At 60.2% G+C, this 57289-nt stretch carries 46 protein-coding genes and 8 pseudogenes (1 of these 54 cut by a window edge); 34 read left to right on the forward strand and 20 right to left on the reverse strand.

All coding sequences use genetic code 11. The annotated features are described in order from the left end of the window. Positions 1-264: 264 nt before the first annotated feature. Positions 265-444 carry a hypothetical protein gene (locus ACODTY_RS19375; protein WP_488995845.1) on the reverse strand — a complete coding sequence of 60 codons (180 nt, stop codon included), beginning with the start codon at positions 442-444 and terminating at the stop codon, positions 265-267. Between the two features lie 26 nt (positions 445-470). Here ACODTY_RS19375 and ACODTY_RS19380 point away from each other — a divergent pair, with 26 nt between their 5' ends. Further along, positions 471-1394 (forward strand): IS110 family RNA-guided transposase, encoded by a 924-nt coding sequence (locus ACODTY_RS19380; RefSeq protein WP_488995846.1) that lies wholly within the window; start codon positions 471-473, stop codon positions 1392-1394. Here ACODTY_RS19380 and ACODTY_RS19385 read toward each other — a convergent pair. Both ACODTY_RS19385 and ACODTY_RS19390 read right to left on the reverse strand, forming a co-directional pair. Continuing rightward, positions 1367-1656: pseudogene (locus tag ACODTY_RS19385) on the reverse strand (transposase); the annotation flags it as partial. The gene ACODTY_RS19380 and the pseudogene ACODTY_RS19385 sit on opposite strands and share 28 nt — an antisense overlap. A 118-nt stretch (positions 1657-1774) precedes the next feature. Further along, positions 1775-2047 carry a helix-turn-helix domain-containing protein gene (locus ACODTY_RS19390; RefSeq protein WP_488995847.1) on the reverse strand — a complete coding sequence of 91 codons (273 nt, stop codon included), beginning with the start codon at positions 2045-2047 and terminating at the stop codon, positions 1775-1777. Between the two features lie 139 nt (positions 2048-2186). Here ACODTY_RS19390 and ACODTY_RS19395 point away from each other — a divergent pair, with 139 nt between their 5' ends. The 5 genes from ACODTY_RS19395 (at position 2187) to ACODTY_RS19415 (ending at position 5816) form a co-directional block, all read left to right on the forward strand. Beyond that, complete coding sequence (locus ACODTY_RS19395) at positions 2187-2714, forward strand: hypothetical protein (RefSeq protein WP_488995848.1); 528 nt, start codon at positions 2187-2189, stop codon at positions 2712-2714. A gap of 105 nt (positions 2715-2819) precedes the next feature. Next, positions 2820-3707, forward strand: coding sequence for an ectoine/hydroxyectoine ABC transporter substrate-binding protein EhuB (gene ehuB, locus ACODTY_RS19400; protein WP_488995849.1), 888 nt, complete (start codon positions 2820-2822; stop codon positions 3705-3707). Next, the gene (locus ACODTY_RS19405) at positions 3708-4364 is read left to right on the forward strand and encodes an amino acid ABC transporter permease (protein WP_488995850.1); all 657 of its coding nucleotides are present in this window, start codon (positions 3708-3710) and stop codon (positions 4362-4364) included. After that, positions 4354-5013 carry an amino acid ABC transporter permease gene (locus ACODTY_RS19410; RefSeq protein ID WP_488995851.1) on the forward strand — a complete coding sequence of 220 codons (660 nt, stop codon included), beginning with the start codon at positions 4354-4356 and terminating at the stop codon, positions 5011-5013. The genes ACODTY_RS19405 and ACODTY_RS19410 overlap by 11 nt, the downstream gene beginning before the upstream one ends. A 20-nt stretch (positions 5014-5033) precedes the next feature. After that, on the forward strand, positions 5034-5816 hold the full coding sequence (locus tag ACODTY_RS19415; RefSeq protein ID WP_488995852.1) for an amino acid ABC transporter ATP-binding protein: 783 nt from the start codon (positions 5034-5036) through the stop codon (positions 5814-5816). Positions 5817-5983: 167 nt separating this feature from the next. On the opposite strand, the gene ACODTY_RS19420 is transcribed toward ACODTY_RS19415, so the two are convergent. Both ACODTY_RS19420 and ACODTY_RS19425 read right to left on the reverse strand, forming a co-directional pair. Continuing rightward, positions 5984-6352 carry a hypothetical protein gene (locus ACODTY_RS19420; protein WP_488995853.1) on the reverse strand — a complete coding sequence of 123 codons (369 nt, stop codon included), beginning with the start codon at positions 6350-6352 and terminating at the stop codon, positions 5984-5986. A 134-nt stretch (positions 6353-6486) separates the two neighbouring features. After that, positions 6487-6966, reverse strand: a complete 480-nt coding sequence (locus ACODTY_RS19425) for an Lrp/AsnC family transcriptional regulator (protein WP_488995854.1) — start codon at positions 6964-6966, stop codon at positions 6487-6489. A 131-nt stretch (positions 6967-7097) separates the two neighbouring features. On the opposite strand from ACODTY_RS19425, the gene ACODTY_RS19430 reads away from it, so the two are divergent. After that, the gene (locus tag ACODTY_RS19430; protein ID WP_488995855.1) at positions 7098-9485 is read left to right on the forward strand and encodes a transketolase; all 2388 of its coding nucleotides are present in this window, start codon (positions 7098-7100) and stop codon (positions 9483-9485) included. Between the two features lie 257 nt (positions 9486-9742). Here ACODTY_RS19430 and ACODTY_RS19435 read toward each other — a convergent pair whose 3' ends face one another. The 3 genes and pseudogenes from ACODTY_RS19435 to ACODTY_RS19445 all read right to left on the reverse strand — a co-directional run. Continuing rightward, positions 9743-10252, reverse strand: a complete 510-nt coding sequence (locus ACODTY_RS19435) for a GNAT family N-acetyltransferase (protein ID WP_488995856.1) — start codon at positions 10250-10252, stop codon at positions 9743-9745. 3 nt (positions 10253-10255) lie between these two features. Next, positions 10256-10558 (reverse strand): type II toxin-antitoxin system TacA family antitoxin, encoded by a 303-nt coding sequence (locus tag ACODTY_RS19440; protein WP_488995857.1) that lies wholly within the window; start codon positions 10556-10558, stop codon positions 10256-10258. Positions 10559-10625: 67 nt separating this feature from the next. Continuing rightward, positions 10626-11006: pseudogene (locus tag ACODTY_RS19445) on the reverse strand (sigma 54-interacting transcriptional regulator); the annotation flags it as partial. Here ACODTY_RS19445 and ACODTY_RS19450 point away from each other — a divergent pair. After that, positions 11005-11238 (forward strand): annotated as a pseudogene (locus ACODTY_RS19450) (IS3 family transposase); the annotation flags it as partial. The pseudogenes ACODTY_RS19445 and ACODTY_RS19450 sit on opposite strands and share 2 nt — an antisense overlap. Positions 11239-11342: 104 nt before the next feature. Here the strand turns inward: ACODTY_RS19450 and istB are convergent. Together istB and istA are read right to left on the reverse strand one after the other, a co-directional pair. Beyond that, complete coding sequence (gene istB, locus ACODTY_RS19455; protein WP_488995887.1) at positions 11343-12155, reverse strand: IS21-like element helper ATPase IstB; 813 nt, start codon at positions 12153-12155, stop codon at positions 11343-11345. Between the two features lie 20 nt (positions 12156-12175). Next, a pseudogene (gene istA, locus ACODTY_RS19460) lies at positions 12176-13663 on the reverse strand (IS21 family transposase). A gap of 462 nt (positions 13664-14125) precedes the next feature. Here istA and repA point away from each other — a divergent pair. The 3 genes from repA (at position 14126) to repC (ending at position 17916) form a co-directional block, all read left to right on the forward strand. Then, positions 14126-15340 (forward strand): plasmid partitioning protein RepA, encoded by a 1215-nt coding sequence (gene repA, locus ACODTY_RS19465; RefSeq protein WP_488995858.1) that lies wholly within the window; start codon positions 14126-14128, stop codon positions 15338-15340. Continuing rightward, complete coding sequence (gene repB, locus ACODTY_RS19470) at positions 15337-16356, forward strand: plasmid partitioning protein RepB (RefSeq protein WP_488995859.1); 1020 nt, start codon at positions 15337-15339, stop codon at positions 16354-16356. Before repA ends, repB begins: the two co-directional genes overlap by 4 nt. Positions 16357-16608: 252 nt before the next feature. Further along, positions 16609-17916: a plasmid replication protein RepC gene (gene repC, locus ACODTY_RS19475; protein WP_488995860.1), complete on the forward strand. Its 1308-nt coding sequence runs from the start codon at positions 16609-16611 to the stop codon at positions 17914-17916. A 274-nt stretch (positions 17917-18190) separates the two neighbouring features. On the opposite strand, the gene ACODTY_RS19480 is transcribed toward repC, so the two are convergent. Next, positions 18191-19360: a tyrosine-type recombinase/integrase gene (locus tag ACODTY_RS19480; protein WP_488995888.1), complete on the reverse strand. Its 1170-nt coding sequence runs from the start codon at positions 19358-19360 to the stop codon at positions 18191-18193. Between the two features lie 127 nt (positions 19361-19487). Between ACODTY_RS19480 and ACODTY_RS19485 the strand changes: the two genes are divergently transcribed. The 4 genes and pseudogenes from ACODTY_RS19485 (at position 19488) to ACODTY_RS19500 (ending at position 23323) form a co-directional block, all read left to right on the forward strand. Next, complete coding sequence (locus ACODTY_RS19485) at positions 19488-20513, forward strand: DUF1403 family protein (protein ID WP_488995861.1); 1026 nt, start codon at positions 19488-19490, stop codon at positions 20511-20513. A gap of 5 nt (positions 20514-20518) precedes the next feature. Further along, a complete protein-coding gene (scpB, locus tag ACODTY_RS19490) occupies positions 20519-21232 on the forward strand; it encodes an SMC-Scp complex subunit ScpB (RefSeq protein ID WP_488995862.1) in 714 nt (237 codons plus the stop codon). A 217-nt stretch (positions 21233-21449) separates the two neighbouring features. Further along, a pseudogene (locus tag ACODTY_RS19495) lies at positions 21450-21872 on the forward strand (ATP-binding protein); the annotation flags it as partial. Positions 21873-21895: 23 nt separating this feature from the next. After that, entirely contained in the window at positions 21896-23323 is a 1428-nt protein-coding gene (locus ACODTY_RS19500; RefSeq protein ID WP_488995863.1) for an ATP-dependent nuclease, read from the forward strand. Between the two features lie 32 nt (positions 23324-23355). Here the strand turns inward: ACODTY_RS19500 and ACODTY_RS19505 are convergent, their stop codons facing one another. From ACODTY_RS19505 to ACODTY_RS19515, 3 genes are all read right to left on the reverse strand, one after another. Then, positions 23356-26835, reverse strand: coding sequence for an AAA family ATPase (locus tag ACODTY_RS19505; RefSeq protein ID WP_488995864.1), 3480 nt, complete (start codon positions 26833-26835; stop codon positions 23356-23358). After that, entirely contained in the window at positions 26835-28106 is a 1272-nt protein-coding gene (locus tag ACODTY_RS19510; protein WP_488995889.1) for a metallophosphoesterase family protein, read from the reverse strand. Before ACODTY_RS19510 ends, ACODTY_RS19505 begins: the two co-directional genes overlap by 1 nt. 159 nt (positions 28107-28265) lie before the next feature. Continuing rightward, positions 28266-29567 carry a hypothetical protein gene (locus ACODTY_RS19515; protein ID WP_488995865.1) on the reverse strand — a complete coding sequence of 434 codons (1302 nt, stop codon included), beginning with the start codon at positions 29565-29567 and terminating at the stop codon, positions 28266-28268. Between the two features lie 122 nt (positions 29568-29689). Here ACODTY_RS19515 and ACODTY_RS19520 point away from each other — a divergent pair, with 122 nt between their 5' ends. Genes ACODTY_RS19520 through ACODTY_RS19530 form a run of 3 tightly spaced genes read left to right on the forward strand, consistent with a single transcriptional unit; the run spans position 29690 to position 31687 of the window. Next, positions 29690-29986, forward strand: a complete 297-nt coding sequence (locus ACODTY_RS19520; protein WP_488995866.1) for a hypothetical protein — start codon at positions 29690-29692, stop codon at positions 29984-29986. After that, on the forward strand, positions 29976-30566 hold the full coding sequence (locus ACODTY_RS19525) for a type II toxin-antitoxin system VapC family toxin (RefSeq protein ID WP_488995867.1): 591 nt from the start codon (positions 29976-29978) through the stop codon (positions 30564-30566). The genes ACODTY_RS19520 and ACODTY_RS19525 overlap by 11 nt, the downstream gene beginning before the upstream one ends. Continuing rightward, complete coding sequence (locus ACODTY_RS19530; protein ID WP_488995868.1) at positions 30563-31687, forward strand: hypothetical protein; 1125 nt, start codon at positions 30563-30565, stop codon at positions 31685-31687. The genes ACODTY_RS19525 and ACODTY_RS19530 overlap by 4 nt, the downstream gene beginning before the upstream one ends. Here ACODTY_RS19530 and ACODTY_RS19535 read toward each other — a convergent pair. Beyond that, a pseudogene (locus ACODTY_RS19535) lies at positions 31625-33090 on the reverse strand (Tn3 family transposase); the annotation flags it as partial. The gene ACODTY_RS19530 and the pseudogene ACODTY_RS19535 overlap by 63 nt on opposite strands. Before the next feature lie 429 nt (positions 33091-33519). Between ACODTY_RS19535 and trxC the strand changes: the two are divergent. Together trxC and ACODTY_RS19545 are read left to right on the forward strand one after the other, a co-directional pair. Beyond that, positions 33520-33966, forward strand: coding sequence for a thioredoxin TrxC (trxC, locus tag ACODTY_RS19540; protein WP_488995869.1), 447 nt, complete (start codon positions 33520-33522; stop codon positions 33964-33966). Between the two features lie 10 nt (positions 33967-33976). Next, the gene (locus ACODTY_RS19545; RefSeq protein WP_488995870.1) at positions 33977-35236 is read left to right on the forward strand and encodes an MgtC/SapB family protein; all 1260 of its coding nucleotides are present in this window, start codon (positions 33977-33979) and stop codon (positions 35234-35236) included. A gap of 218 nt (positions 35237-35454) precedes the next feature. Here ACODTY_RS19545 and ACODTY_RS19550 read toward each other — a convergent pair. Next, positions 35455-36155: pseudogene (locus ACODTY_RS19550) on the reverse strand (phosphoketolase family protein); the annotation flags it as partial. A 287-nt stretch (positions 36156-36442) separates the two neighbouring features. Between ACODTY_RS19550 and ACODTY_RS19555 the strand changes: the two are divergent. The 5 genes and pseudogenes from ACODTY_RS19555 to ACODTY_RS19575 form a co-directional block, all read left to right on the forward strand. Beyond that, on the forward strand, positions 36443-38029 hold the full coding sequence (locus ACODTY_RS19555) for an MBL fold metallo-hydrolase (RefSeq protein ID WP_488995871.1): 1587 nt from the start codon (positions 36443-36445) through the stop codon (positions 38027-38029). A gap of 145 nt (positions 38030-38174) precedes the next feature. Further along, the gene (locus ACODTY_RS19560; protein ID WP_488995872.1) at positions 38175-38501 is read left to right on the forward strand and encodes a hypothetical protein; all 327 of its coding nucleotides are present in this window, start codon (positions 38175-38177) and stop codon (positions 38499-38501) included. 207 nt (positions 38502-38708) lie between these two features. Then, positions 38709-39440: a Bax inhibitor-1/YccA family protein gene (locus ACODTY_RS19565; protein WP_488995873.1), complete on the forward strand. Its 732-nt coding sequence runs from the start codon at positions 38709-38711 to the stop codon at positions 39438-39440. 42 nt (positions 39441-39482) lie between these two features. Further along, positions 39483-41105, forward strand: coding sequence for a chaperonin GroEL (gene groL, locus ACODTY_RS19570; protein ID WP_488995874.1), 1623 nt, complete (start codon positions 39483-39485; stop codon positions 41103-41105). 1 nt (position 41106) lies between these two features. After that, positions 41107-41655, forward strand: a pseudogene (locus ACODTY_RS19575) (transposase); the annotation flags it as partial. 532 nt (positions 41656-42187) lie between these two features. Here ACODTY_RS19575 and ACODTY_RS19580 read toward each other — a convergent pair. After that, complete coding sequence (locus tag ACODTY_RS19580; RefSeq protein ID WP_488995875.1) at positions 42188-43030, reverse strand: rubrerythrin family protein; 843 nt, start codon at positions 43028-43030, stop codon at positions 42188-42190. Positions 43031-43297: 267 nt separating this feature from the next. Between ACODTY_RS19580 and ACODTY_RS19585 the strand changes: the two genes are divergently transcribed. From ACODTY_RS19585 to ACODTY_RS19615, 7 genes are read left to right on the forward strand one after another with little or no spacing between them, the layout of a single operon-like run. Further along, positions 43298-45598 (forward strand): 4Fe-4S binding protein, encoded by a 2301-nt coding sequence (locus tag ACODTY_RS19585; protein WP_488995890.1) that lies wholly within the window; start codon positions 43298-43300, stop codon positions 45596-45598. A gap of 23 nt (positions 45599-45621) precedes the next feature. Beyond that, positions 45622-47547, forward strand: coding sequence for a TAT-dependent nitrous-oxide reductase (nosZ, locus tag ACODTY_RS19590; protein ID WP_488995876.1), 1926 nt, complete (start codon positions 45622-45624; stop codon positions 47545-47547). A gap of 36 nt (positions 47548-47583) precedes the next feature. Beyond that, the gene (locus ACODTY_RS19595; protein WP_488995891.1) at positions 47584-48942 is read left to right on the forward strand and encodes a nitrous oxide reductase family maturation protein NosD; all 1359 of its coding nucleotides are present in this window, start codon (positions 47584-47586) and stop codon (positions 48940-48942) included. Continuing rightward, positions 48939-49856 carry an ABC transporter ATP-binding protein gene (locus ACODTY_RS19600; protein ID WP_488995877.1) on the forward strand — a complete coding sequence of 306 codons (918 nt, stop codon included), beginning with the start codon at positions 48939-48941 and terminating at the stop codon, positions 49854-49856. Before ACODTY_RS19595 ends, ACODTY_RS19600 begins: the two co-directional genes overlap by 4 nt. After that, positions 49853-50683, forward strand: coding sequence for a DUF2705 family protein (locus tag ACODTY_RS19605; protein ID WP_488995878.1), 831 nt, complete (start codon positions 49853-49855; stop codon positions 50681-50683). The genes ACODTY_RS19600 and ACODTY_RS19605 overlap by 4 nt, the downstream gene beginning before the upstream one ends. Next, positions 50680-51219 (forward strand): nitrous oxide reductase accessory protein NosL, encoded by a 540-nt coding sequence (locus tag ACODTY_RS19610; protein WP_488995879.1) that lies wholly within the window; start codon positions 50680-50682, stop codon positions 51217-51219. The genes ACODTY_RS19605 and ACODTY_RS19610 overlap by 4 nt, the downstream gene beginning before the upstream one ends. Before the next feature lies 1 nt (position 51220). After that, positions 51221-52210, forward strand: coding sequence for an FAD:protein FMN transferase (locus ACODTY_RS19615; protein WP_488995880.1), 990 nt, complete (start codon positions 51221-51223; stop codon positions 52208-52210). A 498-nt stretch (positions 52211-52708) separates the two neighbouring features. Here ACODTY_RS19615 and ACODTY_RS19620 read toward each other — a convergent pair whose 3' ends face one another. Next, a complete protein-coding gene (locus ACODTY_RS19620) occupies positions 52709-53188 on the reverse strand; it encodes a hypothetical protein (RefSeq protein WP_488995881.1) in 480 nt (159 codons plus the stop codon). 1101 nt (positions 53189-54289) lie between these two features. On the opposite strand from ACODTY_RS19620, the gene ACODTY_RS19625 reads away from it, so the two are divergent. Continuing rightward, positions 54290-54661 (forward strand): c-type cytochrome, encoded by a 372-nt coding sequence (locus ACODTY_RS19625; protein WP_488995892.1) that lies wholly within the window; start codon positions 54290-54292, stop codon positions 54659-54661. Positions 54662-55364: 703 nt separating this feature from the next. On the opposite strand, the gene ACODTY_RS19630 is transcribed toward ACODTY_RS19625, so the two are convergent. Together ACODTY_RS19630 and ACODTY_RS19635 are read right to left on the reverse strand one after the other, a co-directional pair. Then, on the reverse strand, positions 55365-56066 hold the full coding sequence (locus tag ACODTY_RS19630; protein ID WP_488995882.1) for an outer membrane protein: 702 nt from the start codon (positions 56064-56066) through the stop codon (positions 55365-55367). A gap of 325 nt (positions 56067-56391) precedes the next feature. Further along, a complete protein-coding gene (locus ACODTY_RS19635) occupies positions 56392-56571 on the reverse strand; it encodes a hypothetical protein (RefSeq protein WP_488995883.1) in 180 nt (59 codons plus the stop codon). Between the two features lie 641 nt (positions 56572-57212). On the opposite strand from ACODTY_RS19635, the gene ACODTY_RS19640 reads away from it, so the two are divergent. Next, positions 57213-57289 carry the start of a DUF6522 family protein gene (locus tag ACODTY_RS19640; RefSeq protein WP_488995884.1) on the forward strand. It continues 211 nt past the right edge of the window, so 77 of the gene's 288 nt are visible here — the first part of the coding sequence; its start codon is at positions 57213-57215; its stop codon lies beyond the right edge, outside the window.

Consider the following 57289-nt stretch of genomic DNA (forward strand, 5'->3'; position numbering starts at 1 on the left):
AAGAAAGAAGCGGAAATCTTATACCGCTCCACACCCGTCTGATAGGCGGCTTATCACAGGGCCTCTCTCTTCTGATAGCTTCCTAAAGCAAGAGCGCTACCGAGCCGGTCCAGGAGTAGACCCTTGCGTATCCAGGGCGGAAAGATCGTTGGGGATTTATCTAGAATCATTTCCCGTGACCTGAGACCCCAATCTCCTCCGGTTTGAGGGAGAGTCCTGAGTTTCGTTTCTGGCCTCATGCGGCCTGTTTTTCCAGCGAGGATTTCATTGCGAACTCGGCTGAAGGCATGTTGCCGAGAGCGGAGTGTGGTCTGTGGTGATGTAGTCCTCCTTCCATGAGATGATCGCGCTGCGGGTCTCGGTGAGCGTCGAGAACAGCGTGTCGTTGAGATGGCGTAGTCGGGGCTTCGGTTCCGGAGACGCCGGTGCTTTGCTGCCCGCCATATTCAACCGCCGGGAAGGAGGCGAGCATGACTGATCTCTACGCAGGCCTGGATGTATCGCTTGAGTTGACGAACATATGTGTCGTGGATGGCGATGGTCGCCTGGTCCATGAGTGCCGGGTCGGATCAGACCCGGAACTGATCAGCGCCGAGCTGAAGCGGCTCGGTGATGGCTTCGTCCGCGTCGGTCTCGAAGCGGGGCCGCTGTCGCAGTGGATGTTCTTCGGCCTGACGCAGGCCGGGGTGCCCGCGGTTTGCATCGAGGCCCGCCACGCCAAGGCGGCAATGGTCGCGATGAACCGCAACAAGAACGACCGCAACGATGCGCGGTCGATCGCGCATCTGATCCGCTCCGGCTGGTTCAAGGCAGTGCATGTGAAGTTGGTGGCCAGCCAGGAGTTGCGCTCGCTGCTGGTGGCGCGGGAGTTCTTCGTCAACAAGCTGCGTGACCATGAGAATGAGATCCGCGGCCTGCTGCGGCCCTTCGGTCTGAAGGTGGGGCGGGTTAGCGCCAGCGGCTTCGACGCTCGCGTCCGTGATCTTGTCGACGGCAATCCGCAGCTCGAGCTTTGCATCGGCGCCTTGCTGGACGGCCGGGCGGCGATGATGGCGCGACTGTCGGTCCTGCACAGGGAACTGCTGAGAGTAACTGCCAATGATGAGTTGTGCCGCCGCTTCATGACTATCCCGGGTGTTGGGCCGGTGACGGCCCTGGCCTTCAAGACGGCAATCGACGATCCGGCCCGGTTCCGACGATCAAGCGACGTGGGCGCCCACCTCGGCCTCACGCCGCGACAGTATCAGTCCGGCGAGACCGATGTTCGAGGCCGCATCAGCCGATCCGGGGATGCGTTCACGTGGACCGCGCTGTTCACCGCGGCGCATGTGATGCTGACCCGATCGTGCCAATGGACGTCGATCAAGGCCACTCCATGCACCTTGCAGGCATGAACCACCGCCTTCCGCTTCGCGTCGGGCGTCACCATTTTTTCGCGGCGACATCCTTCAGGATCGCGTTGTCCAGCATCTGCTCGGCAAGCAGCTTCTTGAGCCGCGCATTCTCGTCCTCAAGAGCCTTCAGGCGACGGGCGTCCGACACGTCCATGCCGCCGAACTTCGCCTTGAACTTGTAGAAGGTCGCCGACGAGATGCCGTGCTTGCGGCAGACATCAGCCGTCTTTGCGCCAGCATGTGAGTGCAGTGAGTTCTGCACTGGCTACCAGTTATCCAGGGAATGCATTTGCTCTTACTAATAGCTTCCCCAGGGCCGCAGAGTATTCAATGGTTGCATCTGATGGTCGCCGCGTAGAGGCTCGTGCTTTTCTTGACTTCTATAAGCCAGAACGTCGGCTCAGACGAACACCCGGACCACCGCCATTTTCGGGGATGAACTCCACACCCGCACTCTCCAATGCCTTTAGGATTTTCGAACTCGTGGCCCGACGACCACCTAAAACGCCATCTTCGGCTTCCAGACGCGCGATGGTTGGTTCAGAGACGCCAGAATGACTAGCAAGATCTCCTTGTGACCATCCCAAGAGTGCACGGGCGGCTTTGATTTGCCGAATGGTGATTTTCAAATTTGATAGTTTTTCTATTGACATTACTAAAGGACTGATATTTTTTCCATCAATGGCTTCGAAAACTGGGTACGGGAAACGTAGATAGGCATCGAAGCGGCTGACCTTGATGCGCTAACATCTTGGCCAGCCTGACCACACCAAGCTGTCTGGAGCTCGGATCATGGCTGATTCCGACAATAGCACTTCTTTGCCTTTCGTCACGCATTGGCGAACGAGTGACATTACCGTGGCCGGCGATGGTTCGCCAGTCGATGCCGCGAAAGTATGTGGAACGTCCGCTGCCGACCCCGCGGTGGCTCTTGCGGAATACTGGCGCGATGCGCACGCAAGGACACTGGCACTGTGCCGCCGCCAGCAACGGCTGGAGACGAGGCTTATGCGCAAGGCGGGCTATCCCTCCTGCCCTTCCGCCGATCAGTTCGCAATATTCGAGCGCTGGAAAAGAGCGGATGGCAAGATTGGCTATTCGAACGCAAAGGCGGCGGAAGAACGCAGCGCGGCGGTAGCAGATCGATTGCTCGACCAGCTTGCCCGCACACCGGCGCAATCCACGGAAGGCGTAATCGCCAAGCTGGAAGTGATCCTGCTGGAGAGCGAAGACGGCGATGATCCTTCCGGCTTTCCCTGGCCGCACCTGCGCTCGGCGCTGGCCGACCTGAAACGATGGGTTGCTTCGCCTCCTCCATAGGGTCTGACCTGTCGTCGAATTGATCGGTTGCGACCATCCGCATCGCTAGAATTCTAATGCACAACCATAGCCTGTCAAAATAACTTCATAAAATGGGAGAATGTAATGAAGCTTCGACTTAATACCCTTCGGCTCGTCCTAGGACTGGCGTTGGGCGCAATCACACTAGACGCCGCCAGCCATGTCGCTCTTGCCGAGACAACGATGGAGCGCATCCTGCGGGAGGGCAAGATTGTTGTCGGCGTGCACAACCGCGCCCCATGGGGCTATCGTGACGAGGCGACGGGAGAAGCTACAGGCTGGCATCCCGACTTGCTGAAGGCAGCCTTTTCAGAACTCGGGGTCAAGGAGATTGACATCCGGGTAACGGAGTTTGGCGCGCTCATCCCCGGCCTGCTCGCCGGACGGTTCGACGTGGTGGCGTCCGGCCTGTCGATCACGCCGGAGCGTTGCCAGCAGGTCGCGTTCAGCACACCCGACCTCAAGGAACTCGACGCTGCGCTGGTGCTTCCGGGCAACCCCAAGGATGTTCATGGCTACAAGGACATTGCCGACGATGCCAGCATTACGATGGGTGCGGGACGCGGCAGCGTGGTGGTGCGCAAGGCCCTTGCCGCTGGCATACCCAGCGATCGCATGCTGCTCTTCCCCGACATCCAGTCCAACGTGGCGGCGCTGCGCGCCGGCCGTGTTGACGCCGTCCTCCTTTCCCTTCCCACGGCGCTTGGCCTTTTGAAGGGAGACAGTGCCAAGGACATCGAACAGGCCAAGCCATTCGTGACCAAAGACGATCAGGCGACTTATACTGCCGTGGCTTTCCGCAAGGAGGACAAAGACCTCAAGGCGCTCTACGACAGGCAGTTCAACGCCCTGAAGAAAAAGGGTGCGGTCGCCGGCATCATGGCCAAGTACGGCTTTGGTGAAGATGCGGTTCCGTCCGACGCGATCAATACCGAAGCTCTGTGTGCCGGAACCCAGGCCGGTACCAAGTAAATGAGCATATTCGACATCTGGCTCGGAATCCTGGCAGGGTTCCGGGTCACCGCTTCCGTCACGCTCTACGGGCTGGTGTTCGCGATGCCGTTCGGCCTCATCTTCGGTATCGCCCAATATCTGACACATGGCGTCACCCGCTTCGTCGTAACATCCATAATCGAGTTCTGGCGCAGTTCTGCGGTCATCATCCTGCTCTTTGTCTTCTACTATGCCCTTCCGGTGGCCGGCGTATCGCTTTCGGCCATGACAGTCGCAGCCATGGTGCTGGGGCTCAACGTCGGTGGCTATGCCAGCCAGGCGGTGCGGGCCGGCCTGCAGGCCCTGGACCGCGGGCAGAAGGAGGCCGGACAGGCGCTCGGGCTCTCCCGGGCAACGATCCTCTTTCTCATCGAACTGCCGCAGGCATTGCGCGCCATGAGCCCGACTTTCGTCAACCTCGTCATCCAGTTAGTAAAGGCAACGTCTCTGGTGTCGTTGATCACGCTGACCGACATGACGTTTCGGGCCAAAGAGATTTCCCAGGTCGAGTTCGATCCGGTGCCGATCTATGGCTCTCTGCTGCTGGCCTACTTCATGACCTGTTATCCCATCGCCCTCCTAGGGCGCTGGCTGGAGCGGCGCGTCAGTCCGATGGAGGCGCGCCGTGGACTTTGATATGAACTTTGCATTGTCATGTGTTCCAGCGGTAATCAGCGCCATCGGAATGACCCTGCTGGTCGCCGTCATTAGCTGTGCGGGGGCGGCCGCACTCGGCTTCTGCCTTGAAATCACCCGGCGTGCCGGCGGCATTGCCGGCTGCCTCGTGCGCTTCCTGATCGATTTCATCCGGTCAACGCCAGTGCTGGTCTGGCTCTACTGCCTCTATTTCATTCTGCCGTTCTATGGCCTGAGCCTGAATGCGCTGACCGTCGGCATCGTTGGTCTCAGTCTCTATTATAGCGGCTATCTGGCCGAGGTGTTCAAGGCTGGCATCGACGCCATCCCGAAGGGACAACCGGAAGCCGCAAAAGCGCTCGGCATCGGCAGGCGGGATACAGTCCTCTTCGTCATCGCCCCGCAGATGCTGCGCAACATTGCAGCACCGATGGGCAACTACTTTGTCTCCATCCTGAAGGCGACGCCCTACCTTGCTGTCCTTGCCGTTCCGGAAATGCTGGGCCAGGCGTTCGACATCGCTTCCGAGACCTATCGCTACGCAGAACCGCTAACGGTCGCAGGCATCATCTTCCTTGGCTTGGCGCTGTTGATTTCCCAAGGCGTCAAGTGGCTCGAGAAGCGCCTGTCCCTCTCGACCGCAAGATAATACTCAAACGGATAAGCGCCATGAACTTTCCTTTTCCGAAAGACCGCCTTTTCATGCAAGACCCATCCAAGCTTCCCGCCGTCGCCATCGACGCGCTCAACAAATGGTACAACGCCTTTCATGTTCTGAAGGATATCAACCTCGCCGTACCGCGCGGTGCCCGTATCGTCATCTGTGGCCCTTCCGGTTCCGGCAAGTCGACCCTGATCCGCTGCATCAACGGCCTTGAAGGCTACCAGCAAGGGACGATCATGCTCGACGGAACGAAACTAGGGGACAATGCTCGCAAAACCGCGCTTGCCCGCAGGCAGACCGGAATGGTCTTCCAGAACTTCAACCTGTTCCCTCACCTGACAGTGCTCGCCAACTGCACCCTTGCCCTGCGCAAGGTGGCCGGTATGGCGCGCGCGGAAGCCGAGGACCTAGCCAAGCACTATCTCGAAAAGGTCCATATTCCCGAACAGGCGAACAAATATCCGACGCAACTCTCTGGCGGCCAACAGCAGCGGGTCGCCATTGCGCGGGCCTTGTGCATGAAGCCGCGCCTGATGCTGTTCGACGAGCCGACCTCCGCGCTTGATCCGGAAATGATCAAGGAGGTGCTCGATGTCATGACCATACTTGCCCGCGAGGGCATGACCATGATCTGTGTTACCCACGAGATGGGCTTCGCGCGCGAAGTAGCCGACCAGATTGTTTTCATGGACCAGGGCGCCATCGTCGAAAAGGCCTTACCGGCTACTTTCTTTTCCAGGCCCAGCCATCCACGTGCCCGAAGTTTCCTCGATACGCTTTTACGTTAAGGAGCTGACATCTGGGGGCGGACAATCAATCAACGTTCACCATCAACTTCAGCTTCCCTGATGCGACTTCTCGGATCCTGGCTGGGCGACCAAGCGCCAAACGCCAAAGACAATCCGGCGATTGCGATGTGACATGTAACACCGCGTCTTTCGGTTTGGTGTCCCCGTCAAGAGCAGGCGTCAATGCACATTTCACCAAGGTCATCGCCAACTACTGCGGTGGTGGTTGAAGGATGCGGAGCTGTCTCGTTCTGGATAATTTCCAGGCTACGCAGCCTTGTGCGCTGGTTGCGACGGCCTCTGATGAAAAGTCGCGCGTCCGGCGTCGTCGCGACATGTGCTGCGCTTACCTGCGACGGAGAGGCGTTGGGGTAGAGATAGTGCGCGATACGGATTGCATGACCCAGTATCACAGCGTCAGCATCTACCTCTTGGTCAATATAAATGCCTCGCATGAGTTGGACGAGCTCGCTTACATGAGCGCGCTGATGCGCGCGCTTGGCATCAATCGTCTCTCCGACCAAATGGATCGCCATAGGATTATCTTGTGAGTTCTCCCCGAAGTGCGAATTGCAGCTCGGGCAGGCTACGGCAGCGCTCAAACAGCGCTCACAGCACGTACTTGCTCCGATCAGCCGGCAATTGAGTTTATCAGTGCGGCTCCAGCCCATCAAAGACCAGCGGTAGCAACTATCGGCAGCATGTTGGATTTTTTAACGTGTCCAAGTGCAAAGCTGGACTCGATCGAGGCCACACCGTCGAGGCGCGTAAGCTTGCCCTTCAAGAAGCGCTCGTAAGCCTCCAGATCCCTCACAACGATGCGCAAAAGATAATCTCTTTGTCCCGTCATCAGGAAACAGTCGACCACTTCGGGCCAGCGAGCCACGGCTTGGGAAAATCGATCTAACTCCTCCTCCCTCTGGCGCTCAAGTTTGATCGACGCAAAAACGCTGATCGGAAGACCGACCTTGGCTTGATCAACCACGGCCACGTAGCCGCTGATAATGCCAGCCTCTTCAAGCAGGCGGACCCGCCGCGCGCAAGGCGACGGGGAAAGGCCAGCCATCTCCGCAAGGGCGAGGATCGACAGCCTTCCGTCGGCTTGCAAGGCGGCAATGATTTTTCTGTCTATTTCATCTATCTCACGCATTAGCAGAGTCCACCAATATTTCCATTTCTAGTAGCCATTAACGCCAATAGATAAGCATTATCCATTCGACTTTAGCTCCTGTCTCCAAAGTGTTCGCGTTAGCGTCGATCTTCTTGAGGAGAACGACCGAGATGGATGAACTGACGCATTTGAGGCAACTGGAACGTAAGGTGCTTTGGCTTTCTGCGTGGATGGTCCACCACGCCAATCACATTCGATCGCATGATGACGGGATCAAGGTTGGAGGTCATCAAGCCTCCTCAGCCTCGCTGGCCACAATCATGACCGCCCTTTATTTCAACTGTCTGCGAGCTCAGGACCGTGTCGCGGTGAAACCGCACGCGAGTCCAGCTTACCATGCGATTAGGTATCTGCTGGGAAGCCAAACCCGCGATAAGCTTGAGAATTTCCGGGGTTACAAGGGCGCCCAGTCCTATCCGTCGCGGACCAAGGATACTACTGGTGTCGATTTTTCCACCGGCTCCGTCGGGTTGGGAGTCGCCCAGACCCTCTTTGCGTCCTTGGCTCAGGACTACATTCACGCGAAAGACTGGGCGCCCGCGCATCCTGAAGGCCGGATGATCGCCCTTCTCGGCGACGCAGAAATGGACGAGGGCAACGTTTATGAAGCCCTGATCGAAGGGCAGAAACACGGGCTGCGCAACACCTGGTGGATCATCGACTACAATCGCCAGTCTCTGGATGCGGTCATCCAGGAAGGTCTTTGCGAAAGGTTACAAGCCGTCTTCGCCTGCTTCGGCTGGCGCGTCGAATTGCTCAAATACGGATCGCTGCTTCAAGAGGCATTTCTGGAGCCAGGCGGCGATCAATTGCGGCAATGGATCGATGACTGTCCAAACCAACTCTACTCTGCCCTCACCTTCCAAGGTGGTGAAGCGTGGCGCTCACGCCTGCTCCAGGACCTGGCAGGCAGCAACAGCGCGATCGACATTGTCAACCGTCGATCCGACGCTGAACTTGCCAGTCTGATGACAAACCTCGCCGGTCACGACCTGCCGACCTTGATCGAGACCTTCCAACGATACCAGAACAGCGACACCCCCGTCTGCTTCATTGCCTATACGATCAAGGGGTTCGGACTTCCCCTTGCAGGACACAAGGACAATCACGCGGGATTGATGACCCCTGCTCAGATCAGCGCGTTGCGCAGCTCCATGAACATCAGGGAGGGCCATGAGTGGGACCTCTTTGAGGGCCTCTCTTCGCCTTTGGAAGAAATGGAACGTTTTTTGCACGCCGCCGCCGCCCGGCTCAAGGCGGACTTCTCCTACAAAGCCGGCACAATAGAAATTCCCGAACGGCTCAAAGCCCCACAAACCCGTGTCCAGTCGACGCAGGCCGCCTTTGGCTCGATCCTTAATGAGATCGGGAGAGAGGATACGGAATTCGCGCGGCGCGTCGTTACCACTTCGCCCGATGTCAGCGTTTCCACCAACCTGGGTCCTTGGATCAACAAACGTGGGCTTTTTGCCCGCCGGGAGGAAGACGACGTGTTCCGCAAGGAACGCATTGCTTCAGCGTTCGTTTGGCAAGGCTCGCAGGCAGGTCAACATGTCGAACTCGGGATCGCCGAGATGAACCTGATGACAATGTTGTCCGCTTTCGGGTTGTCCCATTCCTTGTTCGGTCAGCGCCTGTTTCCAATCGGGACCCTCTACGACCCCTTTGTCCAGCGTTGCCTCGATGCGTTGAACTACGCGTGCTACCAAGATGCGCGCTTCATGCTTGCCGCCACCCCGTCCGGAATAACTCTTGCCCCGGAGGGCGGCGCCCACCAATCCATATCGACACCGCTGATTGGTCTCGCGCAAGATGGCCTTGCTTCGTTCGAGCCATCCTTCGTCGATGAACTGGCGCTAATCATGCGTTTTGGCTTCACATACATGCAGTCAATGGAGGACACCGGGCGAGATCCTAAAACCTGCCTGTGCGACGGAGTTGGCGGTTCGATATACCTGCGCTTGTCGACCCGCCCCCTCGAACAGCCAGTACGTCAGCTGTCAGTTGCAGACGAGGCGAATATCGTGAGCGGAGGCTATTGGCTCAAGCACCCAGGGCCCAATGCGGAAGTCGTTATCGCATATACCGGCGCCGTAGCACCGGAAGCGATCCAGGCGGCAGGGCTGCTGGGCGAGGACAGACGCGTCGGGCTGCTCGCGGTCACGTCTGCCGATCGCCTTTACGCCGGCTGGACAGCAGCCGGACGAGAACGGGAAACGGGTCACCACGATGCGCGTTGTCATATTGAACGCTTGTTGGACGCAATTCCGCCTCACTGCGGTCTGGTGACGGTTCTGGATGGACATCCCGCCACCCTTGGCTGGTTAGGCTCGGTCTACGGTCACCAAACCCGCTCGCTTGGCGTCGAGCATTTCGGGCAGACCGGTACCATAGATGAACTTTATCGCCATTATGGCCTCGATGCTCATGCCATTTTGCGCGCTGCACAATCAATCTCACCTGGGCGCCCGATCCGCCATGGCTGGATTGCAGCTTGAATGAGTTTCGCAAGGCTCTTTCGCCGCGGTTGAAAGATGCCGTTTCTAGCGCCGCCGCGGAGCCAGTTTCATCGACCGGTGCTAAGGAGCTTTCAACTTTGACATTTCAGCCGTGCACAACAGTGGTGGACAAAAAGTTAGGCGCTTGGGGGGCGCCTAATTTCTGCGGGATGTAACACCAAGCCTCGACGCCCCGCAGAAATTTGAATGTCAATTCCGCAGGTTTTTCTCCATCGGTATCCGCCACAAACACCCCCTCATTTGAACAATGCTTCAATATCCGCCATAGGCCGGAATAACTTCATCGGCTGATCCGGAAACGGCAAAAAACTCTCGCGCTCATAGAAGCGCTTCGCGCCTTCGTTCTTGGCGTCCACGATCACCGCAAAGGATGCGATCTCGCTGCGCACGGCCCGATAGAGCGCGTCCGCTAGAAGAAACCGACCGTATCCTCTTCCCTGATAGCGGTGATCGACCGCGAGGCGACCCAGCAATGTCGCCGGGATCAACGGATAGCGCGGCAACTTGCGGACGACGGCCTCCGGCAGTTCCGGCAGCCGCACCGCCGTCGACGAAAGCGTGTAATATCCCGCAAGGCTGCCGTCCTTCCGCACGAGGACAAATGGTGCCGCTATCTTCCTTCTGGCTTCCTGCGCGGCTTGCGTCTGGAAATATCGGTCGAGCGGCTCTACGCTGCTTTCGAACCTCGATCGGTTATGATGCGGGCCGAGAATCTCGACCTGCTGGATGTCGTCCGCCTCTCGCACTCGTCAGGCGCCAGTTCTCTCACGATAGCGACGAATGGTGTCTTGCAGTCGTTCGTTGGTCGGCCGAGGCTCGACGAGCGCCTGGACGAACGCGTGGCTATCCCGCACCGAAAGCTCCAGATGCTGATGTTCCTTGATGGCGCGCCGCGCCGCATCCTGTACGCTTGTCAAAACAAAATCCGTCACGGTCCGTCCTTGAACCGCAGCGGCATGTTCGATCAGACGCTTTTGGTCAGCGGTCACACGCGTCTCAAGACGTTCCCCGCGGACGCGTCCAGACATAGATCCTTTTGCTGCCTCAGCCATTTTTGCTCTCAGACTTCAAAAGGAATGTACGGCCATTGGCCGGAAAGATCAAGATTCACTGACAAGCTGCGCCTTTTAAGTGACCGAACGGTTCGCTTTCAATCACGTCTGATGGAATTGCCGCGCAGTTTACAGGTACGAACTGTTTGTCCGCACGGTTGGACAAAGCGTGCAAGGACCGAGCCGCAACTTCCTTGCCCGTGCCGGATTGACCGGTCAGCAATATGGAGGTCGGCAGTGGTGCGACGCGGGCAATGGTCGCGCGCACCTGCCGAACGGTGGGCGGCTCGCCGATCAGTCTTTCCCTGAGAAGGATGTGGTCGGATGTGCACTTGAGCTCGTAGCGGAGGACGAAGTCCTCGCGCCTGAGCCGCATACGATCAAGGCAGTGTGCTACGGCGTTGATAAGCTGGTTGGATCGGAATGGCCTTAATACGAAATCCACCGAGGTGCTGGTGACGGCGATCGATCGCAGCTTCAAGAGCAGCGACCGAACCTATGGTGCACGCCGCGTCTGGCATGACGTGCTGGCCGAGGGCCTGTCCTGCGGGTTGCATCGCGTCGAGCAGCTAATGCGTCAGAACGGGCTGCGTGCCCGGCCTCGGCGTCGTGGGCTGCCTAAAGACACAGGCGAGCGAGCAGTGGTGTCGGACAACATCCTCGACCGCGTGTCAACGGCGGTCAGAATCCAGGCCAGTGCGGGCTTGGCGCCGGCCGCTCGCGAAGCGCGCTTTCAATGGCGCCGTAGCCAGCGAGCGGCCTTTGGGATTTGAAGGAATGAGGATCAGGCGGTGGCCTGGTTTTGGTCCGCCGCGTCAACCGTAGCGGCTGCCCGGCGGCGACCGGCGGATTGCTTGAGCCGATAGCTGTCGCCGTTCATCGCCAAGATATGGACGTGGTGGGTCAGGCGGTCGAGCAGCGCGCCGGTGAGCCGCTCGGACCCCAGGACCGACGTCCAGTCTTCAAAAGGCAGGTTTGAGGTGACGATGGTCGAGCCGCGCTCGTAGCGCTGGGAGAGCACCTCGAACAGCAGCTCCGCTCCGGTCGGCGACAGCGGCACGTAGCCGAGCTCATCGACAATGAGCAGCTTCACCGCCTGCAGTTCGCGCTGCAGCTTGATGAGGTGCCGTTCGTCGCGCGCCTCCATGAGCTGATGCACGAGGGCGGCCGCTGTGGTGAAGGCGACGGGGAATCCCTTCTGGCAGGCGGCAAGGCCAAGGGCGAGCGCAACAGGGGTCTTGCCGGTGCCGGAGTTGCCGAGCGCTATGACGTTCTCGCGGCGCAGGATGAACTCGCAGCGGGCGAGTTCCAGCACCAGCATCTTGTTGAGCGAAGGGATGGCGGTGAAGTCGAAAGTGTCGAGGCTCTTCGTGGCCGGGAACCTGGCCTGCTTGATTCTCCGCTCGACCACGCGGCGTTCGCGGTCGATCAGTTCCAATTCGACCAGGCGCAGCAGATAGCGGGGATGATCGACACCGTCGCGCGCGCATTCACGGGCGACCTTGTCATATTCCTGCAGCACCGTCGGCAGCTTCATCTGCTTGAGGTGATGGGCAAGCAGAACCTGCGGCGTGCCGCTCGTCGTGCCCGCCGGCATCGTATCCATGGCTTTCCCGGTCATGCCGCCCTCCCGGGAATGAGGATGGCGTAATCGGCCGCCGACGTCGTCTTCACGCTGGTCTTCGGCAGATGGGGATAGGCGGCGAGATCGAGCCTGGCCGGCCGTCGTTCGATCCGGGCCAGTGCGATCTGCTTGACGGCATCGAAGCCGATTGCGCCGAGCCGGATCGCCTCGGTCACGGCACAGGTCACGACGTCCTTCGGGATCGCCTCCATCAGCCGCAGCACCTAGATGAACTCGCGCTTGCCCATGCGCGCTTCCATCAGGTGACGCAGATGCTGGAACGCTTCGGGCAGGTTCCAATCCTGCAAGGGCGCTGCCTGATCGAGTGCATTCGGCTTGGTCTCGAGCAGCGCCAGGTAATGCAGCGGATCGAATTTGAAGGTGCCGGAACCGTAACAGCGCTCATGGCAAGCGATCTCCTCGCCGCCACACAGGATGACAACCTGATCGACGAAGCCCTTCACCATCACGTCCTGGAAGCCATAGGTGGTCGGAACCGAGTAGTCGTTGCAGCGATAGCGCACCAGCGCCGTCGAGGAGACCCTGGCCGCCCGCTTCTCGCAGGGCTCCAGCGGCACGGCGGGCAATTCCCTCAACGCGTCAAGATCGGCGGCAAGGCGCTCACCAATGGTCGTGGCATGGCGTCCGGCACGTTCCGCCTGTCGCGCCCGGCAGCGCTCGGCCAACATGGCGTTGAGATCGTCGAAGCTCGCTGCCACCGGGATCGGCGTCAGGAAGTTCGAGCGAGCATACTTCACCAGCCCCTCGACCTTGCCCTTATCGTTACCTTTACCCGGACGGCCGAACCGATCCCGGAACAGATAATGGCTCACCAGTTCGGTGAACGCCCGCGTCCGCTCCCGTTTGCCATCCCCGCAGATCCTCGCCACCGCGATCTTGAGGTTGTCGTAGAGCGCCGACAGTGGCACCCCGCCGAAGAAGGCGAAGGCCGAGACGTGGCCGTCCAGGAAAGCTTCCGTCGTATCGGCCGGATAGGCCTTGACGAAGGGAGCATCCGATTGCGGCAGGTCCATGCAGAAGAAGTGGATCTTCTGGCGAACCCCGCCGATCACCCCAGCCGTCTCGCCAAAATCCACCTGTGCATGGCCCGGCGGATGCGACAGCGGCACGAACGTCTCGCGGCACCGCGCCCGCGCGATCCGGACATAGTCCTTCACCACCGTGTAGCCGCAGCCATAGTCATGCTCGTCGCGCAGCCGCTCGAAGATCCGCTTCGCCGTATGTCGCTGCTTCGCCGGACCAGCCCGGTCCGCCTCCAGGATCGCGTCGATCACCGGCAGCAGCGCACCCAGCTTCGGCTTCGCGACCGGCTTCGAGCGCGTATAGCCCGGCGGTAGCGAGAACCGGCACATCTTCAGGACCGTCTCGCGGCTCAGAACAAAAACACGCGCCGCCTCTCGGCGGCTGTTGCCCTCGACAAAGACGAAATGCCGGACGGCGGCATAGACTTCGGCAAACATCCCGGCCGACCCCCAAAGGTATCAGCCTAGCCGCTGGACGGTTTTTACTCCGCCCGCACCGACATCTTGCCGGCGCTCCATGGCCTACTTGGTCACCGCCGCGCACAGCAGTGGTTGGTTCTCTGGGTGGCTTTGCCACTGAGAGTGTCAGATTGTCGTGAACGTGTGGGGTTATGATTCTGTCGATTCCTGCTCCCGGCCCTGGTGCGCCGAGGTTGGTGTTGGCGACTGACGAAAAGTGCATCGTGGCCGCATTTATGACCAGTTCATCGCGGTGGGCGCTAAGTATTTGATTTAATGACAAAAGCGAGCGAAGTGCTTGCTCGAATGATTTTCTATGCGTGGACAGTCATTTCTCGTTAACCATTAAGCGATGGACGTTGAGCGAGAATCGTGTCCTATCTTTGGCGGCCAATTGACGACAAAACGCCGGTTGACCGCCAAAGAGGGACTTAAACGATAATGAACGCGCCAGCGGCGACAAAATCGCTGTACGAGGATCCTGCCGACAAGATCGTGCGGCACGCGACGATGTTGTCTGAACATCTTCAAGCGCGGCGTGAACAGATGTATCCGCCTAACGCGCAGAAGGGCCTTCGCTACTTCATGACCCACGAGGTGTCGAAGTTGACGTCGATTCCGGAGTCGACCCTCAAGTTGATGTCGAATGAAGGAAAAGGCCCCCTCCCCGCTCGGCTCGAAAACAATCATCGCGCCTACACATTGGGTCAGATCAATGAATTACGCAGGCTCTTTGCGGAACAAAGGCCAAGTGAGGCGCTGAAGTACCTGCCCCATCGCCGGGCAGGCGAGCATCTTCAGGTTCTTGCCATTGCGAACTTCAAGGGCGGTAGCGCGAAAACAACGACCAGCGCGCATTTGGCCCACTATCTTGCTCTCTATGGCTATCGGGTGCTGGCCATCGACCTGGATCCGCAAGCTTCACTGTCAGCAATGTTTGGCGCACAGCCTGAACTTGATGTTCAGCATAATGAAACCATCTACGCGGCCTTGCGCTACGATGAGGAACGCCGGCCGATCCAAGAGGTGATCAGGCCTACCTATTTCACCGGGATTGACATTATCCCTGGCAATATCGAGGTGATGGAATACGAGCATGAGACGCCGCGGATGCTGGCGTCGCGCCGTGCAGAACCGGATGGGCTGTTCTTCGAACGGCTTCGGGTGGCTCTTTCCGAAGTTGAGAATGACTACGATGTCGTGCTGCTGGATACCCCTCCCTCCTTGGGATTTCTGACGCTCGGCGCGATCTATGCCTCCACAGGCCTCCTGGTGACCGTCCACCCGGCAATGCTAGATGTCATGTCCATGAGCCAGTTCCTGCTCATGATGGGGGATCTCATATCGGTGATCAGGACCGCCGGCGCAGATATGCAGCAGGATTTTCTCCGTTATATCGTTACGCGCCACGATCCGCTGGACCATTCCCAGGTCCATGTCGTCTCGATGCTGCGTCACCTCTTTGGCGATGCCGTGTTGACCTCGACAGCCGTCGAGAGTGCGGCGATAGAAACCGCCGGATTGGCCAAGCGAACTCTCTACGAACTGGAGTCAGGCAACGTTTCCGCTGCCACAGTGAAACGGGCGCGTGAATCGATTGATGCGGTAAACGCACAGGTAGTAGAGTTGATTGCTCGCAGCTGGGGGCGGCAATGACGACCAAGCGCGCTAAATCGATCCTGGCAAATTTCGGGGCCTTTTCGGAGCCGGCTTCTATCAAGGCCGTTGAAGACGCCGGTTCTCAGGAGACCCCCCCTCCCCTTCCCCGCGTTGGCGCCGGGGTCATCGGTGCGACGCAACGCTCGCTTAATGAACTTCGACTCGAACGAAACCGCCTGCAGGCCTTGGTCGATGCCGGAGGCGTTCTCGAACTGGATCCGCGCTCTGTCGACCCATCGCCCTTTCCGGACCGGTTGCAGGACGTGGACGACGCGGATTTTTCCACCTTCAAGAAGCGGTTCGCCGAAGAGGGGCAGAAGCTGCCGATAGCGGTTCGCCGGCACCCCACGGACGAGGGGCGCTACCAAATTGTTTATGGCCATCGGCGACACCGGGCAGCGGCTGAGCTTGGGGTCAACATCCGAGCGGTCCTCTCTGAATTGAGCGATGCAGAACTTGTCGTCGTCCAGGGTATCGAGAATTCCGCGCGCCTTGATCTGAGTTGGATCGAGCGGGCGCTGTTTGCCTGGCGGATGGGGGGAGCAGCGATCAAGGCACGGGATATTCGCGCCGCACTTTCGATAGATGATCCCGAACTGGCGCGCATGAGAAGCGTTCTCAGGATCATTCCATTGGACGTCATCGAGGCGATCGGTCCCGCCGGAAAGGTTGGGCGACCGCGCTGGATCGCTCTTGCCAAGGCCATGGAGGGCGATCGGACAGCGGTCGATCGGATCAGAAAAACCTTGTCAGCTGACAAGGTTTTAGCGCAGCCGTCGGACCAGCGTTTTCAAGTCGCTTTCTCAGCGGCCCATTCACAGGCCGAAGGGAAGGGGGCCGCCGCCCGGACGATCAAGACACCGTCGGGAAAGACGTTTGGCAAGGTGCTCTATACCGACGCCGGGATGCAGTTGAAGATACCCAAATCTCATGCCGTTGCCTTTGCAGAGTTTATGGAAGGCGAACTGCCGGCATTGATGGAAAAATTCTTTGCCCGAGAGGGTGAAGGCTAAGTGGCATCTTCACGAAACCTTGTCAGCTGACAAGGTTTTGCGAAGGGGCTGAAGCCGCCGGCCGTCAGACCGGCAAGAAAAAGGAAACGAAGCAAGGCAAAAGAAAAAGGCCCCCGAAACGGAATTCCGGAAGCCCTTCTCAGTTGTGGTGACGAAAGAATCGCACTTCCCGGAATCACAGTCAAGGCCCTTGGCCTGATCTAACGTCGATTCGGCGAGCTGTTTTCTATTGCCCAACGACAGGTGATGGAAATGCAGACGTATGTCACAACGACGCCTTTTGGGCGGCGGCCGTTGTCGCTTGGGTTCGTTGCAAGCCAAGTCACAGCCAAAGCAATACCCGAAGGCGCCATCGTCAACAAATGGGCGGTCTTTCAGCATATTCGGGAAGCCAGGGAACTCCTCGGCGCAACGGACAGGTCGCTGGCTATTCTCAATGCGCTCCTTTCCTTCCATCGCGAGACCGAATTGTCCGCCGAGGGGGAATTGATCGTATGGCCTTCGAACGAACAGCTCAGCGCTCGAGCCAACGGGATTTCGCCGGCGACGCTAAGACGCCACCTTGCTGTTCTCGTTGAATGCGGCCTTATCATCCGTCGCGACAGTCCGAACGGTAAGCGCTTCGCGCGCAAGGACAGGCACGGCGAAATTGAACAGGCCTACGGATTCGACCTGTCGCCGGTCGTGGCGCGTTCTGAGGAATTCCGGAACGCCGCAGAGGCCGTCCAGGCCGAGAAGAAAGCCTATCGCCTAGTGAAGGAACGTCTCACGCTTCTGCGGCGTGATATCGTCAAGATGATCGACGCTGGCATTGAGGAGAAGGTGCCTGGTAACTGGGGCAGGGCGCTCCAGAACTATCAGGCCATTATTGCAAGGCTCCCGCGCACGGCGCCGCGCCAGGTCCTTGAGGACATTGCCTCTGACCTTCAGGGGCTCAACGCCGAAATCCGTGAGATACTGGAATCTCACGCTAAATCACAAAATATGAACGCCAATGAGTCTCATTCTGATCGTCACAAACAGAATTCAAATCCAGACCTACAATCTGAATCTGAAAACGGCTCAAGAATAAAGACAGAAGCGAGCGGCAACGTCGAGCAGACCCACAACCTGAGAAGCCTGCCTGGCAGGGATTTGCCTTTGGGAATAGTGCTGGACGCTTGCCCGAACCTGCGGGCGCTAACCCCAGACGGCGAAATTCGCCACTGGCGCGAATTTCTGGCGGCGGCGGAGACCGCCAGAACCATGCTGGGGGTCAGTCCCAGCGCCTGGAAAGAGGCCCAGGTCGCACTTGGTGAGCAGCAGGCAGCCATTACGCTTGCCGCAATTTATCAGCGCGCAGAGCAGATCAACAGCGCCGGGGGCTATCTGCGTAATCTGACCGACAGAGCAAAGGAGGGTAAATTCTCCACTTGGCCGATGATTATGGCCTTGTTGCGCGCCAAACTTGACGCAGGTAACGCCAACCCTGCCAGCCATGAGCTGCCCCGGGAGAATGGTGGCGGATTGCAGGTATCCGAGGCTTTGCTGAAAAGCTTGAAAAGGCCAAGGAACTGGTAGGTGGCACGGCTGGTCGCGCCTTTTTCAACTGCGCTCAAGGCAGCGAAAAGGAGTGGGACATAAGCAAGATGAGCAAGTTCGGCACCGACCTGGTTCAGTCCAGGTACGAGGCTCTGGCTCACGCGCCGGATGAGGATTCCCCCGGCATCACCATCAATCTCGGTGCAGTCGACGCGAATGTGATCCGAAAGAAGCTCGATCTCAAGCAGGACGAGATGGCGACGCTATCGCGACCAACATGGTTTCCGAGCGCAGAGGGTGGGGGAGGGCTTTTCTACAGCCCGGACGCCTTGGTGAGGTTCGTCCGGAACCGGTCTCGCCGGCGCTGGTATTTGCGGGTCATCTCTGCCGAGGCGTGGCCGAGCTGCTTCTGGACGTAGCGTTCTTCGATGTCGGCTGAGGAGGCGAGGCCCGAACGCAGTGAGTGACCGGCAAACAATAGCACACGCTCCGTATCCGGCAGATCAGCGCGAACGCCGGCGGCGAGCACGGTTTGCTTGACCAGGCGAGCAACATGCTTGTCGGAAAGCCGCTCGACGTCGACGGTTTTATTATCCTTGAAGATCCGGCGGAACAGAGGGCCGCGTGCGAGCCGACCATACCTGATCCAGGTTTCGAGCGCGACGACGGGGCAGGTGTGGTCGCTGGAGCCGCGGCCAACCTCGACCTCGCGCCAGCGACTGCCCTTGCCGCGCAGCGTCACCAGCACGCCCTTGCCCGGAAGGATCTCAATCCAGCCGGCACCGTCGCTATCATTGTCCCGCGTGACGTCGAGGCCGACGATCTCGGAACGGCGCAGGCCCCCGGCGAAGCCAAGGAGGAGGATGGCGCGGTCCCGGAGGCCCCGGAGATCGTGGCCGAGCGTGGAGATCATTGCGACGATGTCGTCACCGAGGACCGCTTCCTTCACGCGCGGCGGCCTGGTGTGCTTGCGGCGGATGCCGGCGAGCACAGTGGCGATGTGACGATCGGCCCGGTCCATGGAAAGGCCGCGCTGGGTAAAATTCCAGGCCAGCCCCGACAGCCGCCGCTCGATCGTCGACACCGCGAGGGGAGGGGACCCGTTCTTCGGATCGCCTGACGCACACGCGCTGATATAGAGCCCGATCATCTTCGGGTCCGGGGGCAGCGGCTCGAAGCCGGCGCGCCTGCACCAGGAGGTGAAATGCCGCCAGTCTTTCGTGTAGGCGCTGCGGGTGTTTTCCGCAGTGGCGTTGGCGGCGTAATCCTTGGCGGTTTCAACCAGCATCTCCACATGTGCCGGAACGCGGACACGGGATGTGACATCTGGGCTCATCGCCGGGGCCGGCCGGCCCATCTCCAAAACGACATCGATGATGTCGGGCAGATCGCTATTCTGATGGCCACCCGCGCGCTTGTCGACCGGCGGCGCTCCACGGTCGAAATCGGCGCTTTTGGCGGGCTTTGTTGGAGAATTGTCCATCATCTGGAAGGATAGCCACATATGTCCGATAATGCAAGATTACCGGACATAAAACGGTGTCGACAAGCGCGGCGGATAATTGCGGATATCATTGCAATAAGCGCCGTCATGATTCATCCTGCTGCCGATGATTCTCCGCCCCAAATCCTCTCCGCGCCATCACGGCATGCTCGCCGGCGCTGCCGCGGCTGTCCCGATCGTGCCGGTGCCGGTGCCGGCCTGGCTGCGCAGGGCCATCCCCGATGCACAAGGCCTTGCCACGCACGGCCTTGAGGATATTGCGATCGCCGCGGGCGCGGCCATGGGTGCGCTCGACGCGGTGGTCCGCCGGCAGGAGCGCTGGGCCGGCGCGTGGCGGCAACGGCTGGCGCTTTCGGCCGCCGCCATGGCGGCTAAGCACGCGGGGCGCGTCGAGGATGAGGCCGCCCTGCGCGACGCCGTGTTGCTCACGCGGCCAGGCGACGACGTCGGCCCCGCCGGCCGCATGCTTTTGGCTTGGCGCCGACTGGCAGCCCGGCCCGCCGAGGAACTGCTGACCGAGGCGAGCCTGGCTGGTGTGTTGGAGGCCCTGGGCCTCGCCCGCGACGACGAGACGGCGCGCGATCTGGCGGGCGAGTTTCGGCAGCTCGGCGCCAGCGACGGGACCGTGGGAATGCTGACCGGCGCATTCGCTGCCGCAGAGCGCCACGGGTTCGGGCGCGTTCTCGGCTCCTGGGCCGCCGATGCGCTGCTGGCGCAGCGGCTGGGTTGGAGCCATTCGGTCCCGCTACTGGGCACAGAGGCCGCTGTGGGTCGAGGGGTTGCCCGACCGCGAGCGGCGAGTACCGCTGTTGCGGCAATCGGCATCGAGGCTGGGCGTGAGCGAGCGAAAAATCTGCTGATGGTTCAGGCGCGTGCCGCACTCCACGCCATCGATCTTTCCGCTGAGCTCGAACGTCGTGCGGATCGGCTTGCCACCGTTACGCCGAAACTCAGGGCCAAGGCGGCGGATACCGTCGTCGAAAAGCTTTTGTCAGAGGACGCCATCGTCGCTTCCGAAAAGATCGCCGGCATAAGCGACCGCGGATTGCGACGCCTGTTCGACCGCCTGGTCGAACTCGGCGCTGTGCGCGAGCTTTCCGGCCGGCCCACCTTCCGCATCTATGGGCTGTGACAACCATGGCCGAAGCGACACGCGGAAAACGAACGAAAGGCCGACCAGACGAAGGTCTGTTCGATCGGGAACTGGATCACCTGCCGCCGGAAGCGCGCTGGCGCGAATGGATGCACCGTGTCGAGGCAACGATCTTTGCCGCAAGCGAGCCGGTCGGCCGCGAGACGTTGGCGCGGATCATTGGCAAAAGCTGCAGCATCGACCTTCTCATTGACGACATCCGCGAGGAGTTGCGCGACCGACCCTACGACCTTGTCGCGGTCGCCGGCGGCTGGAAGCACCTGACCCGGCCGGCCTATGCCGACGCCATCCGCATGGCCGTGGGCGCCAGCGAGCGTGTGGTCGACCTTACCCAATCCGAAGTGCTGGTACTCACATGCATCGCCTACTTCCAGCCGATTACCCGGGCCGAACTGTCCTCATTCTTCGGCACGGAGATTTCTCGCGATCTGATAGGCAATCTGCGCGGGTCCGGAATGATCGCATCCGGCCCGCGTAGCCCGACGCCCGGCGCCCCTTACACCTACGTCACGACCAAGGGATTCCTGCTGGAATTCGGTCTCGAAACCTTGCGCGATCTCCCCGATCGCGAGGCGCTCGAGGACGCGGGCTTGCTCTCAAAGGAAAAGCTGATGGCAGGGGATATTCCAGCCGGGTTGGCGAGCGGGATGGGCGAAGAAGAAGCAGAGCACGATGTGGTCGGAGATCAGTTGTCGTAGATCGCATGCTGTTGGCATTCACCTGCAATGCGATGCAGGTGCCCTACCTGTATTCCTCGAGGGCAATCAGAGCCGTCTCGTAAGTCTCAGATTCGAGATTGTATTGCGCCGTGCCTTGTCTGGACGTTGATTACGAATTCAGCGATGCTAATCGGGGAGGGGCAACATGCGTATCAAGACAATCCGAATCCAGAACTTCCGGTAATTCAAAGATCTCTCCGTCGCGTTAGAGAGCTTCACGTCCCTCGTCGGGCCAAACGGAGCGGGAAAGTCAACGATCCTCTGTGCTCTGAACATCTTCTTCAGGGAAATTGACGGAACCTCCACCAGTACTATCGACCTTGACGAAGAAGATTTCCACAATCGGGATACCTCCCATCCGATTGAGATCACTGTCGCGTTTTGTGACCTAAAACCCGAAGCGCAGACGGAGTTTGCTGAGTATTACCGTCAGGGCGAGCTCATAATTACTGCCAAGGCAACTTTTGATGCGATCACGAGGTTGGCGAGTGTCCGTCAGTATGGCCAGCGTCGCGCAATGGAAGCGTTCAAAAGCTACTTTGAAGCCTACAACGGTGGCGGCCCGCGGCTGACTGCAAGGCTGAGTTCGATAAGATTCGAGCGGCAGTTCCAGGGGTGACAGGTGGGACAACCAAGGATGCCATGTGCGACGCACTGCGCGCCTATGAAGAAGCCCATCCAGCAGAGTGCATTCTTATTCCCAGCAAGGACCAGTTTTACGGGTTCAGCAAAGGGGCTAACCGTCTCGCGAAGCATGTGCAGTGGGTCTATGTTCCTGCTGTCAAGGATGCCACGAAGGAAAATGTGGAAGGGAAGAACACTGCGCTGGGGAAGATCCTCGCCCGCACGGTTCGTGCCAAGGTGAAGTTTGACGAGGAGATCAAGAAGCTTAAGGACGAGACGCTCACCCGGTATCGTGATCTCCTCAAAGACCAGCAGGGCGCGCTGGACGATATCTCCAAGGCTCTCAGCAGACGCCTAGGAGAATGGGCCCACCCGGACGCCACAGCCCGTCTCTCATGGGCTGAAGATGTGAAGAAGTCTGTTCAAGTCGAGGAGCCGATCGCGAGATTGTTGGCGGGGGAAGGCGCCTTCGAGGGCGAGCTCGCCCGGTTCGGCCACGGGCTCCAGCGCTCATATTTGCTGGCCTTGCTTCAGGAATTGGCGGCTGCAGACGATCCTGATGCACCCCGCCTGCTTCTTGGGTGTGAAGAGCCAGAACTCTACCAACACCCGCCTCAGGCCAAGCACCTTGCCACCGTGCTGCAGACGCTTGCCGACGGCAATGCCCAGGTCGTCGTCTCGACCCACAGTCCATATTTTGTCAGTGGCCGCTATTTTGAAAGCGTCAGGATGGTGCGCCGACATCCGGGCAAGAAATGCTCAAACGTCTCAGCAGTGTCATTCGATGACCTGGCTGCGAAGCTATCCAGCATCCTAGGAGAGAAAGTGCTCAAAGCGGATGCGCAGATGGCCAAGTTGCATCAGGCGATGCAGCCCCACCTAAATGAAATGTTCTTCGCGCCCAAGCTCATTTTCGTGGAAGGTCTGGAAGATGTTGCATTCATCAATGCCTGGATGATGCTATCAGGCCGATGGGAAGACTACCGGCGTTACGGCGCCCAAATCGTTCCCACCAATGGAAAAGGTTATATCATTGAGCCGCTTGTTATCGCGGATATGATGGGTATTCCTAGCTTCGTCCTGTTCGATGCTGACGGAAACAAGACCAACGAGAACGAACGTAAGAAGCACGAAAAGGACAATATAGCCATCGTGACAGCTCTTGGTGGCAGCGGAAAGGCTCCTTTCCCCACGGAGACAGTATGGGAAGAGCGTTACGTCCAATGGCCTCACAATTTCGGGGCCACCCTCCGGGCCGAGGTCGACAAGGGCATCTGGGACTCTACCTTCGGCAAGGTTTCAAAGGGCCTTGGCAATCCGGATGGCAGCTTTGCCAAAAATCCATTTCATATTGCCAATCATGTTGAACTTTTGATGCAGGAAAAAGCGATCCCGAAGTCCCTAGACGATTTATGCGGGCACTTGCTAAAGTTCTGTGCCAGCTAGGTCAAGCGTCCCGCTATCCCGCAATTAGTTGCCTATGCGATCTCGTGAATTCTAACCGTTGGCACAACCTGTGCGGCAATCTCGCACAGGTGCTTATGGTGTGTAAGGTAGACGACCTGTCCGACCTCAGCCATCTGCCCGAACAGCCGGAACACCTCCTCCGAGCGGGGCTCGTCGAATGTTTCCATGATGTCGTCGGCGACAAAGGGAACCGAAGGACGCGCTGTCGCAAACTCCTCATATCCGGCCAGGCGAAGAGCCAGATATAGCTGGAACTGCGTGCCTTTGGACATTTCAACCGCAAGCTTTGAGCCGCCGTGCCGTGGCAAACCGATGAGCGCTTCTCGGTCCTTTTCCGGACGCGTGGCAAGTCCAGTATATTCATCACGCGTGATCAGCCGGAACGCTTCGGATGCCCGGTTCATCATCGCGCTGCGGTGCTTGTCGCGATACGCGCGAATGCCATGCTCGGCGACAAGGCTACCGCTTCTGAGGCGGAGATACCGCAGTGCCAGATCCTCGATTTCCAAGAGCAGTGTTCGCCGTTTCGCCTCTAGGCGGGCAGCGGCATCATCGCCGCCGATGGCGGCCAGGCGATCTGTTGCGAGCGCCTTATCGGCGAACAGGTCCTTTGATCGGCCGTCAAGATCTTCGAGTCGCGTGATGAGCTCTGCCTCCTCCCGCTGCAGCTCCGCCAGGTCGACGTCTGCTAGGCTGGCCAGGGCAGCCTCCAGCGATGGCATCTGCATCTCACCGACGATCTGCCGTGTGAGCTTGCTTTGCTGCTCGACCAGTTCACCCCTTTTGCGGCAGCGTTCGAGAGCTTGTCGAACATCCGCAAGCGCTTCGACCTGGAAGAACTCGGTCAGTTCCTTTTTGCGCGCAGCATGGACCGCGATCTCAACGTCCAGCCGCTCGCGTTCGGTCGCGAGGTCGACAAGAGTCTGATCCCGTTCCAGCCGTTTCGCCTCGACCTGTTTGGCTTCCTGGTTCTGCCTGAGCAGGGTCTTGGCGGCGTCAACGGGATTGCTGCCGTCGAACGTATCGCCGAGTGCGTCATGCAGCTGGGCGACCAACGCGATGAAGGACTTTCGATCCATCTCCATGGCGTCTATGCGATGACGCAGATCATCCTTCTCGCGCAAAGCTTCGGGGAGGCCGGCCATTGCGTCGAGAAGTTCCCGGACAGCGCTAACACTGCCTTCCCCGTTGAACCAGGTTCCTGCGAGGGCGCTCTCCCATTTCTTCTGCCACTTTTCTGATGCAGTGATGGCTTCGTTGAGCTCCGCTTTCCGTCCAAGCTCGGCCGCGTCCAATTCACCGACGCGTTTTTGGGCGTCCTGCCGTTTGGCCTGTATTGCATTGTGGTCCACGAGGATGGTGTCGGCAGCCTGCATCAGAGCTGATACATCCAGACCATCGTCATCGAACCCGGCGCTGATCAGGATCGCGGCGAGCGTACCCTGCTCCTTTGCGAGCACAGTCCTGGCATCTTCAGCGTCACGCAAGGCATGGCGCAGATCATCCCACGCGGTCAGCGCCAAAGTGCGGATTTCAGCCCATCGGCCGATCCTTGTCAGCCATGACACGACGGACGGGTCGTCATCAAGATCGATTTCCGCTGGTGTTTCGGACCTGATCTCGCGTCGCAATGTCTGCAGTTCGTCATCGATATCCCGCAGCAACTGGCGTTGCCGGTCGACGCTTGCCACGTTTACCGCCAACCCTGCGGTCAGGGAGCGCAGCTCCTCGAGTTGCCGGGCGCTGTTCAGACGCGCGGCTGCGGCTGCATCGGTCGCTCGCATCCGGGTCTCGAAGCGATCGGCCGTTTCCCGGTCGAGGACCGACAGATGCTGCGCCCAGGCGTCGTCCCGGTCCACAAGGGCGGCCTTCGCCTCCTCATCATCCATGATGTCGATCGCGTCGCGGAGTGCAGCCAGACGTGCGGCATCTTCCTCTTGCTTCGTCGAGAGCTCTCGCTCTCGCTCGACGATCTGCGAGCGACGCTTCTCCAATTCGCTGTGGGTCGACTTCCAGGGTTCGAGGCGCTCGGTTCCGGGCGGAGATATGCGCCGGAGAGCGTCACCGTCACCGGCCCATGGGTGCAGTTCAATAGCGGCATCATCGAAGGCTTGGCGTTTGACGGGAACAGCGCGCTCGGCAAAGCGAGTTTCGGCAACAAGATTACCGTCGCGCAAGCGGCGCAGCACCGATTGAAGGTGGGCTATCTTCCCGGCATCGAAGGCGGCACCCTGGCCATCGAGTGCTTGCCGATCACACTGCTCCTTCTCCACAGCTTGCCGGGCTGCCTCGTACTCCCTTTCGGCAGATTGCCGCGCGACGTCGACGCCGGACTTTTCGCTGATCAGATCACGCAGCGTCCCGATCGTGGCAGCCGGTATCAGGAGCGACTTCGGATCGTCGACGTCCGACTGGCCCAGCGTGGCGAGGATGAGATCGACCTTGCGGTTCGATTCAGACAACGCCTGCTTTCGCTTCGGCAAATCTTCCTGCGCGGTCGCGTAGCGTGCGGCTGCGTCTGACAGCTGATCGAGTTGATCTGCCATTTCAAGCAGACGGTTTTCGACCACGAGCCCTTCCAGTTCCTCCCGGACTTTCTGATCGCGCTGCGTGATGCCGGCCAGCTTAGTCTGAAGCCGCGTCTCTTCGACAATAAGATCAGGAAGTGCGGACGCCCACTCGGCAGGCGGATGCGGCAGGTCCGCATATTCCAAAAGATGTTCATCTTCCCGACGGTAGTCAGCCGCCAAGGGGTGGGATCTCAGGACGCGTGCGATCTCGTCATGCCGGACCCTTGTCGTCCCGATCTCCTTCATGACGGCGTCATAGGCGGTTTCAGCCTGTTCGAGCGCTGACGTCAGCGTTCTGTAAGCCGAGGCCTGGACGTCGATTTCATCGCGCTGCGATTTGAGGTCCGCGATCTGGCGTTTCACTCCGGCGATCTTCGTAGAGCTGGCGCGTTTCCGGAAAATATCATCAGCTTCAGTGATCGCAGCCTCAAGTATGGAACTGATGCCGGCGAGGCCCGCACTCGCCGAGAACAGCAACTCCCCCAAATCGCCTTTGCTTTGGAGAATGGCGTTGCCGCCATCTTCCAGGGTCTGGTCATCAAGCGAGAACATCATCCGATAGGCGTCGCGCGTCAGCCCAGCGAGCGGGACGCTCAGCAACGCTTCGTTGACCGGCTGACCTTGTCCGTTCAAAAGGGAATTGCTGCGCTGCTTGAATCGCTTGAATTCATGCGCCTGCCCGTCGAATTCGAGGCATGCGCCGATTTCCATCGCCTTGCCCTGATGCAGGAAGCCGTACCTCGTTCGCTCTTCGATGCCAAACAGCAGGTCGAGATAGGCTGACAGCGATGTGGATTTGCCTGCTTCGTTCAGCCCGTAGACGATGTGCAGATCCGGCGTTCCGGCGGCATGCTCCCCGAAATCGATCGAATAGTCGGTGAACTTTCCGTAGCGGGTGAGATCGAGCCGGCGCAGGCGCATCAGCTGATCTCCGACACTTCTGGTTTGAGCCGGGCCAGCATGTCCTCGCTGCCCTCCGTCAGCAACTGGTCGATCAGGGCTTCGAACGCGGCTTCGTTATCGCCGCTGAAACCCCGCGCCTCCGGTGGCAGATCATCCCGCAGTTCCTTGACCAGATCACGCACGGCCTCGCGAACACCATGCTGGTGAATGATGTCGTTGCGCATCAGCTCGCCGAGTTCCAAGACCGGGTCTGCGGCAGCTCCTCCAACCGGCGCGCTGATCGGCGCCGTGGTGGCAATCTCGATCTTCTCGATCCAGGTCTTGCCGAGCCGTTCGGCACGCTGCTCGGTCTCTGCCAGCAGCAGATCGCCATCGCGGCGCAGCTGCCATGACAAAGGTGTCGCACCCGTCAATCTAAGGCGGCCGACGAGGTCTGATGAGCTTGTACGGTCACGGGTGACACCCATGCCTTGCTCAATAAGTTCGGCCGCCTCTCGCCAGGTCATAGCGGAGGAAAGATCCACGGATATCCGTTCGAACTGGGCAACGCTGGTGGCACGTTCTTCGACGGCGAGGGTGTGGTCATCATTGACGGTGACGAGCGTAACGGTCTTCTCACCGGCTTCGTTGATGTCGCGGCCTTGCGGCATCCCCGGCATGATCACCATGCGATCGCCGGCGTGCTGTGCACGGATATGGATATGCCCCAGGGCCCAGTAGTCGAAGCCCCAGCCATGAAGGTCTGACGCCTTGCAGGGCGCATAGAGATCGTGGCCTGGCGCGCCGGCGAGACTCGTATGCATAATTCCAATATTGATCGCGTCCGGGGTAGGGCGGTTATATTTCTCGAGGAGGCTGTCCGGTGCTTGCGGCTTGGCAAAGCTCAGGCCGTGGATGGAAAGGTCGAGGTCGCCCCTGGTGAGGTTAATAGCGTCGGCGCGCCCACCAAATCTCGTGACCAAAGGTGGCAGGATCAGCTCCTGAGTGATCCGCGACATGGCATCGTGATTGCCGCGAATGATGAACGTTGCGATGCTGGCTTCATGAAGCCGCTGCATCTGGCTTGCCAGAAAGCGGGCGGTTTTCATTGACGTCTGATCGCCGTCGTACAGATCGCCAGCGATGATCAGTGCATCGACCTGTTCATCGATGCAGAGATCAACGATGGCGATCAGGGCTTGGCGCGTTGCGTCGCCAATCAGCTCGGCGAGATCACTATTGCGCATCGCCAGCGAGCGCAGTGGGGAATCCAGGTGAAGGTCGGCCGTGTGAACAAATCGAAATGCCATACGATGATGCTTGTCCGATTTCGGGAAGATATTGAACAAGAGACTATCGTCTTGTCATCGATAGCGCACAGAATCCTCATCCACGATGCGCCGCAGCCGACCATCGGAACAACTTCAGCGCGGATTTCTGGCGACGCAACGTCAACGATTAGATCCCGGTCAGCCCTCCATGACTTTCTCAGCGGCAAACTTGCCGGCTCTCCAGGTGCTGTGGACGAGCCAATCTTCGGCGAGAAAAAACTCCCCGCCCAGCACCTTGGTTCCCTCGGTCACGAGCCGCCGCTTCATGGCATCCTCGCCGGCAATTGCCACTCTGGCGTTCGAATAAGGTGCTGCCTCCGGAACGGGGTTCGGGTATTTTATCACCCACTTGAACTGACCGTCGGGATAAGCACTCTGAATTTGATCTCGGCGGGCGGATGGACTCCGGGAGAAGCCAACCTTGACTATAGTCTGACCATCAACTTCGGCGGGGGACTGCCCGAGATATGCGGAAGTATCCCCGCAGAGCTCCAGGATATAAAGGTGCTTAGGACCGTCGGTCTCTCCAACCCAATATGGTTCAGTTGCAGGAGGGATTGCCCGGCTAGGCGACAACGCAGATTCCAGCGTCTGGATCGTGCCGTTCGGTCGATTCGTCTGGCCATACACAGGCACCTCGTAAACATCGAGCTGCAGAAGGAATTCGGCTTCAGCCGAGCCCACCTGGACCCCGCTGGACCCAATGTACTCGGCGTGCGCGCTCGCATACGCGGCTGGAAACAACTGCTCGACAGGCTTCCAATCCTCCTGAACGACACGCCACGCGCGCGTCGCCTGCACCGCATACAGCCACTTGCCTCGCGAGGCAGGGTCAACTTCCTTCTCGGCCCAGCGATCGCCGGCGATGAACTGACTGGCGTGGCCGGCGTTGTGCGATACCTCCAGAACACCGACGACCTTTCCCCGCATCTGCTCGGGACCCTTGCCCTTGGTGACGTAGATCGCCACCAAGGCATTGGGACTGGAAAGCCGAAGATACCGGTTGCGCTTGGCCTCGTCGGCAAAACCGATGCACCCCCAACTTGCTGGGTCGAACCCCCAGAACGAGGTCAGCCAAAGATCCCTGCCGGCTGGAAGTCTATCTCCATCGGGGGCCAGGTCCGGGACCGAGCTCCAGTCGAACGAGAACACCTCGCGCTGGGCGGCCTCGATGTCGATATCGCCCAGGGCTCCACGTATGTACGACATGGCATCGGGCGCCGGATGTCTCTCTCCGCGCTTTACCAGAATTGTCGTGAGAGGCGGTAGTCCGCGATCATGCAGGGCGTGAAGCACAACTTCCAGGTTCTTTCCTAGACCACGACCTGTTGGGTGGTTCCAGCCGACGGCATCTCCCACCTGTTGGTATGTCGCACGCGTTTGTCGAATCGCTTTCTCCGCTAGGAAACGCGCGATCTCGGTTTGCATGGAATCCATCATTCTCCCCCGTTCCATCGCTTTCTTGGGTCTGCGCGACCGCCCGATGTCACACTGGCCCTTACTAATAAGCCTTGCCCGCGCGTTCAACGCAATCTATATTCTGTTCAACATAGGAGGTTCTGATGGCTGCGCAAACAAGGAATGCCGCGGAGAGCGAAGCGAAGGTCGCGTCGGCGCGCAATAGGCTCGTGCTTGAGCAAGCGAAAGCTGCCGGCCTCCTGGGTGCCGCGAAGAATACTCGCCTTTCAGGGCGGGTGCCCTCTGAGTTGGTCGAGGCGGCCAAGAAGCGCGCCCATGTCACCTCCGATACGGAGTTGTTGGAACTGGCGCTGTCGCGCTTGGCCATCGAAGATGATTTCGGCGCCCGCCTGGTCGTCCGAAAGGGTAGCATCCCGGCGGATATAGATCTTGGGATTTGATCTTTCCGAGACCCTCCGATCGCTAAAGCCCCAAAAGCACACCGGAACACTCGAGCGCCGGGGGGATGAGGACCTCCCGTGGGTTACAGACGAACCCGCGATCGGGGGACCGCTGTTTCTGGATACCAGCGTCTACCTAGATGTGCTGCAGGGACGGTCACCGGTTGAAGTCGACAGGCTGCTTACCTACCGCCTATGCCACCATTCCTCGGTCTGCCTTTCCGAGCTGACGCACGCCTTTGGTCGGCTCGATCCAAAGCATGATTCCACGAAGGCCGTTCTCGAAACGGTCGCAGCGACGGTGGACGAAATACCGGTGCACCGGCTCCATGCGCCCGACGTTGTGATCTGGGGGCAAGCCGGCGTGTTGGCGGGCCTGCTTTTCCGGCTCAGCAATCTACCCAAGGGGGAGGGGCACGAGCACCGGTTTGTCAATGACGCCCTCGTGTTCCTGCAGGCGCGTCAGCTAGGTGCGAGCGTGCTGACCGGCAATGTCCGTGATTTTGATTTCCTTACCCAGATCCTGCCAACCGGGCGGATCATCCTCTATCGAACTCCAGCGCGGACACGTTCATCGTGAGCGTCACGGTTGGCCCTAATGGCGACATCCTTCATGGGCTGGAGCAGTTGGCGCGGGCAGCGTCGACCGATGTCAATCACCTGCAAAACCAGCCGGCTTTTTTGCGCTTTGTGGAGCTTTGTCAGGCTCAGTATCCCCATATCCGATGGAGTTCCATGTTGCGGTTTTCGTTGGCCTCGGCGCTCCGGCAGCTCGGCTTGGCCTGTCTCGTCGGTGGCCAGGGGTCCGGCCTGGCAGCAAGTCCAACCGAGATTGCATTCAGGCTCGACAAGGCGATTGACAGCACGACGTCGCGGTGGCTGCACCTGTGTCCTCTAGATCTGGCATCGGATCTTCCGACCATCTCCTTCCGTCCGAACCAAGTACGGCGCTTTTCGGCGGCCGAGCTTGAGGAACTGTTTGACGTTCAAGTTCTCCATCGCGTCAACATAGATTGGTGGTTGGATAGCGCACGTTTCTCGCAGTTTAACTGGCTCGTCATCGAGGAGCAGGTCGAGCACGACGACAACGGCCCTGAAGGCAGGCGCCTGCCTGGCCTGTTCGTGAATCTTGGACAGGATTTTGGACGAATCGAACCGCACCGAACGGGCCTCCCGTCGGCCGTCGAGGTCGCGCTTTTCGGCCTTCTCACGATCCCGTGGGAGCGAATTGGCGGGTTGAGGGAAATGGAGTGGAGAGGTTTCGAAATTCCGTGGGTTTACACCCTCGATTCCGATGTCTTTGCACGCCGGGTTCCGCCGCCTTCTCCGGACAGCCTAAGCTGGGAACCAGCGTGGCACATCGATGTCTATGGTGACGAACATGAGTACGAAAGGCCGATCACCTATCCTCTGGACGGAGGCAGCAACGACGAAATTGCCTGGCTGAACGACAGTGCCTTGGGTGACAGCGTCTCCGCTCGCGAGACGGCGTTGTTCGCTCGTCCCGTGGCGCACTTCTTTGTTCGCGGTTTTCGAACCGACGGCATTGATGAGTTTCTGGCCCATATTTCGACGATCGAGGCTGCGCTCGGCCTACCGCTGGATCATGACCCACGTGCCCGACGCATGATCGCAGGCAAGAACATCCCAATGGTCGAGAATCAGAGTGGCGTTGAGCGGTGCCCCGATGTGGTTCGATAGCGCCGGGTATGCATCGCCTTTCTCGAATGTATGGAATTTCCGCTCCTTGAGGTTGCGCAGCCGAGGCGCAAAGCGTTTACCGATCAGGTCGAACAGTCCAAAGACATGGTCGCTTGCACCGCCCGTATCGGTGAAGTGTTTCTGGATGTCGAGGATCGTGTCCTGATCGAACAGCCCATCGAGCACATAGGCCGCCTCGCTTTCCGTCGGGCTGATCGGCAAGATGCTGAAGTAGCCGTACTGATCCGACAGATGACTATAGAACTTCGAGCCCGGTTCGCTACCGTAGTGCAGATTGACGTCACCGCGCTTCGCGGCTCGGTCGCTCGCGCGGAAGAATTGGCCATCGGATGATGACGTCGTGCCATTGCCCCAAAGGCGAGAATGCGGATGGCGGCTGTGTGCGTCCGTCACGCAGGCCTGCGCCGCGCGGTAGGTCTCGGATCGCGCATGGAACGGACGCATCCAGACGATCTGGTGAGCGCTGATGCCCTTGGATGCGCTCGCCATCCTCTTAGGACCGAGATTGGTCGTATCGGCCAGCACGCCGGCCAGCATGGCGGAAATATTTCTCGGCACGTCGCCGGTGCGAACATGCGTGAAGTGGTCGGCAAAGCCGGTCCAATCGTGCACTTTCTTCAACAGGTCCGGTATTTCAACCATTGGATACATATCGCTGATTTCGGCATTCAGTTCCTCGGCCGCCGCCGGGACCTCCCCAGCCGTTGGCGTCACGATCAACGTCCCGCCCTCAAGACGAACACTGTCGAGCTTTCCGGACCGTGCTCTGTGCGCAAGGCGCTTCAGGCTGAAGTCGAGCATCTGCCGCGCTTCGGCAAGCCACGCCACGCCGTCACCGTGGACGCCCAATCCAAGTCGATCCTCTTCCTTCATGGTGGTGAATGTCGACCGCGGCATCAGATGCTCGTCGATCGGCCGGAAGGATCGGCTGCCGTCGACCCATATGTCGGCAGATCTAAGCCGGTCTCGCAAAGCGGCGAGCGTGGCGATCTCGTAGAGACGACGATCGGGCTTTTCCTGTTCGAAGATGAGCCGTCGATCGGCTTGGCTGAGGTGGGTGACCGGAACACGATCCGGGAGTGTCCGACGCTTCTCGGCATACATTCGCTTCACAGCGAGATTGCCGCGAGAAGCGGATCGTGTCGCCGCGCCGACTGGAACGTGAACGCCTGCAGGAACGCCCCTGCATATTTGCTTAGGGTTGCATACTGTTCGGCCGCCAAGGCCAAGGGTGACGCCTCGTTGTCCTCAACCATCGACTCAAGCTCTGGCTTCATGCTGAGCAGGCGAAGCCAGCCAACTTTCTGATCGAGAACCTCCAAAGCGTTGCGACCATACTCGTTGGCGGACTGGGCAGTGATCGTATCGAGGAACATGCGCAGTGGCGGCATCACTATCAAATCGGCCGTAGCTGTCTTTGGTTGATAAAGTCCGCGTGTCAGCGGGAAACAATTCTTGTTCCGACCCAATAATGCTTTGATCGGCATCAATGCTCGCATGGCGTCTCCGTTCATCCTTGTAATGGATGAGCTGGAGGATCGAAGATGACAGGGATGCGCCCATCCCGTGCCAGCGTCTATTCGTTGCGGGAGATCCAGTTTCTGCGAAATATTGTTCACGCTAGCATGCTTGACTGCAATATCCAGCCGCATAGTCATCACGCGTAACGCACGGCGCGCCAGGTTCTGGATGCCGATGCCCAGGGCCTCCGCCACAGCGAGGCGTTGCTCTAAGTCGCTAAACGGACGTAGCCCTGGTTGGAACGAGATATGGACAGCAGATTACCTCCGTCTAATCATGAAGGTCCTGCGATGGGCGAAGAAATGATCGTCTGCAGCTCTTGCGCCAGCGTCAACCGACTCATCGCGAAGCGCCCCGCTCTGTCCGCGAAGTGCGGAAAATGCGGCCGCAAGATTTTCGCGGCCCATCCCGTGGATGTCGACGAAGCGACGCTCAGGCGCCACTTGGCGCGGACGACCTTGCCGGTGCTCGTCGACGTTTGGGCGCCTTGGTGCGGCCCGTGCAAGATGATGGCGCCGGCGTATGAGCAGGCGGCGAAGGACCTTGAGCCGGATGTGGTGCTGACCAAGCTCAATTCAGACAATGCCCAGGCGATTTCCTCCGAACTCGGTATCCGAAGCATTCCTACGATGATCCTCTTCCATGGCGGCCGCGAGATCGCGCGCCAATCCGGGGCGATGACAAGGGCGCAGATTGTTCGCTGGGTCCGCGATCGCCTGCCTTACGCAGCGGCATGATTGTTGCGTCATGGACACGCTTCTTGCTCGTCTCGGCCTCGCCCTTGCGATCGGTCTGCTGATCGGCCTGGAACGCGGCTGGCGCGAACGCGACGCACCCGACCGGAGCCGGACGGCCGGCATCCGAACTTATGGAATTTCCGGTCTCCTCGGCGGTGTCCTCGCCGCGCTTGCGCAATCGCTGGATGCAGTCTCAGTGCTGATAGCGGGCTTCCTCGGCTTCACAGCCGTCTTGGCCCTCTACAAGGTACGGGAGGCAGCGCACGACGAGGATTTCAGTGTTACCGGCGTCATGGCGGGCCTTGGCGTATTTGCGCTGGGAGCCCTTGCGGTCGCGGGGGATTATGCGGCGGCCGCCGGGGCGGCGGCGGCTCTTGCCGCCCTTCTTGCGAGCCGCGAGGTTCTGCATGGACTGCTGAAACGCCTGACCTGGCTGGAATTACGCTCTGCACTCATCCTGGCAGTCATGACGGCGATGGTGCTGCCACTTCTTCCCAATCGCACTGTCGACCCCTGGGGTGGACTCAATCCTTGGGAAATCTGGTTCTTCACGGTCCTGACGGCAGCCATCTCCTATCTCGGCTATGTTGCGGTCCGGATCCTCGGCCAAACTCGCGGACTCGCCGTTAGTGCCCTTTGCGGGGCGTTGATTTCTTCGACGGCGGTCACGCTCGCGCTCGCCCGCATGGCAGGAGCGGAAAAGAGGAACCATCACCTGGCAGGGGCGGCCATGCTGGCGGCAACGGTTTCGCTGGCGCGCATCGCCTTCATCGTCTGCCTCGTCGAGCCGCGCGTGCTTCTCACGATCTTGCCTTCGGCTCTGGCGGCTGCGGCCACATTCGGTCTCTGCAGCGCCCTTATGCTGGCCAGAGGAGTTGATACTGGCGGCGTCGACACGTCCTCGCGCAGTCCGTTTGACCTCGGGCCGCTACTGTTGTTCGCTCTCCTGTTCGCAGTCGTCTCGACGGCCAATGCCGCTCTCGCCGGCTACATCGGAACCGAGGGCCTCATTACCGCAACGGCTATTTCCGGCGCGGTCGACGTGGACGTCGCGGTGCTCAGCGTGCTGCGACTGGTGGGTACGTTCATCCCGGCCGAAACGGCCGGGCGGGCCGTTCTTGCAGCCATCGCCATCAACGCGTTTGTAAGAGTGATCCTGGCCATGGCAACGTCTCCGGCTCGCTTCTGGGCACCGTTGCTTCTGGCGACAGCTGGAGCCGGCGCGCTGGGCGGTGCTGTCTTTGTCTTCTCGCCCTGGACAAAGCCTTGATGCCAATCAAGGACGGCCTTTTTGCCGACCTGTCATGAGGAATGCCGAAAGGGAGCATCTCATGAACGACACAACGACTTTGCCCGCAAATTTTCGCCTCGTGCGTCTGCTGCTTTCGCGCGAGAAGGTTCATCCGGGAGGTGCGCGTGACGAAGGCTACGACCTTCTCTTACCGTTCGACAACGAGGGGTGTCTCAATCCCCACGAATGGAAGACGCATCGCCGCGAGCATTCGACACCGGTACTTGATGCGAGCGCCAGAAGTCCTCGACTCTCTGCCCGTCCACTTCTTTTGGTCCGCTCCAGCCCTTGGGAGTGCGTAGCACGATCATCGGTCGGCGCGGTCGATCTTGCGACCATCCCTGTGCCCGCGCGCCATACTGAATGCCCCGAATATGATCCAGCACCTCGTCGAGTGTCCTGGCCATCAGCTCATGCATCGCCCTCGTCTCATGGCCCTCTATGAAGAACGGCTCGTTACCGAGCTCGCGGAAAAGGTTGCGAAGCTCCTCATCATCCATCCGGGCGAGCACAGTCGGGTTGGCGATCTTGTAGCCTTTGAGATGCAGGATCGGCATCACCGCGCCGTCGATCCTGGGGTTCAGGAACCTGTTCGAGTGCCACGCCGCGGCGAGCGGTCCTGTCTCGGCCTCGCCGTCGCCGACGAAGCGGCGGCGATCAGGTCGGGGTTGTCGAAGGCTGCGCCGTAGGCTTGGAAAAGGGCATAGCCGAGTTCACCGCCTTCGTGGATGGAGCCCGCCGTTTCCGGCGCTACATGGCTGGGCACACCGCCGGGAAAGGAGAACTGCTTGAACAGCCTTTTCATACCCGCCGCATCGGAGGTGACATCAGGATAAACCTCGCTGTAGGTTGCTTCTAGCCACGTGTTGGCGACCATGGCAGGTCCGCCATGCCCGGGCCGTGGACGGGGGGAATAGTTGAACCTTCTGATGCCTCGAACTTCGCGTGCTCGTTGCCGGCCAGCACAGACCGCACCACCATACCGATATTTGTGACCTTGGAGAAACGATGTGCCGCTTCGAAATCTGCACGTCCGGAGCCGGATCGAATTGACGCCGATCAAAGCAATGACCGTGCGTGTCATCGAATTTGCGCGGATGACGTGCTGATGATGTTCAATACCAACATCGACTGCAATTGCCTGACAGCAGTCGCACCGGTCCGTGGGTGTCGAGGAAGGAGATCATGTACCCAATCCTACGGTTTCACGGCGCCGCTCGCGGCGTCACGGGCTCCTGCTTCGAGATCGAGACCGGTGTCTGCCGTGTCCTTGTCGACTGTGGCCTTTTCCAGGGCTCGAAATCCGAGAAAGAGCTGAACTACGGCGACTTCCCGTTCGATCCAAAGACGGTCGATGCCGTTATTCTCACGCACGCCCATATCGATCACAGCGGCCTTCTTCCCAAGCTTGTGAGGCTGGGCTTCGCAGGTTCGATATTTGCAACGCTTCCAACCATAGACTTGTGCTCGGTCATGCTGCCGGATTCTGCGCACATCCAAGAGATGGAGGTCGAGAATCTCAACCGCCGTAACGCGCAGCGGGGCCGCCTGCAAGTGTCTCCGATCTATGCGGTCGCGGACGTCGCCGCCTGCATGAGGCAGTTCCGACCCGTGCAATACGACGTTTGGACGACTGTCGGAACTGGCGTGCGCGCCCGCTATTGGAACGCTGGTCACCTCTTGGGATCGGCTTCGGTGGAGATCGAGATCGATCGCGGGGAAACGGGCGCGCCGCTGCGTCTTTTGTTTTCTGGCGACATCGGGCCGGGGCAAAAACTCCTGCAGGCCGATCCGGAGGGGCCAAAAGGCGTTGATTACCTGATTTGCGAATCCACGTATGGGGACCGCGATCGACCGGAACTTTCGCGCGACCAGCGCCGTGCGACGTTGGGCGAGGAAGTCAGGCGCGCGGCAGCCTCGCAAGGCCCTCTCATAATCCCGTCTTTCGCGGTCGAGCGCACCCAGGAATTGCTGGTTGACCTGTTCCTTCTCGCACGCAACGGCTTGATCCCATCTGCGCCAATATTCGTGGATTCTCCGCTCGCGACTCGCGCCAGCATGATCTTTGAGCGCCATGCCGGCGAGATAGAGAGCGGCGACCAGCTGCTCGAGACACTCAGGTCAGGCGAGATCCGATTCACCGAGACGGTCGAACAGAGCAAGGCGATCAACCGGCTGTCGGGCTTCTTCATCGTCATCGCAGCCAGTGGCATGTGCGATGCAGGGCGAATTCGTCATCATCTCAAGGCCAATCTCTGGCGAGCCAACGCTACCGTCATGATGGCCGGTTACCAGGCGCAAGGGTCGCTCGGACGTATCCTCCTCGACGGGGCCTCGCGCGTGCGCATCCAGGGCGAAGAGATCAACGTCAAGGCGCGCATAGTTCCGTTCGACCTGTACTCTGGCCATGCTGACGCGACCGAGCTCGTTTCGTGGGTGGCACGCCGTTCACCGGTGCATGGCGCCATCTTCCTGACCCACGGGGAGGAAACAGGTCTTGCCGGCCTGCGCGACCGCCTGTCAACCACTTTCGCGTCCAACCGCATCGTCCTCCCGCAGATCGACGACGCGTATGAACTCGGACCTTCGAGCGCGCGACAGATCGACCTCAACAGACCTCGCCGACTGAAGCCGGAGAAGGTTGCGCGGCTCGACTGGCATAATGACCTGTCGAAGCTGCTCATCGAAGTCACGGATCAGGTCAACGCCGCCGCCGACGAACGAAGCAGAGCGGCGATCATCCGGCGCCTGCGACGCGCGATCGAGAGCTAGCTAGGCGGTCGAGGCGGCCCTCGTGCGAAGGCATTCAACCGTTTTGCAAAGCTAGAGCCGCGAAATCGTTGAGGCCGACGATACAAAGACGATCACTTCAATAACCTGCCAGGCTCTTGCAGCGCTCTTCTAGGTTCCCGTCGTCGTGATGCCCGTTACAGAGGGCGAAGTCGTTTCCCTTGAGCGCGCCGGCGGCGTAGAGCTCCAGGAGGCCGAACGCAAGGCGGCGCAATCGTCGTTGGCGACAGGCACTATCGTCCGCGCTGGAATTTATCCGGATTTGGCCTCGCGCTTCTACTTCTGGCCTGTGGCAACGGCGGGTGCCCAAGATGCGGTCCTTGAACTCCAATTCGACCTTGAGGAACCGCCGTCGGCGCCGGATGTGTTAATCAATATCGTTCCGAACATTCTAGCGCTCGTGCTTGACCGCCAACAGTTCCGAGTTCGACATGCAACTTCGCCCACAATTTAAGCCCGCGGAAAACCAATCCCGACGTGTGCACGGTGGTCTGGCCGTGCGAGTGGCAGCATAGGGTCGTTGCAAAAGTCGGAGAGCTATCCTCACGCCGGGGCTGCCCAAAGTGCCATACGACGGTGCCATAATCTTGATCCGCGTCAAACCCGGTTCCTTGCTCTTGTGCCAGGTTATCAAGCATGGAGGAGAAAGTGGAGCGAGGCGATGGCGTACAATCCCCGGCAGGATGTCCGACTCGATTATGGGGCGTCTCCCGATATTCACGAATATGTCGATCCGCGCCTGCGCGAATATATGCTCAGGGTCTACAATTTCATGGCCGGCGGTCTGATCGTCAGCGGGCTGACGGGCTACATTGCGGCACGGACAGGGTTCTATCAGCAGATTGCGGGAACCCCGCTGATTTGGATCGTCATGCTGGCGCCGCTTGCGGCGGTCTTGGTTCTGAGCTTTCGGATCGAGCGAATGAGCGTGGCGGCCGCCCAGCTGACCTTCTGGGTCTACGCGCTCCTGATGGGCCTTTCCCTTTCAGGGATATTCCTAGTCTACACGGGCGCGAGCATAGCGAGGACCTTCTTCATCGCGGCCGCAACGTTCGGTGCGATGAGCCTTTATGGATATGTGACGGGCCGCGACCTGACGCGCGTCGGTTCCTTCCTGTTCATGGGGCTGATCGGGATCATCCTTGCGAGCGTCGTCAACCTGTTCGTTGCTTCGCCTGCCCTCGAGTTTGTGATTTCGGTCATCGGCGTGATTCTTTTCGTAGGGCTCACCGCCTATGACACGCAGCGCATCAAGAACATCTACATCGAGGCCGAGGCCAAGGGCGACGAGGCGATCTCGAAGAAGGCAGTGCTCGGAGCGCTTACCCTCTATCTAGACTTCATCAACCTGTTCCTCATGTTCCTGCAGCTTACCGGCGAGCGTCGGGATTGACGCAGCGAGTTTGCCAGGCAGCACCTTTCGAAGGTCAAAGAGATGGCTCACAAACAGGTACTTTTCCGGTCCGAGGCGCGCGAGAAGATCCTGCGCGGTGCCACGCAACTCGCCGATGCCGTGCGGGTCACGCTCGGGCCGCGCTCCAAATCTGTGCTGATCGAAAGAAAATGGGGGGTGCCTATCGTCTGTAATGATGGCGTCACCATCGCCAAGGAGTTCGACCTCAAGAATCCGGAGGAGAATCTCGGAGTGCGCATGCTCAGGCAGGCGGCGGAGAAGACGGGCGACATGGTTGGCGACGGCACGAGCACATCGACCATCCTTGCCCACGCCATGTTTGCCGACGGCGTTCGCAATGTCGTGGCCGGTGCCAGTGCGATCGACATCAAACGCGGTCTCGATCGGGCCGCGAAGCGCGCAGTGGACACGTTGAAGGCGATTTCCAAGCCGGTTCAGACCCGCCGGGAGAAGGAACAGGTCGCAACAATCTCGGCGCATAACGATGCCGGCATAGGTGCGTTGATCGGGGCAGCAATGGAGAAGGTTGGCGATGACGGCGTCATCACGGTCGAGGAGGCCAAGACGACCGAGACGGTTCTCGATGTGGTCGAGGGAATGCAGTTCGATCGCGGTTTCCTGTCGCCTTATTTCGTGAGCGATCCGGACAAGATGGAAGCTGTGCTTGAAGATGCGCTTGTTCTGGTCGTCGACCGCAAGATCGGCTCGCTCAACGACCTAGTCAAGCTGCTCGATGCAGTCGCCAAATCCGCCGCTCCTCTGCTTATCGTGGCTGAAGAGGTTGAAGGGGATGCACTCGCTACGCTCATCGTCAACCACATTCGCGGCACCCTGAAGAGCTGCGCGGTCAAGGCGCCAGGCTTCGGCGACAGGCGCAAGGCCATGCTTCAGGACATGGCGATTCTCACGGGCGCGCAGGTCATTTCCGAGGAACTGGGCATCAAGCTGGAGAACGTGACGATCGAGCAACTCGGCCGTGCAAGGCGTGTCGTCTGCGACAAGGAAAATACGACCATCGTCGGCGGCAGCGGCGACAGCAAGGCGATCAAAGCAAGAATCGAGCAGATCAGGCGGGAAATCGAGGATACGACCAGCGATTACGACCGCGAGAAGCTCCAGGAACGGCTGGCGAAGTTGGCGGGCGGCGTTGCGGTCATCAAGGTTGGCGCGCCGACCGAGTTGGAGATGAAATCGAAGAAAGAAGCATTGGACGATGCGATCAGCGCAACGAAAGCGGCGGTCGCCGAAGGCATTGTTCCCGGTGGCGGGCTCGCACTGCTGCGCTGCATCGCGACCGTCGAGGAGGAGGAGAAGATTGTTGAAGGCGACGAGCGTACTGGCGTTCAGATTCTGAAACGAGCACTTGAGACGCCCGTGCGTCAGATTGCCGAGAACTCCGCGGTCGATGGCGGCGTGGTCGTCGCGAAGATGCTGGAAGGCAAAGGCAATTTCGGCTTCGATGCCGGTCGCAAGCAGTATGTTGATCTTGTCGAGGCAGGCATCATCGACCCGACCAAGGTCGTACGCGTTGCGCTGGAGAACGCGGTGTCGGTCGCGAGCACTCTGCTGCTGACCGAGGCGACGATGACGGAGATTGCGGAGGAGAAGCCGGCGCAAACGATGACACCGGACATGGCGATGTAGGAGGCTTAAACGGGAGGGATCGATGGCGCACCTCGCCGATCGGCGGGCCTTCCTTCACCATCTCTCCCCGGCCGGAAGAAGCGCTGGGTGGTCTACGCAAAGGCGCTCTTCGCCGGGCCTGAAGCGGTGCTCGCCTATCTGTCGCGCTACACCCACCGGGTTGCGATCTCGAACCGCCGGCTGATCGCCTTCGATCAGAGCGGCGTCACCTTCCGCTACAAGGACTATCGTCGCAACGGCGCGAACCGGCAGCAAGTCATGACGCTTGCGGCCGACAAGTTCATCCGCCGCTTCCTGCTGCGGCTTCCACCGCATCCGGCATTACGGCCTGCTTGCCAGCAGTTCCCGCAAGGTCAGCCTTGCGCTCGCCCGTGAACTCCTGGACGTCGCCGCGCCGCCCGACGACGACACCCTGGGCGAACCGGACGACTTCCGTCCGCCATGCCCCTGCTGCGGCGGACGCATGATCGTGATCGAGACGTTCGAACGCTGGCGGCAGCCGCGCGGGCCGCCGGACAACACGACACCGAACCAGGAGACCACTCCATGACCCAGCATGGCTTGATCCGGCTTCCCGCCACAGGCGCTCAACCTGCGGCAACGGATCCACGCGTGTCCATGGTGATTCCTGACGCAGAAAAGGCAAGCGTCCAGACCAGAGCCGGGCCGACAACACCGCGCGGAGGCACGATATAGCCATTGATTGTGGCCTGCGGGTTCCTTCCTCGGGGACCTTCGTGCGCCTGCCGGCGCCCGAAACTCTTCACGGGACCAGACGGTCTGCTTTCTGCAGGTCGTTTCGTCTAGATTCCATCACCAAGAAGGACGGGGAGTCTCTGCGACTGTGTCATATCGACCACCAGTTCCAAGGCCTCCGACGACCACTCTAACTTGTATGCTCTGTAGCTTCGACATACACGCCAGACTTCTTCGGACTCAAGCTGTGGCGCCTCAGACTGCTTTGCCGCTGCGGGTGTTCTTGCGGTCGCGCGGATGCCTGTCGGGTGCGACGCGCAGTCTTGGCGTCAACCATTCCACCGTACTTCGTCGGATTGCCAAGTTCGAATGTAGGCGAGCCCCTGCTATTTCGCATCCAGATGGCGCATCAGCGCGAGGCGCCTGACAGCTACGGTGGCAAGGATCTGCGCCCGGTCGCGCGCGGCCTGTGAAGGTAGATGCTCCCCCGCCTCGATGTAGTAGTCGGCCAGCCACTCGCAGAGCGCGTCCAAAGACCGTGGAGGGGGCGGCCCGACGGGTGCAGGCTCCTGCAGTGGGTTCGAGGCAAGAACGAGAGAGAGCTTGCGAGCTTCGTCGGCGAGGTCTCGATATTCACTCTGCTTCTTGTCTATATGAAAACGTTCATTGAAACCCTTGCGGACTTCCAATTCGAGGGCGGCTAGATCGTATGGCTGCTGATCCGCCGCCGCGTCGTGCTTGAGTTGAAAGAACGCCTTGCGCCGCTCTCGTCGTAGAGTTTTGGCGTGCTCAAGTTCTTCTCGCGCCATGCGCTCTGCGGCGTCGCGGACTTCAGTGGTAGGGGCGCTGGCGGAAACATAGGACCAGAATGCGAAGGCGCGTTCCTCGTTGCGGACCGCCATGGCGAAGGAGCGGTAGGCGTCCTGAAGCTCGGGCGAGACCAGCGCTGCGCCTTCATCGTCGAACACATCCACCGGAGCCTGCTCGACTGCGGCAGGCACGTGGCGGAGCGCCTGGCGCGACCAGGCGATCACCAGGTTCATATGGCTGGTCTTCTCGCGCAGCAGTCGTTTGAACACCTCGCCGAGATCCTGCCGACCAGCGGCATGCATGCGCTCGGCAAGTGCCGCGTACCGATCAACCGTTTCCTTTTCCATGGTGTAGGCAACGGCCAGGAGTTCGTCCATCGAGCGAACCTGCGTTGCAGGTTCGGACCTCAGGCGGGTCATTCCATCGCTCCTGCGGCTGTCCCACGGTCGTATGTTCGTATGCTGTGACCATAGGAGATTTCCAGCCAATTTGTTTGCGCCGGATCAAAGGATACCTCTTCTGTGCGGCAAGGTTCTTTTTGTTTTGGATCAAGGACGCAACGGGAAAACCCGTCAACATTTGCCCCCGCAAGCCGCCCATCCCAGGGCGGGGGGAAAGTGCGGTATTCAGTGGACATGGTTTTGCAGGGTCGGGGGCGAAGAAGTGACAGCGACAGCCAGACCGGCATGGCTGCCCGATTGTTGTTGCACGCCGGCTTTTGCCTGATTGCCGTGCTGACTTGCCTAGCCGCCTTGACTTTCCAGGTCCGGGCGGACGAAAGCCTGCAGCGTTTCCTGTCTGGCACACAGCCGGGCGAGTTGATCCAAGGTGCGGACGCCTATGGCAAGGCCGAAGGAAGTCCCCCGCTCGTGCCCGTTCTGTCGGCTGACCAGACGATCGGCTACGCCTATTTGAATACCGACTACACCAGCTCGGTCGGCTATTCGGGCAAGCCGATCCGCATCCTCGTGGGTATCGATCCCAAGGGCGTCGTCCGAGGCTTCAAGTTGGTCGAGCACAAGGAGCCCATCGTCCTCATCGGCATCCCCCAGGCCAAGGTTGTCGCCTCGCTGAACAAGCTGATCGGCAAGGATCTAGGCCGCGTCGCGGCCGGGCAGGAGCAGATTCCGCAGGTGGATATCGTCAGCGGCGCAACCGTGACGGTACTGGTGATGGGCGACAGCGTGGTGCGCTCGGCCGTGAAACTGATCCGCGCCGGTCGGCTGGGCGGCACCGAAGCGGCGGATGCCGGCGGCGCGCCCACTTTGCCATCCAGGGCCGTCGACCCTGACGTGTCTGAAATCCTCGATTGGAACACGCTGGTCGGCGACGGTTCGGTGCGCAGCCTGCGCATGACGGTGGGTGAGGTGACGAAGGCCTTCGCCGATGCGGGTCAGACACAGGCCGCCGGCCGTCCGGAGACCAGCAATACCGACGACCGCTTCATCGACCTGTTTGTTGCGCCGGTCAGCGTGCCTGTCATCGGCAGGAGTCTGTTGGGCGATACTGTCTATGAACGCTTACGCAAGAAGCTGAAACGCGGCCAGCAGGCCATCGTGGTAGCCGGCGACGGCGTCTATTCCTTCAAGGGCTCCGGCTATGTGCGCGGCGGCATCTTCGACCGTATAGAGCTGATGCAGGACGGCCAAGGCGTGCGATTTCGCGACCGCGACCATACGCGCCTCGGCGACCTTTCGGCCGAAGGCGCGCCGCATCTGCGCGAGATTGCGCTGTTCGCGGTGCCGGAGGAGTTCCCGCTGGACCTTTCCAAACCGTGGGAGTTGCAACTTCTCGTCCAGCGTAGCTTCGGCGCCCGCGACAAGGCCACGCTCCCCTTCAACCTCGGCTACACGCTGCCGGACCGCTATCTGAAGGCGGTGCCCGTCGCCGTTGCCGCACCACACCCTGCGCAGCCAACCGAAGCGTTAAAGCCTGGCGTGGCCGTTTCGGACGCTGCCGGATCCTCCCCCCAGGGCTTGACTGATGAGGAGCCTTTATGGGTGAGAATATGGAAACTGAACAAGTTGGAGATCGGCATCACCGTTGTTGCGCTTCTTGTGCTGACCGCAATCTTCTTTTTCCAGAACTGGCTGGTGCGGCGCCCGCGCCTGTTCGTCTGGGTGCGGCGCGGCTACCTGCTGTTCACGCTGATCTGGCTCGGCTGGTACGCAAATGCGCAATTGTCCGTAGTCAACGTGCTGACCTTCACCAATTCCCTTGTCACGGACTTCAATTGGGAGTTCTTTCTCGCCGCGCCGCTTGTCTTCATCCTATGGGCGGCGGTTGCGGCGGGACTGCTGTTCTGGGGCAGAGGCCCATTTTGCGGTTGGCTTTGCCCCTTCGGCGCCTTGCAGGAACTGACCAATAACCTTGCCCAGTGGTTGAAGGTGCCGCAGATCAGGCTGCCCTTCGGCCTCCATGAACGCCTTTGGCCAATCAAGTACGTGATTTTCCTCGGGCTGTTCGGCCTGTCGTTCTACTCCGTTGCACTGGCTGAGACCTATGCCGAGATCGAACCGTTCAAGACGGCGATCATCCTCAAATTCGCTCGCGAATGGCCCTTCGTGATCTTTGCGTTGACGCTGCTGACGGCGGGTCTGTTCATCGAGCGCTTCTACTGCCGCTATCTGTGCCCGCTGGGTGCCGCGCTTGCCATTCCGGGTCGCATCCGCATGTTCGAATGGCTCAAGCGTTACCCAGAATGCGGCTCTCCTTGCCAGCGCTGCGCCAAGGAATGCCCGGTCGATGCCATCCATCCCGAAGGGCAGATCAATGTCAACGAGTGCATCTACTGCATGCACTGCCAGGAACTCTACCACGACGATCATCGCTGCCCGCACATGATTCAGGTGCGGTTGAAACGGGAGAAGTTCGCGGCTCTGTCTTCACCCACCTTAGGTGGCAAAGGGCCGGCAAAGCCGCCGGTCATCAGCCACAAGGGTGCGCCGGTGGCGACCTCGCAACCAGACACCAATGCAACAGGCTGACACGCCAACAAAGGAGACGGAGCATGTCGCAGGAAGATCAGGACAAGAAGACCATTCTGAGCAGGCGTCAATTGCTGGGCACTACCGCTGTCGTAGCCGCAGCGGGGGCCGCAGGCTTAGGAGGCGGATTGACACGGGGCGGGGGCGTCGTCTCGTCGGCCGCGGCAGACGAAAAAGGCGAGCAGGAGTTCGAGGTCAAGCCAGGCGAACTGGACGAGTATTATGTGTTCTTCTCCAGCGGCCAGACCGGCGAGGTGCGAATCATGGGTGCTCCGTCGATGCGCGAACTCATGCGCATTCCGGTCTTCAACCGGTGCAGCGCCACCGGGTGGGGCCAGACCAACGAGAGCCGCAAGGTCCTGACCGAGGGACTGCTGCCGGAAACGAAGGAGTTCCTGAAGGACCTTGGCGGTACCTATCTCAACGGCGACCTGCACCACCCGCATCCCTCGCAGACCGATGGCACCTATGACGGCCGCTATCTCTATGCCAACGACAAGGCCAACACCCGTGTCTGCCGTATCCGCCTCGACGTGATGCGCTGCGACAAGATCATCCAACTGCCGAACCAGCACACGGTACACGGCCTTCGTGTCCAGAAATATCCCAAGACGGGCTATGTCTTCTGCAATGGCGAGGACCGCGCGCCAATTCCCAATGATGGCAAGATCCTGGACGATCCGAAGCAGTATCACGCCATTTTCACCGCCGTGGACGGGGAGACGATGGAGGTGGCCTGGCAGGTTATGGTGGACGGGAATCTCGACAACGTCGACGCGGACTACCAAGGCAAATACGCCTTTGCCACCTGCTACAATTCCGAAGAAGGCGTCACGCTTGCCGAGATGATGGAGAAGGAGCAGGACTGGATCGTCATCTTCAACCTCCAGCGCATCGAAGACGCGGTCAAGAAGGGAGACTTCAAGGAGATGGGCGGCGTGCCGGTCATCGACGGCCGTCACGGTTCGCCCTACACGCGCTACGTTCCGATCGCCAACAGCCCGCACGGCATCAACACCGCGCCCGACGGCATCCACGTCGTGGCCAACGGCAAGCTCTCGCCCACGGTGACGGTGTTCGACGTGCGCAAGTTCGACGAGCTGTTCGACGACAAGATCGAGCCCCGCGACACGGTGGTAGCCGAGCCGGAGCTGGGGCTCGGGCCGTTGCACACCGCCTATGACGGCAAGGGCAACGCCTATACTACCCTGTTCATCGACAGCCAGATCTGCAAGTGGAACATCGAGGATGCTAAGCGTTCCTATGCGGGCCAGGCGGTCGATCCTATCCGCCAGAAGCTCGACGTTCATTACCAGCCCGGCCACAACCATACGTCTATGGGTCAGACCAAGGAAGCGGACGGAAAATGGCTGATCTCGCTCAACAAGTTTTCCAAGGACCGCTACTTGAACGTCGGCCCGCTGAAGCCGGAGAACGACCAGTTAATCGACATCTCCGGCGATCAGATGGTGCTGGTGCATGACGGCCCGAGCTTCGCCGAGCCTCATGACGCCACCATCGTCCACCGCTCGAAGATCAACCCGGTCAATGTCTGGGACCGCAACGACCCGTTCTTCGCGGATGCGGTCAAGCAGGCAGAAGCCGACGGCATCGATCTGATGATGGACAGCGAGGTGATCCGCGACGGCAACAAGGTGCGTGTCTACATGACCTCGGCGGCGCCAGCCTTCGGACTGGAGAGCTTCAGCGTCAAACAGGGTGACGAAGTGACCGTCTATGTGACGAACATCGACGAGGTGGAGGACCTGACCCACGGCTTCTCTATCATCAATTACGGCATCAATATGGAGGTGGCTCCCCAAGCGACGGCGTCGGTGACTTTCACCGCCAGTAAGCCCGGCGTGTGGTGGTACTACTGCTCGTGGTTCTGCCATGCCATGCACATGGAGATGAAGGGCCGCATGCTGGTGGAACCGCAAGGTGCCTAGGACGTGAACCATTCGTTCCATATTACAACGATAGGAATGGTGGCGGTGGTCGCCGCCATTTTCGGTCACGCGGCCGCGGCCGCCGAAATAGCGGTGCCGGCGGCTGCGGGACCGCTTCAGGCGGTGGTGGACGCCTCCTCTCCCGGTGATGTGCTGCGCCTGGCGCGCGGCGAGCATCTTGGGCCAGTCGTCATCTCCAAGGCGCTGACGCTGCAAGGCGAGCCGGGCGCGGTGTTGAAGGGCAGCGGCCTCGGCAGTGTGGTCACACTGGAGGCGCCCGACACTGTCGTTCGCGGCCTGCGCATCGAGGGCTCGGGTACGGATATCGACACGCTGGATGCCGGCGTATTCGCCGCGCCGGCCGCCGAGCGCGCGCTTATCGAAGGCAACAGCATCGTCGGCAATCTCTACGGCATCCAGATTCACGGCTCGCGGGACGCGGTGGCGCGCGGCAACTTCATCGAGGGCCAGCGTCAGGGTCGCACCAACCGTTCCGGCAACGGCGTGTCGGTGTGGAATGCGCCCGGCGCCCGAGTGCTGGGCAACGACATCAGCTTCGGTCGCGACGGCATCTTCGCCAACACCAGCAAGAAAAACGAGTTTCGCGGCAATAGTTTCAGCAATTTGCGCTTCGCAATCCATTATATGTACACGAACGACAGCGTGATCGCCGACAACGTGTCCACCGGCAACATCGTCGGCTATGCGATCATGTATTCCGACCGGCTTAAGGTCTTCGACAATGTGTCGGACGGCGACCGCGACAACGGCCTTCTCTTCAACTACGCCAACGGCTCCGAGATCCGCGGCAATGTGGTGCGCGGCCGCGCCCAGCCGGCTGCCCGCTGGACCAGCAACGGCCAGCGCTTCACCGCCAACCCCGAGATGCCGCCCGCCAAAGGCGCCGGCGCCCCCGCCGCCAAAGCGCCCAAAGGCACGCGTGTCGGCCCGGAGAAATGCGTGTTCATTTACAACGCCAACCGCAACCGCTTCTCATACAACCAATTCGAGGGCTGCGAGATCGGGGTGCACTTCACCGCCGGCTCCGAGGGCAACGCCATGAGCGGCAACGCCTTCCTGCGCAACCGCAACCAGGTCAAATATGTCGGCACTCGCTCGCTCGACTGGTCGAGCGGCGGACGCGGCAATTACTGGAGCGACAATCCCGCCTTCGACCTTGACGGCGACGCAATTGCCGACAGTCCCTACCGACCCAACGATATGATGGACAGGGTCCTGTGGAAGGCGCCGGCGGCCAAGGTGCTGGTCAACAGCCCGGCCGTGCAGGTGATCCGCTGGGCGCAGTCACGTTTTCCGGCGATCTTTCCCGGCGGTGTTATCGACAGCCATCCGCTGATGAAGCCTGCCGGCATCAAGGGAACGGAGCTGCCATGAGCCTCATTGTCGAACTGAGGTCGGCTTCCCGTCACTATGGGCCGGTCAAGGCCGTGGACGGGGTTTCTTTCGCCGCCGGCGCCGGCGAGGTGATCGCACTGGTGGGCCACAATGGCGCCGGCAAGACAACCCTCATTAAACTGATGCTCGGCCTTGTGCGCCCCACAGCCGGCGCGGTCTGTGTGCTAGGCCAGGACCCGGCGGCAGGCGATGCCACAGTGCGCCGGCGCCTCGGCTACCTGCCGGAGAACGTTTCGTTCAATCCTGCCCTCACCGGCCGCGAGACGCTGCGGTTTTATGTACGGCTCAAGGGCGGAGGGAAGGATGAGGAGGTCGCGCTGCTGGAGCGGCTTGGCCTCGCCCATGCAGCAGACCGGCGCGTCGGTACCTATTCCAAGGGCATGCGTCAGCGGCTTGGCCTCGCCCAGGCCATGATCGGCGAGCCGGCGGTGCTGCTACTTGACGAGCCGACCACCGGGCTCGACCCGGAACTGCGCCAGAAATTCTACGCAATCGTACGCGAGATGCGAGCGGTGGGTGCTACCGTGCTGTTGTGTTCGCATGCGCTGAACGAGTTGGAGGGCAATGCCGGCCGCGTCGTCATCATAAACGACGGTTGCAAGATCGCCGATGGCTCGCTGGACGAGTTGCGCGATATCGCGCGGCTGCCGACTAGAATCCGCCTGCGAACTGCCGAGGGCGGCGCCCAGCGCCTGCGCGAATGGATGGGCGAGCCCGCGGGTTTGAGGCAGATCAATGGCCATATCGTCGAACTCGACGCCACGCCTGAGGATAAGGCCGCCTTCCTGCGCCGCGCCGCCGGCGAGGACGCGCCTTTCGAGGACCTCGACATGGTACCGCCTGGCCTCGATGAACTCTATGCCCATTTCCTGGCGGGGAGGGTTTCTCGATGAACACCATCCTTTTGCTTGCGGCCAAGGAGGTGCGCGAGGGCCTGCGCAATCGCTGGGTTCTGGCGGCGACCGGGCTGCTGGCGGCGCTGGCGCTGACGCTGGCTTTGCTCGGCAGCGCGCCCACCGGCACGGTCGGCGCCGGTGCGCTCGACGTGGTGGTCATCAGCCTGGCCAGTCTCACCATCTTTATAGTGCCGCTGATCGCCCTGCTTATCTCCCATGACGCCATCGTCGGTGAGATCGAGCGCGGCACCATGACGTTGCTTCTTTCCTATCCGGTGCGGCGCTGGCAGGTGCTGATTGGCAAATACCTCGGCCACATCGCCATTCTCGCCTTTGCCACCTGCGTCGGCTACGGCCTGGCGGCCGTTGCGCTGCTGGCCACCGGCAAGGCGATCGGCGGCGGTAGTTGGACGGCGTTCACGACGATGACGGCTTCGTCGGTGCTGCTCGGCGCCGTATTCGTGGCCATCGGCTATCTGGTCAGCGCGCTGGTGCGCGTCCGCGGTACGGCCGGCGGCATCGCCGTCGGCATCTGGCTGGTCTTTGTCATCCTCTACGACATGGCGCTGCTAGCGCTGCTGGTCGCCGACCAGGGGCGGCTCATGAGCGGCGGCATGCTGGAGGCGCTGCTGCTGTTCAATCCGACAGACGCCTACCGGCTGCTCAACCTCGCAGGCTCGGACGAGATCGCGGCGGCTTCCGGCATGGTCGGCATCGTGCAGAGCGCGGCTCTGCGGCCGGCCGCACTACTGGCTGCACTCGCAGCATGGATCGTGGTGCCGATGGCGCTGGCTGCTGCTGTCTTTTCAAGGAGGGAGCTGTGAGAATTCGCCTTTCGATTGCGCTTCTGGCCGGCCTGCTGATGCTCGGCGCATGCCAGCGCGAGACCGAGGCGCCGCCCGCGCCCTTCGCCATGACGCAAGACGCGATGGGCCGCTATTGCGGCATGAACATCCTCGAACATACCGGCCCCAAGGGGCAGATCATCCTCGCCAAATATGACGAGCCGATCTGGTTCTCCTCGGCGCGCGACGCCATCGCCTTCACCATGCTGCCGGAAGAGCCGAAGGACATCAAGGCGATCTACGTCTCCGACATGGGAAAGGCGCCAACCTGGGACAAGCCCGGAGCCGACAACTGGGTGGAGGCAAGGCAGGCCTTTTTTGTCATCGGCAGCGACCGGAAGGGCGGCATGGGCGCCGCCGAGGCCGTGCCCTTCTCCACCGAGGAAGCGGCGAAAGCCTTTGCCGGCGATCATGGCGGGGATATCGTGCGCTTCGACGCCGTTCCGCGCGACTATATTCTGGAGCAGCAACCCGGCGCTGGTGATGCGTCTGTACCCTCCCGCGAGGTTCACTGACATGACGTCCAGCATGATCTCCCGACGCCGTATCATCGGCATCAGCGCGGCGGCGGCCGGCATGAGCCTGTTGCCGCTACGCGGCTACACCTCGCCCGAGGCGGTGACCTGGCGGGGCGAGGCGATGGGCGCGCAGGCTTCGCTCGTCATCCATCACCCGGATCATGCGACCGCCGAGTGGCTGGCCGGCATGGTGGTGGCCGAAATGCGCCGATTGGAGCGCGTTTTCAGCCTCTACCGCGACGATTCGGACCTAGTGCAGCTCAACCGACAGCGCTTCCTCGTCGCGCCGCCGAAGGAATTGGTCGAGATATTGCTGCTCAGCCGCGAGGCCAACGTGCGCACTGCCGGCGCCTTCGATCCCACCGTGCAGCCGCTATGGGAGGTCTACCGCCACCATTTCTCGACGCCTGGCGCATCAGAGGCCGGACCCTCGGTCGGGATCGTGCGCGAATGCCTCGCTCGGGTCGGTCTCGAGCGGATCACCTGCTCCCCCGACAGGATCGAGCTTCCGGTCCAGGGCTCCGCACTGACGCTCAACGGCATCGCGCAAGGCTACATCACCGACAAGGTCGTGAACCTCCTGCGGGCCGGCGGTATCGAGCGTTCCATGGTCGACATGGGCGAAAGCCGTGCCATCGGCTCGGCTCCGGGCGACCGGCCATGGCGCGTCGGCATTTCCGATCCGCAGGACAGCGCCCGCATCCTCAAGGTGCTTGAAGTGGAAGACCGTGCCGTCGCCACATCGAGCCCGCTCGGCTTCCGCTTCGACGCGGAAGGGCAGTTCAGCCATATCATCGATCCGCGTAGCGGGGCGACGCCCCAGCGTCACGCCGGCGTCACCGTCGTGGCCGGCCAGGCGGTGTTGGCGGACGCGCTGTCCACCGCCTTCAACCTGATGGATGCGGGGGAGATCGCGGCTGTGCTTGATGGCATTGCCGGCGTCGAAGCCCACATCCTGTCACACGACGGGAAGTGGACTTCCGCGTGAGTGCTTACTTGCCGCGCTGGGCGTGGCCCTTTCCGGCACGCACGGGCAGCAGTCGGCAGCGGAGCTGTCCGGTTGCTTAGCGGCGGCCCATCAGCCTCATTCGGGACGGCAGTGACGTGGTCCCGATCAACCATCAACAAAAAGGCCGTCAGGATGACACAAGCATCGCGTCAAGATGCAGAAGCCGCAACCACTTGCGAATTTCCGATTCCAGTCAGGGTACGCCCCGAGAGTACAGAGCGGTAAGTGCGCGCCACTTCCTCCATGTCGCAGTCGTGCGCTGATCGTCTCAGCCGCCTCATACCGTGGCGGACAAGCATCGCGGGCTCGAACAGCGCGGCATGACTGATCTGACAGCGCCTGCATGCCGCAAATGGCCAGGATGGACGACGCTGAAGTGCCGTGCGCGGGATCAAACAGAAGCGACCTTTGATGAAGATCGCCATCTGCAGTTGCGGCCAACGGGCACATCGCGCTCCGAACTGTCGTAATCTACACTCATAGCGCAATGGTCCAATCCTGCGCAGGGAGGTAGCCATGTCTTACGATGCACGACGCTGGCCGCTGACGGATCAGGTCTGGCGCCAGTTCGTCCAGTTCGATCTTGTCATGGAACGCACGCGGGTAGAACCTGTTCTTGCCGCACGCAACGAGGTGGGTAAAGCTATTGCTCAGGCACGCAATATCTGCCTCGTCTGCTTCCAACAGGAGCGGTGTCGGTCCTTGCTGGAGCATGACGAAGCGGACGCGATCATGGCCTTCTGTCCCAATGCCGGCTTTTTCGACCAATGTCGGCAACGCGGGTTCTGCAAAACCCGGAAAATAAAGCGCGGTGGGTGAGGGCGAAGGACCGCGTATGCTTCGGTCCTCGTTGACCGGGCGAAACGTCTGGCCCAAGATCGCCGACGATCGCCAAGTCCAACCCGCTTCCGGCTGCGTCTCGTCTACCGTGCCGCCGCGGGCGAGCACCATAGCCATCGGGCTTTCCGGAATGCCCGGCCCCGTCGCCATCGACGGCTAGAACGAGTGTACGGGGTTCCAGCCGGCTGGTGATGCGTATCTTTCCAGCATTCCATTTCATAGCATTGTCGATAAGATTGCCAAGCATTTCGGCAAGGTCTTGCGCGTCGAGCGGCGCCCGCCAGGGTGGGCGCGATCAGAATTTCCCATTCGATGTCCTCTCCTTTCGAGATGCAGCGCAGTGCGGCGACGATCCTTGCGGCCCGGACAGGTGGTGCACTTGCATCTGGCCCCGTCGTGGTATGTCGGTCGGCAGGGTAAGCATTTCGCCGTCAAGCGAGCGCGAGCGCAGAATGGCTCCTGAGGGTGCCGGGCTAATTTGCCAGTAGAGGCCCGTCGAGCAGATCGTCAAAGCGCGGAACAGAACAATGCTGGGTGCAGGAGTGCCCATGCCGACGATCGATCTGCTGATTCCACGGGCCGAGCCCCGCAGGCAAGGCAAGTTGTAGTTTGCTGAACCGGGTGCGCTGCTCTTGGAAGTGCCCGATCCAAGAGCCGAGGGCGCGAAGATCACTGCGGCTGCTCGGCATACACTGTTGCATTCCCGGTTTCATGCCTTGCTACTTGGGCGCAGGAACCTTGCGGAAACGGCGCCACCGCCCTGCTGGACTCGGCATCGCAATTCTCCCGCGGATCGCTCGCGAAAGGCGATGATCTCACGTCCCTCTCTATCTGACGCGGGCAGAGCTGCCTGATTGGCTCGGCCTGACACTATCGGGCGTCAGCCGCTGCCTCAACGCTTCCGGCGAGACGAATTGATTGCATTCGTCCATCCCAAGATCGCCACGATCCGGCATAGAGTATTTCTCGAAGCGCTAGTTTCGGGCACGCCCACGCCGACTTGGCGGTGTACATTACACAAGCAAGGTGGACGCAAATCCGTGTCGACCTGAGAACTTGAAGGATGTATCCAAATACGCACAAGAGTTTTCCATAGACCATACAAGCGGTGGGTTATCAGACAATCTGTCTGAAGATGACTTCATAATACAGGACGCCGCGATCGTCGCGGCTCAATCCAGGAAGGAATTTCTCATGGAAGCTTATGTTCGCTCTGTCATGATGTCCGTAGTGACGATATTTTTCGTAACGGCGCCGGCTTCGGCTAGCGACACGGAGGCCGGCAAGAAGGTCTTTGCGGCGTGCCGCGCCTGCCATCAGATCGGTGAAAAAGCCAAGAACGGAGTCGGGCCAGAACTCAACGGCCTGATGGGCCGGCATTCCGGTTCAGTTGAAGGGTACAATTATTCGTCGGCAAACAAGGATTCCGGAATCGTCTGGGACGAGGAAACGTTCCGCGAGTATATCAAGAACCCGAAGGCCGTCATTCCCGGCACCAAGATGATTTATGCAGGCCTAAAGGATGAGCAGAAGATCTCGGACCTGATCGCGTATCTGAAGCAGTTCGACGTGAACGGAAAGACGCATTGACCGCGCCTGACCTTCAAAGCGAAGCTTAAACCGCATCCGGAAATGTTTTCAGCCAGGTCAGGATTGGTCCTGAGCCCAAGCGGGTCGTGCGCTTTCAGACGTGCACGGCCCGCTTGGGCTTCCTGTGTCCAGGAGGCGCCGTCCGGTCCCTGCCTGTGAAATTGCGCCGAATAGAGACCCTACGCAGACCGAGCTTAATCTACTGAGTTCGTTGCGAAAATGGTCGCGAGTTGAGGGGGGTCCAGAAAGCACCTGTCGTGACCGTCAAAAATCCCGGGAAGAGCGATTGAATCGACTCCTTGAGCATTCGCGTGTCAAGGGGCACTGTTCTGTGCAATTTCACATCTTGCCCTCCTCGGCGCGCTTGTGAACGGCGTCAACTTCATCGAGATAAGCCTGCCACAAAGGCTTGTCTTGGAACGTGATCTTCCGGCATGTTGGCAAGCTTGCATACGCCCGCACGGCTCGTTCGCTCGGGTCTTAGGTTTTCTTGGCCATAGCGAATTGTCGCGCCTTTCCCCGCTCATCACAAGAGGAGGGTAAGCACGCATCTTGGTGGAGGAGCGTCTGCCAGGCACGTCCTCTCAGGTCCGCCGGGCCAGAACAAATGACGAGGAGCGGTTCGTCAAACTGCAATCCACCGATCCGAGCGCATAAAAAAGCCCCGCCGGAGCGGGGCTTTGCATCTCATCTGCGAAGCAGATCAGAACTTGTAGTTGAAGCCAATCTTGATCGCATGGACATCGAAATTGTCATCATACGTTCTGAACTCGGTGCCGCCGGGATTGAGCAATGTCAGATTCGGAGAGAACCGATAGAACTGATACTCGCCCTTGACGGTCCAGTTGTCATTGAGCGCGTATTCGACGCCAGCGCCAAGGGTCCAGCCTGCCACCGACTCCTTGCCGCTTGCGTTGTTGAAGCCACCAAGCGAGATGTCCGTGATTTCCAGGCGCGTCAAGCCAACGCCGCCCTTGGCATAGAACAAAGCGCGGTCAACGGCATAACCCAAACGGCCGGTGATGCTGCCAAGATAGTCGATCTCGGAATGCGTGGTTGCGACAGGTGCGACGCCGCCGGGGAAACCGAAAATATTGTCGTTTCCATCTGCATTGGAAAAGGCGAGATCGCCTTCGATACCGGCAACAACGGAACCGAACTGCCAATTGTATCCGACTTGGCCACCGAGCATAAAGCCGTCTGCGTTCAGGTTGGCCGTTTCGACTTGAATGCCGCCCACCAGGTAGACGCCATCGCCGTCACCCCAGGAATGGCCGGTATGAAGCCCGGCATAGGCACCTGACCAGTTATACGTCGAAGCGACCGGAATTTCCGCTGCCGGGTCTGCTGCCAGTGCCGCACCCGATGCTCCTAGTATAATTGCGAGCGCAATTGCGATCTTCATGAAAACCCCCTCAATCCACCTTGTATTACTTACGTAACGTAAATTCCGGCGTTGCGCTGTAGCGGAAAAGGCACATCACGCCCGAAACGTTGGTGCCGAGGAATTTCCTGATGGCTGGCACAACCTGAAGCTTGGGGGAGTGGGCTGCTCCGGTCAAGGTGTGCCCTCTCGGGGTCGGTGCTGAAATCAAATGGGGCTCAGCCATGTTCGTCACATTGCAGTGCAGCGCCGCGCAAGCACGTTACTATAATACCCGTTCCACGTCGGGATACGTTACGCCAGGCAACAAACAGCCGCCCAGCTGTGGCTCTTGGGATTATCCCCCTCAATCATCATGCGCGCTGGCAGCGGATTTCTTCTTGCCCGGATAACGTCGAAGGGTACGCGCCTTGCTGATGGCCTTTGATGCCTCCACCAGTTTTCCAGCCAATTCGTCCTTCGAAAATAGTTCGAGGTGCTCCGCCATGTAGGCAAGCTCGGATGCTAGGTCTGTCATGTCTGTCATTAGGTTATTGTAGATGCCTTGCCCATGCGCTCACAAGTGGGTAGTCGGTTTCGCCGGTCCCGCACCGCTGGTGCGGCAGGAAGGTCATTTTGGGATCAGATCGCGACGGAAGATCTCATCGGTACCTACGCGGCCGGTTTTCACGCGTGCATTCCGTTCTCCCGGTCCTAGAACCACCTCGACTTCGCCGTAGAGCCCGGCTGCCGTGAGTCGGGCAGGGCCTGTGCGATGCTGCGTGGAGCCAATCCAGTCGAGTGGCGAAAATTCAACGCGCTACTTGATCGGTTGAGTAGGCATGTGCATTGGGACTAACGGTGCAGGGGACGACCGTCGCGCTCTCGCGTCGGCGTTTTTGCTTGGCGTTTGTCGCGGAATGGGGTGAGAGCTTCTGGTTCGGGTACAATAGCGCTATATTTCAGAAATAATACCGAACCACGAATTTGAGGAGACCAGTACGCGATATGCTCGGTGGTTGCCGACGGCGCCGTGCGGGGCACTTCTCACACGAGGCCGACGACGATCTTTGGTTCCGCCTCATGTCTCCGATCGGAAATCGGAATATCCCAGCGTTTCGGCGTTCAGACGATCCTGCGAGGGGTCGTGACCGCCTAGCGTCCATATATTTTGAGGATACGAATGCGATGAAAATTGAAATCGGCACGGACGGTATGCTCATCGATGCGAAACTGATTGCCGACCTGCTGCACCTCAACCCGGT

It is taken from the genome of Mesorhizobium sp. FG116 (genome assembly GCF_057809835.1).

What these genes read in the sequence shown, in the direction of transcription:
- groL (WP_488995874.1), top strand. Translation starts at nt 39,483, where the DNA reads ATGGCTCACAAACAGGTACTTTTCCGGTCCGAGGCGCGCGAGAAGATC.
- ACODTY_RS19555 (WP_488995871.1), top strand. Translation starts at nt 36,443, where the DNA reads ATGTACCCAATCCTACGGTTTCACGGCGCCGCTCGCGGCGTCACGGGC.
- repC (WP_488995860.1), top strand. Translation starts at nt 16,609, where the DNA reads ATGCAGACGTATGTCACAACGACGCCTTTTGGGCGGCGGCCGTTGTCG.
- ACODTY_RS19520 (WP_488995866.1), top strand. Translation starts at nt 29,690, where the DNA reads ATGGCTGCGCAAACAAGGAATGCCGCGGAGAGCGAAGCGAAGGTCGCG.
- ACODTY_RS19505 (WP_488995864.1), bottom strand. Translation starts at nt 26,835, where the DNA reads ATGCGCCTGCGCCGGCTCGATCTCACCCGCTACGGAAAGTTCACCGAC.
- ACODTY_RS19500 (WP_488995863.1), top strand. Translation starts at nt 21,896, where the DNA reads ATGTGCGACGCACTGCGCGCCTATGAAGAAGCCCATCCAGCAGAGTGC.
- ACODTY_RS19415 (WP_488995852.1), top strand. Translation starts at nt 5,034, where the DNA reads ATGAACTTTCCTTTTCCGAAAGACCGCCTTTTCATGCAAGACCCATCC.
- ACODTY_RS19585 (WP_488995890.1), top strand. Translation starts at nt 43,298, where the DNA reads ATGGCTGCCCGATTGTTGTTGCACGCCGGCTTTTGCCTGATTGCCGTG.
- ACODTY_RS19420 (WP_488995853.1), bottom strand. Translation starts at nt 6,352, where the DNA reads ATGGCGATCCATTTGGTCGGAGAGACGATTGATGCCAAGCGCGCGCAT.
- ACODTY_RS19625 (WP_488995892.1), top strand. Translation starts at nt 54,290, where the DNA reads ATGATGTCCGTAGTGACGATATTTTTCGTAACGGCGCCGGCTTCGGCT.
- ACODTY_RS19595 (WP_488995891.1), top strand. Translation starts at nt 47,584, where the DNA reads ATGGTGGCGGTGGTCGCCGCCATTTTCGGTCACGCGGCCGCGGCCGCC.
- ACODTY_RS19615 (WP_488995880.1), top strand. Translation starts at nt 51,221, where the DNA reads ATGACGTCCAGCATGATCTCCCGACGCCGTATCATCGGCATCAGCGCG.
- ehuB (WP_488995849.1), top strand. Translation starts at nt 2,820, where the DNA reads ATGAAGCTTCGACTTAATACCCTTCGGCTCGTCCTAGGACTGGCGTTG.
- ACODTY_RS19565 (WP_488995873.1), top strand. Translation starts at nt 38,709, where the DNA reads ATGGCGTACAATCCCCGGCAGGATGTCCGACTCGATTATGGGGCGTCT.
- repA (WP_488995858.1), top strand. Translation starts at nt 14,126, where the DNA reads ATGAACGCGCCAGCGGCGACAAAATCGCTGTACGAGGATCCTGCCGAC.
- ACODTY_RS19375 (WP_488995845.1), bottom strand. Translation starts at nt 444, where the DNA reads ATGGCGGGCAGCAAAGCACCGGCGTCTCCGGAACCGAAGCCCCGACTA.
- istB (WP_488995887.1), bottom strand. Translation starts at nt 12,155, where the DNA reads ATGCCGGCGGGCACGACGAGCGGCACGCCGCAGGTTCTGCTTGCCCAT.
- ACODTY_RS19515 (WP_488995865.1), bottom strand. Translation starts at nt 29,567, where the DNA reads ATGATGGATTCCATGCAAACCGAGATCGCGCGTTTCCTAGCGGAGAAA.
- ACODTY_RS19425 (WP_488995854.1), bottom strand. Translation starts at nt 6,966, where the DNA reads ATGCGTGAGATAGATGAAATAGACAGAAAAATCATTGCCGCCTTGCAA.
- ACODTY_RS19380 (WP_488995846.1), top strand. Translation starts at nt 471, where the DNA reads ATGACTGATCTCTACGCAGGCCTGGATGTATCGCTTGAGTTGACGAAC.
- nosZ (WP_488995876.1), top strand. Translation starts at nt 45,622, where the DNA reads ATGTCGCAGGAAGATCAGGACAAGAAGACCATTCTGAGCAGGCGTCAA.
- ACODTY_RS19600 (WP_488995877.1), top strand. Translation starts at nt 48,939, where the DNA reads ATGAGCCTCATTGTCGAACTGAGGTCGGCTTCCCGTCACTATGGGCCG.
- trxC (WP_488995869.1), top strand. Translation starts at nt 33,520, where the DNA reads ATGGGCGAAGAAATGATCGTCTGCAGCTCTTGCGCCAGCGTCAACCGA.
- ACODTY_RS19440 (WP_488995857.1), bottom strand. Translation starts at nt 10,558, where the DNA reads ATGGCTGAGGCAGCAAAAGGATCTATGTCTGGACGCGTCCGCGGGGAA.
- repB (WP_488995859.1), top strand. Translation starts at nt 15,337, where the DNA reads ATGACGACCAAGCGCGCTAAATCGATCCTGGCAAATTTCGGGGCCTTT.
- ACODTY_RS19580 (WP_488995875.1), bottom strand. Translation starts at nt 43,030, where the DNA reads ATGACCCGCCTGAGGTCCGAACCTGCAACGCAGGTTCGCTCGATGGAC.
- ACODTY_RS19430 (WP_488995855.1), top strand. Translation starts at nt 7,098, where the DNA reads ATGGATGAACTGACGCATTTGAGGCAACTGGAACGTAAGGTGCTTTGG.
- scpB (WP_488995862.1), top strand. Translation starts at nt 20,519, where the DNA reads ATGGCCGAAGCGACACGCGGAAAACGAACGAAAGGCCGACCAGACGAA.
- ACODTY_RS19635 (WP_488995883.1), bottom strand. Translation starts at nt 56,571, where the DNA reads ATGACAGACATGACAGACCTAGCATCCGAGCTTGCCTACATGGCGGAG.
- ACODTY_RS19605 (WP_488995878.1), top strand. Translation starts at nt 49,853, where the DNA reads ATGAACACCATCCTTTTGCTTGCGGCCAAGGAGGTGCGCGAGGGCCTG.
- ACODTY_RS19485 (WP_488995861.1), top strand. Translation starts at nt 19,488, where the DNA reads ATGATTCTCCGCCCCAAATCCTCTCCGCGCCATCACGGCATGCTCGCC.
- ACODTY_RS19620 (WP_488995881.1), bottom strand. Translation starts at nt 53,188, where the DNA reads ATGGCTATGGTGCTCGCCCGCGGCGGCACGGTAGACGAGACGCAGCCG.
- ACODTY_RS19405 (WP_488995850.1), top strand. Translation starts at nt 3,708, where the DNA reads ATGAGCATATTCGACATCTGGCTCGGAATCCTGGCAGGGTTCCGGGTC.
- ACODTY_RS19510 (WP_488995889.1), bottom strand. Translation starts at nt 28,106, where the DNA reads ATGGCATTTCGATTTGTTCACACGGCCGACCTTCACCTGGATTCCCCA.
- ACODTY_RS19390 (WP_488995847.1), bottom strand. Translation starts at nt 2,047, where the DNA reads ATGTCAATAGAAAAACTATCAAATTTGAAAATCACCATTCGGCAAATC.
- ACODTY_RS19480 (WP_488995888.1), bottom strand. Translation starts at nt 19,360, where the DNA reads ATGGACAATTCTCCAACAAAGCCCGCCAAAAGCGCCGATTTCGACCGT.
- ACODTY_RS19395 (WP_488995848.1), top strand. Translation starts at nt 2,187, where the DNA reads ATGGCTGATTCCGACAATAGCACTTCTTTGCCTTTCGTCACGCATTGG.
- ACODTY_RS19545 (WP_488995870.1), top strand. Translation starts at nt 33,977, where the DNA reads ATGGACACGCTTCTTGCTCGTCTCGGCCTCGCCCTTGCGATCGGTCTG.
- ACODTY_RS19630 (WP_488995882.1), bottom strand. Translation starts at nt 56,066, where the DNA reads ATGAAGATCGCAATTGCGCTCGCAATTATACTAGGAGCATCGGGTGCG.